Annotated in this window: 67 protein-coding genes, 2 pseudogenes and 1 other annotated feature (1 of these 70 only partly in view); of the genes and pseudogenes, 16 read left to right on the top strand and 53 right to left on the bottom strand. The window is 35.4% G+C overall.

Features of this window, described 5'->3' with window-relative positions:
• From BM211_RS11095 to BM211_RS11060, 8 genes are all read right to left on the bottom strand, one after another.
• On the bottom strand, positions 1-382 hold the 5' portion of the coding sequence (locus tag BM211_RS11095) for a GNAT family N-acetyltransferase (RefSeq protein WP_090997174.1). The gene continues 26 nt to the left of window position 1, outside the view; 382 of the gene's 408 nt are visible here — the first part of the coding sequence; the start codon lies at positions 380-382; its stop codon lies beyond the left edge, outside the window.
• 162 nt (positions 383-544) lie between these two features.
• A complete protein-coding gene (locus BM211_RS11090; protein ID WP_090997171.1) occupies positions 545-1,060 on the bottom strand; it encodes a DinB family protein in 516 nt (171 codons plus the stop codon).
• A gap of 231 nt (positions 1,061-1,291) precedes the next feature.
• Entirely contained in the window at positions 1,292-1,861 is a 570-nt protein-coding gene (locus BM211_RS11085) for a histidine phosphatase family protein (RefSeq protein WP_090997166.1), read from the bottom strand.
• 84 nt (positions 1,862-1,945) lie between these two features.
• Positions 1,946-2,662, bottom strand: a complete 717-nt coding sequence (locus BM211_RS11080) for a class I SAM-dependent methyltransferase (RefSeq protein WP_090997163.1) — start codon at positions 2,660-2,662, stop codon at positions 1,946-1,948.
• A 133-nt stretch (positions 2,663-2,795) separates the two neighbouring features.
• On the bottom strand, positions 2,796-3,152 hold the full coding sequence (locus BM211_RS11075) for a hypothetical protein (protein WP_090997159.1): 357 nt from the start codon (positions 3,150-3,152) through the stop codon (positions 2,796-2,798).
• Between the two features lie 120 nt (positions 3,153-3,272).
• Positions 3,273-4,595, bottom strand: a complete 1,323-nt coding sequence (locus BM211_RS11070; RefSeq protein ID WP_035436505.1) for a hemolysin family protein — start codon at positions 4,593-4,595, stop codon at positions 3,273-3,275.
• A gap of 124 nt (positions 4,596-4,719) precedes the next feature.
• Positions 4,720-5,127 carry a MerR family transcriptional regulator gene (locus BM211_RS11065; RefSeq protein ID WP_090997156.1) on the bottom strand — a complete coding sequence of 136 codons (408 nt, stop codon included), beginning with the start codon at positions 5,125-5,127 and terminating at the stop codon, positions 4,720-4,722.
• 444 nt (positions 5,128-5,571) lie between these two features.
• Entirely contained in the window at positions 5,572-6,123 is a 552-nt protein-coding gene (locus BM211_RS11060) for a cysteine hydrolase family protein (RefSeq protein WP_090997153.1), read from the bottom strand.
• 106 nt (positions 6,124-6,229) lie between these two features.
• Between BM211_RS11060 and BM211_RS11055 the strand changes: the two genes are divergently transcribed.
• On the top strand, positions 6,230-6,676 hold the full coding sequence (locus tag BM211_RS11055; RefSeq protein WP_231559741.1) for an Lrp/AsnC family transcriptional regulator: 447 nt from the start codon (positions 6,230-6,232) through the stop codon (positions 6,674-6,676).
• 135 nt (positions 6,677-6,811) lie between these two features.
• Complete coding sequence (locus tag BM211_RS11050; RefSeq protein ID WP_090997150.1) at positions 6,812-7,744, top strand: DMT family transporter; 933 nt, start codon at positions 6,812-6,814, stop codon at positions 7,742-7,744.
• Positions 7,745-7,801: 57 nt separating this feature from the next.
• Here the strand turns inward: BM211_RS11050 and BM211_RS11045 are convergent, their stop codons facing one another.
• The gene (locus BM211_RS11045; protein WP_090997144.1) at positions 7,802-8,260 is read right to left on the bottom strand and encodes an Lrp/AsnC family transcriptional regulator; all 459 of its coding nucleotides are present in this window, start codon (positions 8,258-8,260) and stop codon (positions 7,802-7,804) included.
• A 138-nt stretch (positions 8,261-8,398) separates the two neighbouring features.
• On the opposite strand from BM211_RS11045, the gene BM211_RS11040 reads away from it, so the two are divergent.
• Positions 8,399-8,572 (top strand): DUF1272 domain-containing protein, encoded by a 174-nt coding sequence (locus tag BM211_RS11040; RefSeq protein WP_035436521.1) that lies wholly within the window; start codon positions 8,399-8,401, stop codon positions 8,570-8,572.
• Between the two features lie 59 nt (positions 8,573-8,631).
• Here BM211_RS11040 and BM211_RS11035 read toward each other — a convergent pair whose 3' ends face one another.
• From BM211_RS11035 to BM211_RS11025, 3 genes are read right to left on the bottom strand one after another with little or no spacing between them, the layout of a single operon-like run.
• On the bottom strand, positions 8,632-9,201 hold the full coding sequence (locus BM211_RS11035; RefSeq protein WP_090997139.1) for an SGNH/GDSL hydrolase family protein: 570 nt from the start codon (positions 9,199-9,201) through the stop codon (positions 8,632-8,634).
• A 46-nt stretch (positions 9,202-9,247) separates the two neighbouring features.
• Entirely contained in the window at positions 9,248-10,072 is an 825-nt protein-coding gene (locus BM211_RS11030; RefSeq protein ID WP_090997136.1) for an MBL fold metallo-hydrolase, read from the bottom strand.
• A 20-nt stretch (positions 10,073-10,092) separates the two neighbouring features.
• Complete coding sequence (locus BM211_RS11025) at positions 10,093-10,545, bottom strand: DinB family protein (protein ID WP_090997134.1); 453 nt, start codon at positions 10,543-10,545, stop codon at positions 10,093-10,095.
• A 365-nt stretch (positions 10,546-10,910) separates the two neighbouring features.
• Here BM211_RS11025 and brnQ point away from each other — a divergent pair, with 365 nt between their 5' ends.
• A complete protein-coding gene (gene brnQ, locus BM211_RS11020; protein WP_090997131.1) occupies positions 10,911-12,278 on the top strand; it encodes a branched-chain amino acid transport system II carrier protein in 1,368 nt (455 codons plus the stop codon).
• Between the two features lie 28 nt (positions 12,279-12,306).
• Here brnQ and BM211_RS11015 read toward each other — a convergent pair whose 3' ends face one another.
• The 3 genes from BM211_RS11015 to BM211_RS11005 are packed head-to-tail and all read right to left on the bottom strand — an operon-like array spanning position 12,307 to position 15,089.
• Positions 12,307-13,008, bottom strand: a complete 702-nt coding sequence (locus BM211_RS11015; RefSeq protein ID WP_090997128.1) for a hypothetical protein — start codon at positions 13,006-13,008, stop codon at positions 12,307-12,309.
• A gap of 54 nt (positions 13,009-13,062) precedes the next feature.
• On the bottom strand, positions 13,063-14,163 hold the full coding sequence (locus tag BM211_RS11010) for a DUF58 domain-containing protein (protein ID WP_035436533.1): 1,101 nt from the start codon (positions 14,161-14,163) through the stop codon (positions 13,063-13,065).
• The gene (locus tag BM211_RS11005) at positions 14,160-15,089 is read right to left on the bottom strand and encodes an AAA family ATPase (protein ID WP_090997126.1); all 930 of its coding nucleotides are present in this window, start codon (positions 15,087-15,089) and stop codon (positions 14,160-14,162) included. The genes BM211_RS11010 and BM211_RS11005 overlap by 4 nt, the downstream gene beginning before the upstream one ends.
• A 260-nt stretch (positions 15,090-15,349) precedes the next feature.
• Positions 15,350-15,581 (top strand) — a binding site (T-box leader).
• Positions 15,582-15,899: 318 nt separating this feature from the next.
• On the opposite strand from BM211_RS11005, the gene thrS reads away from it, so the two are divergent.
• Entirely contained in the window at positions 15,900-17,822 is a 1,923-nt protein-coding gene (gene thrS, locus BM211_RS11000) for a threonine--tRNA ligase (RefSeq protein ID WP_090997123.1), read from the top strand.
• Positions 17,823-18,046: 224 nt separating this feature from the next.
• On the opposite strand, the gene BM211_RS10995 is transcribed toward thrS, so the two are convergent.
• The 5 genes from BM211_RS10995 to BM211_RS10975 form a co-directional block, all read right to left on the bottom strand.
• Positions 18,047-18,556: a GNAT family N-acetyltransferase gene (locus tag BM211_RS10995; protein ID WP_090997121.1), complete on the bottom strand. Its 510-nt coding sequence runs from the start codon at positions 18,554-18,556 to the stop codon at positions 18,047-18,049.
• Between the two features lie 257 nt (positions 18,557-18,813).
• Complete coding sequence (locus BM211_RS10990) at positions 18,814-19,338, bottom strand: P-loop nucleotide/nucleoside kinase family protein (RefSeq protein WP_090997119.1); 525 nt, start codon at positions 19,336-19,338, stop codon at positions 18,814-18,816.
• Positions 19,339-19,414: 76 nt separating this feature from the next.
• Positions 19,415-19,870 carry a tRNA (N6-threonylcarbamoyladenosine(37)-N6)-methyltransferase TrmO gene (tsaA, locus tag BM211_RS10985; RefSeq protein WP_090997117.1) on the bottom strand — a complete coding sequence of 152 codons (456 nt, stop codon included), beginning with the start codon at positions 19,868-19,870 and terminating at the stop codon, positions 19,415-19,417.
• Between the two features lie 60 nt (positions 19,871-19,930).
• On the bottom strand, positions 19,931-20,809 hold the full coding sequence (locus BM211_RS10980; protein WP_090997114.1) for a methyltransferase domain-containing protein: 879 nt from the start codon (positions 20,807-20,809) through the stop codon (positions 19,931-19,933).
• A 255-nt stretch (positions 20,810-21,064) separates the two neighbouring features.
• Positions 21,065-21,811 (bottom strand): WecB/TagA/CpsF family glycosyltransferase, encoded by a 747-nt coding sequence (locus BM211_RS10975; protein ID WP_090997319.1) that lies wholly within the window; start codon positions 21,809-21,811, stop codon positions 21,065-21,067.
• 133 nt (positions 21,812-21,944) lie between these two features.
• Here BM211_RS10975 and BM211_RS10970 point away from each other — a divergent pair, with 133 nt between their 5' ends.
• Together BM211_RS10970 and BM211_RS10965 are read left to right on the top strand one after the other, a co-directional pair.
• Positions 21,945-22,151 (top strand): alpha/beta fold hydrolase, encoded by a 207-nt coding sequence (locus BM211_RS10970; RefSeq protein WP_090997111.1) that lies wholly within the window; start codon positions 21,945-21,947, stop codon positions 22,149-22,151.
• Between the two features lie 125 nt (positions 22,152-22,276).
• Entirely contained in the window at positions 22,277-22,633 is a 357-nt protein-coding gene (locus BM211_RS10965) for an alpha/beta fold hydrolase (protein ID WP_090997108.1), read from the top strand.
• A gap of 98 nt (positions 22,634-22,731) precedes the next feature.
• Here BM211_RS10965 and BM211_RS10960 read toward each other — a convergent pair whose 3' ends face one another.
• The gene (locus BM211_RS10960; protein WP_090997105.1) at positions 22,732-23,442 is read right to left on the bottom strand and encodes an HAD family hydrolase; all 711 of its coding nucleotides are present in this window, start codon (positions 23,440-23,442) and stop codon (positions 22,732-22,734) included.
• A 501-nt stretch (positions 23,443-23,943) separates the two neighbouring features.
• Complete coding sequence (locus BM211_RS10955) at positions 23,944-24,825, bottom strand: DUF3994 domain-containing protein (RefSeq protein WP_090997102.1); 882 nt, start codon at positions 24,823-24,825, stop codon at positions 23,944-23,946.
• A 335-nt stretch (positions 24,826-25,160) separates the two neighbouring features.
• Here BM211_RS10955 and BM211_RS27500 point away from each other — a divergent pair, with 335 nt between their 5' ends.
• Positions 25,161-25,301: an IS3 family transposase gene (locus BM211_RS27500; RefSeq protein WP_177206921.1), complete on the top strand. Its 141-nt coding sequence runs from the start codon at positions 25,161-25,163 to the stop codon at positions 25,299-25,301.
• 51 nt (positions 25,302-25,352) lie between these two features.
• Here BM211_RS27500 and hypE read toward each other — a convergent pair whose 3' ends face one another.
• From hypE to tatA, 13 genes are all read right to left on the bottom strand, one after another.
• Complete coding sequence (gene hypE, locus BM211_RS10945) at positions 25,353-26,354, bottom strand: hydrogenase expression/formation protein HypE (protein WP_090997097.1); 1,002 nt, start codon at positions 26,352-26,354, stop codon at positions 25,353-25,355.
• On the bottom strand, positions 26,354-27,466 hold the full coding sequence (gene hypD, locus BM211_RS10940) for a hydrogenase formation protein HypD (RefSeq protein ID WP_090997095.1): 1,113 nt from the start codon (positions 27,464-27,466) through the stop codon (positions 26,354-26,356). Before hypD ends, hypE begins: the two co-directional genes overlap by 1 nt.
• The gene (locus BM211_RS10935; RefSeq protein WP_035436559.1) at positions 27,438-27,674 is read right to left on the bottom strand and encodes a HypC/HybG/HupF family hydrogenase formation chaperone; all 237 of its coding nucleotides are present in this window, start codon (positions 27,672-27,674) and stop codon (positions 27,438-27,440) included. Before BM211_RS10935 ends, hypD begins: the two co-directional genes overlap by 29 nt.
• Complete coding sequence (gene hypF / locus BM211_RS10930) at positions 27,665-29,944, bottom strand: carbamoyltransferase HypF (protein ID WP_090997092.1); 2,280 nt, start codon at positions 29,942-29,944, stop codon at positions 27,665-27,667. Before hypF ends, BM211_RS10935 begins: the two co-directional genes overlap by 10 nt.
• Complete coding sequence (gene hypB, locus BM211_RS10925; protein WP_090997089.1) at positions 29,932-30,588, bottom strand: hydrogenase nickel incorporation protein HypB; 657 nt, start codon at positions 30,586-30,588, stop codon at positions 29,932-29,934. Before hypB ends, hypF begins: the two co-directional genes overlap by 13 nt.
• Positions 30,588-30,944 (bottom strand): hydrogenase maturation nickel metallochaperone HypA/HybF, encoded by a 357-nt coding sequence (locus BM211_RS10920; protein ID WP_090997086.1) that lies wholly within the window; start codon positions 30,942-30,944, stop codon positions 30,588-30,590. The genes hypB and BM211_RS10920 overlap by 1 nt, the downstream gene beginning before the upstream one ends.
• A gap of 5 nt (positions 30,945-30,949) precedes the next feature.
• On the bottom strand, positions 30,950-31,378 hold the full coding sequence (locus BM211_RS10915) for a Rieske (2Fe-2S) protein (RefSeq protein ID WP_090997083.1): 429 nt from the start codon (positions 31,376-31,378) through the stop codon (positions 30,950-30,952).
• Positions 31,375-31,860, bottom strand: a complete 486-nt coding sequence (locus BM211_RS10910; protein ID WP_081904958.1) for a HyaD/HybD family hydrogenase maturation endopeptidase — start codon at positions 31,858-31,860, stop codon at positions 31,375-31,377. Before BM211_RS10910 ends, BM211_RS10915 begins: the two co-directional genes overlap by 4 nt.
• The gene (cybH, locus tag BM211_RS10905; RefSeq protein ID WP_090997080.1) at positions 31,847-32,641 is read right to left on the bottom strand and encodes a Ni/Fe-hydrogenase, b-type cytochrome subunit; all 795 of its coding nucleotides are present in this window, start codon (positions 32,639-32,641) and stop codon (positions 31,847-31,849) included. The genes BM211_RS10910 and cybH overlap by 14 nt, the downstream gene beginning before the upstream one ends.
• 13 nt (positions 32,642-32,654) lie before the next feature.
• Positions 32,655-34,379 (bottom strand): nickel-dependent hydrogenase large subunit, encoded by a 1,725-nt coding sequence (locus BM211_RS10900; protein WP_090997077.1) that lies wholly within the window; start codon positions 34,377-34,379, stop codon positions 32,655-32,657.
• Positions 34,376-35,449, bottom strand: a complete 1,074-nt coding sequence (locus BM211_RS10895; RefSeq protein ID WP_035436575.1) for a hydrogenase small subunit — start codon at positions 35,447-35,449, stop codon at positions 34,376-34,378. The genes BM211_RS10900 and BM211_RS10895 overlap by 4 nt, the downstream gene beginning before the upstream one ends.
• A 135-nt stretch (positions 35,450-35,584) precedes the next feature.
• Positions 35,585-36,349: a twin-arginine translocase subunit TatC gene (gene tatC / locus BM211_RS10890; RefSeq protein ID WP_090997074.1), complete on the bottom strand. Its 765-nt coding sequence runs from the start codon at positions 36,347-36,349 to the stop codon at positions 35,585-35,587.
• Positions 36,350-36,456: 107 nt separating this feature from the next.
• The gene (gene tatA, locus BM211_RS10885) at positions 36,457-36,663 is read right to left on the bottom strand and encodes a twin-arginine translocase TatA/TatE family subunit (RefSeq protein ID WP_035436588.1); all 207 of its coding nucleotides are present in this window, start codon (positions 36,661-36,663) and stop codon (positions 36,457-36,459) included.
• 391 nt (positions 36,664-37,054) lie between these two features.
• Here tatA and BM211_RS10880 point away from each other — a divergent pair, with 391 nt between their 5' ends.
• Complete coding sequence (locus BM211_RS10880) at positions 37,055-37,771, top strand: HoxN/HupN/NixA family nickel/cobalt transporter (protein ID WP_090997071.1); 717 nt, start codon at positions 37,055-37,057, stop codon at positions 37,769-37,771.
• A 7-nt stretch (positions 37,772-37,778) separates the two neighbouring features.
• Here the strand turns inward: BM211_RS10880 and BM211_RS10875 are convergent, their stop codons facing one another.
• The 3 genes from BM211_RS10875 to BM211_RS10865 form a co-directional block, all read right to left on the bottom strand.
• A complete protein-coding gene (locus BM211_RS10875; RefSeq protein WP_090997068.1) occupies positions 37,779-38,072 on the bottom strand; it encodes a hypothetical protein in 294 nt (97 codons plus the stop codon).
• Positions 38,073-38,100: 28 nt separating this feature from the next.
• Positions 38,101-38,667 (bottom strand): hypothetical protein, encoded by a 567-nt coding sequence (locus BM211_RS10870; RefSeq protein ID WP_090997065.1) that lies wholly within the window; start codon positions 38,665-38,667, stop codon positions 38,101-38,103.
• Positions 38,668-38,750: 83 nt separating this feature from the next.
• Positions 38,751-39,608, bottom strand: a complete 858-nt coding sequence (locus BM211_RS10865; protein WP_090997062.1) for a PhzF family phenazine biosynthesis protein — start codon at positions 39,606-39,608, stop codon at positions 38,751-38,753.
• A 140-nt stretch (positions 39,609-39,748) separates the two neighbouring features.
• Here BM211_RS10865 and BM211_RS10860 point away from each other — a divergent pair, with 140 nt between their 5' ends.
• Positions 39,749-40,468 (top strand): alpha/beta fold hydrolase, encoded by a 720-nt coding sequence (locus BM211_RS10860; RefSeq protein WP_090997058.1) that lies wholly within the window; start codon positions 39,749-39,751, stop codon positions 40,466-40,468.
• Positions 40,469-40,513: 45 nt separating this feature from the next.
• Here BM211_RS10860 and BM211_RS10855 read toward each other — a convergent pair whose 3' ends face one another.
• Genes BM211_RS10855 through BM211_RS10840 form a run of 4 tightly spaced genes read right to left on the bottom strand, consistent with a single transcriptional unit; the run spans position 40,514 to position 44,666 of the window.
• The gene (locus tag BM211_RS10855; protein WP_090997056.1) at positions 40,514-41,011 is read right to left on the bottom strand and encodes an NUDIX hydrolase; all 498 of its coding nucleotides are present in this window, start codon (positions 41,009-41,011) and stop codon (positions 40,514-40,516) included.
• Positions 41,012-41,029: 18 nt separating this feature from the next.
• Complete coding sequence (locus tag BM211_RS10850) at positions 41,030-41,776, bottom strand: Nif3-like dinuclear metal center hexameric protein (RefSeq protein ID WP_090997053.1); 747 nt, start codon at positions 41,774-41,776, stop codon at positions 41,030-41,032.
• Between the two features lie 37 nt (positions 41,777-41,813).
• Positions 41,814-42,452, bottom strand: a complete 639-nt coding sequence (locus BM211_RS10845; protein ID WP_090997050.1) for an ABC transporter ATP-binding protein — start codon at positions 42,450-42,452, stop codon at positions 41,814-41,816.
• Between the two features lie 9 nt (positions 42,453-42,461).
• Positions 42,462-44,666 (bottom strand): bacteriocin-associated integral membrane family protein, encoded by a 2,205-nt coding sequence (locus tag BM211_RS10840; RefSeq protein WP_090997048.1) that lies wholly within the window; start codon positions 44,664-44,666, stop codon positions 42,462-42,464.
• A 394-nt stretch (positions 44,667-45,060) separates the two neighbouring features.
• On the opposite strand from BM211_RS10840, the gene BM211_RS10835 reads away from it, so the two are divergent.
• The 3 genes from BM211_RS10835 to BM211_RS27080 all read left to right on the top strand — a co-directional run bounded on the left by BM211_RS10835 (position 45,061) and on the right by BM211_RS27080 (position 47,665).
• Entirely contained in the window at positions 45,061-46,104 is a 1,044-nt protein-coding gene (locus BM211_RS10835; protein WP_090997045.1) for an ArsR/SmtB family transcription factor, read from the top strand.
• A gap of 4 nt (positions 46,105-46,108) precedes the next feature.
• Positions 46,109-47,341 carry an MFS transporter gene (locus tag BM211_RS10830; protein WP_090997042.1) on the top strand — a complete coding sequence of 411 codons (1,233 nt, stop codon included), beginning with the start codon at positions 46,109-46,111 and terminating at the stop codon, positions 47,339-47,341.
• Positions 47,342-47,533: 192 nt separating this feature from the next.
• Complete coding sequence (locus tag BM211_RS27080; RefSeq protein WP_256217072.1) at positions 47,534-47,665, top strand: hypothetical protein; 132 nt, start codon at positions 47,534-47,536, stop codon at positions 47,663-47,665.
• Here the strand turns inward: BM211_RS27080 and BM211_RS10820 are convergent.
• The 4 genes and pseudogenes from BM211_RS10820 to BM211_RS10805 form a co-directional block, all read right to left on the bottom strand.
• Positions 47,664-47,882 (bottom strand): annotated as a pseudogene (locus tag BM211_RS10820) (asparagine synthetase B); the annotation flags it as partial. The gene BM211_RS27080 and the pseudogene BM211_RS10820 sit on opposite strands and share 2 nt — an antisense overlap.
• 301 nt (positions 47,883-48,183) lie before the next feature.
• Positions 48,184-48,600: a S24/S26 family peptidase gene (locus tag BM211_RS10815; protein WP_141771625.1), complete on the bottom strand. Its 417-nt coding sequence runs from the start codon at positions 48,598-48,600 to the stop codon at positions 48,184-48,186.
• Between the two features lie 25 nt (positions 48,601-48,625).
• Entirely contained in the window at positions 48,626-48,898 is a 273-nt protein-coding gene (locus BM211_RS10810; RefSeq protein WP_035436627.1) for a PqqD family protein, read from the bottom strand.
• Entirely contained in the window at positions 48,895-49,689 is a 795-nt protein-coding gene (locus BM211_RS10805; RefSeq protein WP_090997039.1) for a hypothetical protein, read from the bottom strand. Before BM211_RS10805 ends, BM211_RS10810 begins: the two co-directional genes overlap by 4 nt.
• Positions 49,690-50,177: 488 nt before the next feature.
• Between BM211_RS10805 and BM211_RS10800 the strand changes: the two genes are divergently transcribed.
• The 3 genes from BM211_RS10800 to BM211_RS10790 all read left to right on the top strand — a co-directional run bounded on the left by BM211_RS10800 (position 50,178) and on the right by BM211_RS10790 (position 53,502).
• Positions 50,178-50,396, top strand: a complete 219-nt coding sequence (locus tag BM211_RS10800; protein WP_090997035.1) for a hypothetical protein — start codon at positions 50,178-50,180, stop codon at positions 50,394-50,396.
• Positions 50,397-50,528: 132 nt separating this feature from the next.
• On the top strand, positions 50,529-52,355 hold the full coding sequence (locus tag BM211_RS10795) for an ABC transporter ATP-binding protein (RefSeq protein ID WP_090997032.1): 1,827 nt from the start codon (positions 50,529-50,531) through the stop codon (positions 52,353-52,355).
• A gap of 37 nt (positions 52,356-52,392) precedes the next feature.
• Positions 52,393-53,502, top strand: a complete 1,110-nt coding sequence (locus BM211_RS10790) for a nucleotidyltransferase domain-containing protein (protein WP_090997029.1) — start codon at positions 52,393-52,395, stop codon at positions 53,500-53,502.
• A gap of 74 nt (positions 53,503-53,576) precedes the next feature.
• On the opposite strand, the gene BM211_RS10785 is transcribed toward BM211_RS10790, so the two are convergent.
• From BM211_RS10785 to BM211_RS10760, 7 genes and pseudogenes are all read right to left on the bottom strand, one after another.
• Entirely contained in the window at positions 53,577-54,071 is a 495-nt protein-coding gene (locus BM211_RS10785; protein ID WP_256217077.1) for an MFS transporter, read from the bottom strand.
• 207 nt (positions 54,072-54,278) lie between these two features.
• Positions 54,279-54,839, bottom strand: a complete 561-nt coding sequence (locus BM211_RS10780; RefSeq protein WP_017151882.1) for a class I SAM-dependent methyltransferase — start codon at positions 54,837-54,839, stop codon at positions 54,279-54,281.
• Between the two features lie 141 nt (positions 54,840-54,980).
• Complete coding sequence (locus BM211_RS27075; protein ID WP_371261871.1) at positions 54,981-55,208, bottom strand: hypothetical protein; 228 nt, start codon at positions 55,206-55,208, stop codon at positions 54,981-54,983.
• A 60-nt stretch (positions 55,209-55,268) separates the two neighbouring features.
• Positions 55,269-55,565: pseudogene (locus tag BM211_RS27070) on the bottom strand (GNAT family N-acetyltransferase); the annotation flags it as partial.
• A 163-nt stretch (positions 55,566-55,728) separates the two neighbouring features.
• Complete coding sequence (locus tag BM211_RS10765; RefSeq protein WP_035436643.1) at positions 55,729-56,952, bottom strand: MFS transporter; 1,224 nt, start codon at positions 56,950-56,952, stop codon at positions 55,729-55,731.
• A complete protein-coding gene (locus BM211_RS26730; RefSeq protein WP_256217071.1) occupies positions 56,949-57,101 on the bottom strand; it encodes a hypothetical protein in 153 nt (50 codons plus the stop codon). Before BM211_RS26730 ends, BM211_RS10765 begins: the two co-directional genes overlap by 4 nt.
• A gap of 136 nt (positions 57,102-57,237) precedes the next feature.
• The coding region (locus tag BM211_RS10760) for a zinc ribbon domain-containing protein (RefSeq protein ID WP_218160797.1) at positions 57,238-57,420 on the bottom strand (183 nt) is incomplete at its 5' end.

The following is a 57,420-nucleotide window of genomic DNA, read 5'->3' as shown; positions in this document are numbered from 1 at the left end:
CAATGGTAAATTTCTTAAATCCAAAAGTTTCATAATATGTTTCCAAACTTTCTACGCACATAAGTTGAGGCATTACTCGATTTTTCTCACAATGTTGAATAATTCGATTCACCATTTCTTTTCCGATTCCCTCAGACTGATAGCTTGGCAGCACACATACTCCACAAACAATTCCAGTAATTACACCATCCGAAATAACACGTCCCATACCTACTAATTGTTGCTTATCAAAAGCATATATTGCATACCAACTTTGATTACACATTTGTTCCAGTTCATGAACTGTTAATTTATGTGAATTCCACCCTAAAGATTCATATAGGGTTAGTAATTGCTCAAAGTTATCAGGGGACTCAATCGTATAATGGATAGATTTCCCCATATAATTACCTCCTGACTTTTGTATATTACAGTTTAACATCAACACATAAATTTATATTTTCACGTAGCTTCTTCTTTCATTAACTTGCCCCGTTACTTGAAGAAGCAACTGCACTATCATTGTTCCAGTAACGCGCCCAATTGTGAAATTGGCAAAGGCAGTCTAATTATCGAATAGCCCTCTTCCTCTTAGATTTGCGGAAATAGGCTCCCTCCCTATTTCACGTGCCCATATAGATAACTGGCCGATATGGTGGATTTCGTGGGCAATGACATGACGTATGATCTCTCCGTGTGTACATTCAATGACTCGATGCCTGATTGGTGCGTCTCTAGAGCTAATCGGGTCTTCATTGAAATCAGTTTCTGAAAGTTTCCGAGAATCCATTTCATTTGTCCAAGACGTCACAAATGGCTTCACTTTCTTACGGTATTGGGCTGAAAGATTTTTCACTTTTTGTAAGTTGGCATAATCTTCAAATAATGGTTCCTCAGGTACTCGTTCACCTCGCAAACCTAAGATCCACATATATTCCACATCTACAATATGAAATAGGGTATATAGGATACTACCAAACCCACCGACCCGTTTCTTTAATAGTTCTTCATCCGGTATGTCTTCGCACAATGTAAACCAATCATCACGAACTTGCCAGTTATATTGAAACAGTTTCAACATCAAAGCAACCTCCATCTTTTAGATTAACATTTAATATTCACCAAAAGACTTCAAAATCCCTATTTAAATAATAACTCTAAAAAACTTGTTAAAACCCTCTACAAACTGGCCCTTTAATTGAACATTCCAGCACAAAAATGATCAAACTATATTCCAAACAAACAACATGAATTTTACAAATGAAAAGGCAAAGCTACTCAGCTTTGCCTTCTTAAAAATTAGTCAAAATCATTATGTCCATAATCTTTCTATATCAATTAATTCCTCACCACTAAACTTCATTCTGTATACATCCGGTTTTGATGTTTCCATTAAAAATTCATATCCATATCGACTATCAAAATGTTCCATCATTAAAGTCATAACAAGTCCATGAGTACCCATTACAATTTTATGCCCTCTAAAATCCTTTAATATTTGCTTCAACACTGCCACAGCACGGCTCTGACAATCTGTTTTTGATTCCCCGCCTTGTAATGCAAAATCCGGACTCGAAAACATTCTCTTTACAAGCGGATATAATTCCTTATCTGATATTTTCGTATCCCCACTTGTAAACATACATTCTTTAAGGTTTTCGTCTACTAATATTTCCTTCTCGTAAAAATGAGCTAACTCCTCTATCGTCAACATAGCTCGGCTATATGGGCTTGAAATGAACGTGTCTACTCCTTCATCTTTCAATAATTCAGTTACTCTAATTGCATCAATTTTTCCCTTCTCAGTCAATCCGCGTGTTCGTTCGTCTCCTTCTGTTTTTGGCGATTCGCCATGTCTAACCATATAAATGTATGTATACATAATTTCCTCCTGAAATTATTGTAATTTTTTATTTATCAACACTACTAAAATGTAACATCTTACACGACAATTTCTATTGCATTCTTAGAGTCTCTTTTTCTTTGCCTTTATAATTAAAAAACTTGGTTGTTTTAATAACTTTTCATAAGATGATGGGTAATTTTGTCTTAATTCTTCTGTTGGGATCGGTTCAATTATTTTTTCAATTTCAAAATGATGAAGTGTATCATTTATAATGTCTTGCAGTGGTCGGCGATAAAAATACATATCAATATACTTACCGCTTTTCTTCCATTTATCATGAAGAAATTCACAGTTAAAGTATTCCTTATTCTCCGATAACTGAATATCCATCGCTGGATGATGAACGGAAAACAAAAGTGTTCCATTTTGTTTTAATACCCTCTCAAATTCAGCAAATGTACGGTTCCAATCTGCAATATAGTGAAGAGCTAACGAACTGACAATGCAATCAAATGTACTATCCGCAAAAGGTAACGTATTTTCAAAATCTAGTTGATAAACCTCTGCTTTCTCCCCTATTCTTCTTTTGGTAGCCGCAACCATCTCGCTACTAACATCAATCGCGATTACATTTGCTTCCCTAGTTAGAAACTGTTCTGTATACCATCCTGCTGCACACCCTGCATCGAGTATATTCATCCCTGTCATACTGCTAGGCAACTGACTCATCATAGCCGGACGTTCATAATCTATATTATACGGACTCTCATAATCAACACAATGTTCATAATGACTAGCTAATATATCGTATGCATCAATAATTTGCTGTTTATTCATACTCTATCTTCCTTTCTTAATTGAAGACGTAACTTTCATTCTAACAAATTTTATACACTTAAAGACATTAACCAAAAACACTCTACTCTTTAAAAAGAGCCACTAAAAAATCCTCAAATATGCAAAAGAAAAGCTATTCTTTCATAGTTATTTCCATTCTCTTCCGTTTAAAAAGGCGAAAAAGTAACCAAATCAGCAACAAGGTCCAAACTAGAATATATATATGCCCACCAAGTGTATAAAACGTCCAGCTTTCTCCTTGAGAGACAGACAACTTAATATGATCCCACTCATTTCCCTCTCTTGCAATACAGTTCAAGGCTGAGAACACTGGAACAAACAAAATACAGCAAATATTAATGATACTGCCTATCATACTGATGCGTTGTTTCTTTTTCTGGGAGAGGTAAAGACAAGAAAGGCTGAATGCGATTAATAAACCACCATAGTAGATTGCCCAAAACCAACTAGGTAAGGAAGAAAATATCATAGGACTCCACCTCTCGTTTGAAAAGACGTAATTTTCATTTTATCACAATTCCAAATAATTGAAAATATTCAAACATAACATAGGTCATTATTTTCACATGAATATAAGAAGAAGCAGCAACTATACAGTTGCTGCTTCTTCCTGTTGTACATCCATTTTACGAATTTCGATACGCTTAATTTGATGTGCATCTTTTTCTAAAACTTTAAATTCATATCCTTCTGCTTCAACCGATTGTCCTTCTTGAATTTCGTGATTTTGTGTCATCACCCAACCGCCAATTGTATCAACTTCTACTTCATCAATGTGTAATCCAAATAAATCTTGAATTTCACTAATCAATACTTTACCATCGACAATTTTATGATGCTCATCAACATGATGAATTGGAGGATGCTCATCTTCATCATATTCATCACGAATTTCACCAACAATTTCTTCTAATATATCTTCAAGCGTCACAATTCCCGCTGTCCCGCCATATTCATCATATAACACAGCCATTGGAATTCGCTTCTTTTGCATTTGCAGAAGTAAATCATGGATTGGAATTGTCTCCATTACTTCAATAATAGGACGCATAAATGTTTTGATAGATTGTAGGTCTTCTTTATCGTTTTTCATATAACGAATAAAGAAATCTTTTACGTTTACCATCCCGATAATATCGTCTTTATCTTCTCCAAAGATTGGGTAACGTGTGTACTTTTCACTTCGGATTACTTTCATATGATCTTCTACTGAATCTTCAAGATAGAAACCAACGATTTCTGTCCGTGGCACCATAATCTCTTTTGCAATACGATTATCGAACTCAAAAATATTGTTTACATATTTATACTCCGCCTGATTAATTTCCCCATTTTCATAGCTCTCTGAAAGAATTAAACGTAATTCCTCTTCCGAGTGCGCTACTTCATGCTCAGATGCTGGTTTTAATCCGAATAACCCCGTTACAAGACGCGCCGATTTATTTAACATCCAAATAAACGGGAACATGATTTTGTAAAACATGATAAGCGGTGCTGCAAACAACATTGTAATTTTTTCTGCCTTTTGAATTGCTACTGTTTTCGGTGCTAGCTCACCAACAACTACATGTAAAAAGGTAACCGTTGCAAATGCAAGAATATACGATACTGAATTGGCAACTGTATCTGGAAAATGTAGATCTTGAAATAACGGCTGTAATATACGATGAACCGTAGGCTCTCCAAGCGATCCGAGCGCAAGAGCTGTAATAGTTATCCCTAATTGACACGCCGATAAATATTCATCTAAATTCGCTGTTACCTTTTTGGCTGCTAATGCGCCTCGTCTTCCCTCTGCGACAAGTTGATCAATACGACTTGAACGCACCTTAACCATAGCAAACTCTGCTGCCACGAAAAATCCAGTAAATGCGATTAAAATCGCAATCATAACTAAATTAAATATTTCCAAAGAATCCCCCTTAGTTTGAAAACTAAGGTGTCCACCTCCTGTATAAATAATTACTTTCTTTTACTCTTTAAATTTAGAAAATAAAGCGCTATACAGAAATTAAAAGGGTGGATAGCTCTATCTACTATAATAGTAAGATAAGAGATTGGATTAAAGCTGTCGTTTGAGTTGATAAATGTTTCGTTAGTTTTTCGCGCTGTGAATCTGTTAACCCATCTAATAACGGTTTTAATTCTACTAATTCCGTCTCCAAACGGTGGATACGCTCTGTTACATCATGTACTTGTTCCGAAACGTTTTCATTAACACCGAGCAGCTTTGTTTTCTCCTCGATCCTATCCTTAATTTCAGAAAGCGGTATATGCATTTCTTTACATCTCTCAATAAAACGTAATGTTTCAATTGCTGTTTCGTCGTAGTAGCGATAATTGGATTGAGATCGCTCCGCTTTCAAAATACCTAGATTCGTATAATAATCAATCGTTCGTTTCGAAACATGAGCCATGTGAGCCAACTGTCCGATTCGGTACACCTTCCCAACGACCTTCCCTCCCCAGTATGTGTTACAAATATCATACAATACATAAACTGTACAGTCAAACGTTATGGTTAAGAATAACATTTTATAAATATATTAAGATCTTTTTCCGGTCAAAAAGAAGAAGCTATAAAGTGAAACTTTAATCAGTGGGGGTTTTTTCATCCCCCACTGATTATTAGTTGAACCAATCGGGCTTTTACGGGCAGTTTATCTCCCACCTAACTTCTTAAGAAAAGCAGAAGCGGCTCGCTCAGAATCGCAGGACGCCCACGCCCCTGACAAAGAGGCGCTTTTTGCCTCGTCCGAGGGGGCGAAACGACCTGCGATTCTAGCCGCTGGAGCTGGACAATGCTTTCGCTGAATTTTGAGGTGGGAGTATTACTGCCCGTTAATGCGGGATAAATCTACTTGTCGTAGAATAGCTTCAATTTCTTACTACATTTTACTTGATAAAAATTCTGTTGTTTTTATTACATTTGCAAACATTTTTTCTAAAGCACCCATGAATGCCGTATGAACACGTTTAGCCTGAATCGTTTCATCGTTAAATACAAGGTCTTTTGTCGTACAGGCATCTTCAATTACTGTACATCCAAACTCCAAATCACTAGCAGCTCTAACTGTTGTATCGATACACATGTGCGTCATCATTCCGCATATCACCAAATGTTCAATCCCTTCTTGTTTAAGTAACTCGAATAAATTAGTTTCTCGAAAACTATTCGGATAATTTTTTTGTACAACAAATTCATTTTTAAGAGGCGCTATATGAGGATGAATTTTTACCCCTTCTGTATTCGGAATAAAAAAAGTAGCCCCTTCTTTTACTGATATATGTTGCACGTGAAATATAGGTAAATTCATTCCCCTAAAAAAACCTATCACTTTTTTTGCGTTTTCTACCGCTTTTAACGGTTCATGTAATTCACACCCGCCTCCTGGAAAATAATCATTTTGTATATCAATTAATACAAGTCCTGTTTTCATTTTCGGCCTCCAATATTTTGAAAATTAAGTTATAATCTTATTATAGAGCTTTATCGAGTTAGCCATAACATTCTCATGAAAGACTTTGACGTCATATGATTTCACCATGAAAGGGTTTGGAACCATGATTGATTCAACAGATTTGCAAATTCTTGATTTACTAAAGAACAACTCTCGAATGCAGTGGAAAGATATTGGAAAAAACGTTCATATGACAGGCCAATCCGTTGGAAACCGTATTCGAAAAATGGAAGATGGAGGAGTAATAAAAGCGTATACCATTTTAGTAGATCATTTGAAATTAGGCATGCAGTATACTGCTTTCATCACGGTTTTTATGAAGACAAATGAACATACTACATTCACGTCATTTATTACAAAAGAAGATTCCATCGTTGAAGCTCATAAAATTAGCGGTGAAGGATGTTATTTCCTCAAAGTACAAATAGACTCCCAAGAAAATTTACATAATTTATTAAATGAAATTTTAAGATTTGGCAACTATCGCTTAAATTTATCCATTCATCAAATAAAAGAAACTTATTCAAGATAGAAAGGAGAATTGTGATGTATTACAACAACTTATTCGAAAATGATCAACCAGTAATCCGTCTCTAAGACGGGCATACTATTGCTTCGTCTTAAGGATATTTTTCTCTAATCCTAAACTAGACGGAGGTCTTATGATATGAAACATTCATTACTCGGGACATTATGTTTATCGCTTGCTGCAAGCATTTGGGGAGGCATGTACGTTGTTAGTAAATACGTACTCGAATATGTTCCCCCGCTTACGCTTGTTTGGTTACGCTTTGTTATCGCTTTTGCGATTTTATTTATCATTTTACAAATCACGCAGCGAAAACAGCAAACAAAGATATCAATCAAGAGAAAGGATTGGTTATTATTTGCTTGGATCGGTTTTATCGGTTATTTTGTTTCCATTGCCTTTCAATTCATTGGAACAAAATTGTCCGATGCTCATACAGGTTCTTTAGTAACATCAGCAACACCAGCCTTTATGATCATTTTTGCAAGAATAATAATTAAAGAACGTATTACCATACGTAAATTTATTTCCGTACTCCTAGCAACGTTAGGTGTTTCTATTGTTATCGGATGGGATATCAAAATTGGAACGTATTTCACTGGAACAATCATTTTAGTCGGGGCCGCTATTACGTGGGCATTATTATCGATATACGTCAAAATCGCCTCGCAGCGTTTTTCGTCCTTAATCATTACTACGTACGCCATATTTTTTGCGATTTTGTTTATTACGCCTTGTATGATATGGGAATTACAAACATATCGCTTACAGAGCCTTAATACATTGTTGATCTTAGGAATTATCTACCTTGGTATCATCTCAACTGCTGGTGCTTTTTTTCTTTGGAACAAAGGTTTGGAATTAATGGATGCAGGAATTGGCTCACTCTTTTTCTTTTTCCAACCTCTTGTTGGATCATTTCTTGGATGGTTACTACTGGATGAAGAGCTAAAAACCACATTTTTTATCGGAGCTATACTCATTGTAGTGAGTGTTCTTATCGTTGCAATTGATAAAAGAAAGACATCTTCACATAATAAACATACAATTTTATATATCAATGATAGATAAAGAAAACAAGGGTGGTGTAAATGCCATCCTTGTTTTCTTTATAGATTATTTTATTCGTTACATTTCATCTGGACTATAATAATCTAACACATTATTACCTATCCCTACTTCTGAAAAAATAACATGTGTAACTGTTTCAGCAAATTTTGAAACATCATCAATAAACGCTTCTACTTCTTGAAAGCTTCGGACAGAAATTTTCACTATATAACTAGCAGGCCCTGCTACGCGATAACAAAAAACAGCTCGCGGATAAGCTTTCATGTATGCTCTAAACCTTTCACACTGTCCATTTTTTGTTTTCACTTCTAATACAGCATGAATATGAAAACCTAACTTATCATAATTAATTTTTGTTGTATAACCTTCAATAATCCCCTCATCCTCTAACTTCCGTACTCTTTCAGCTACGGAAGGCGCAGACAAATTAACTTTTTTAGATAATTCACGAATGGAAAGACGAGAATTTTGATTTAAACATTGTAAAATTTGTGCGTCAATTACATCTATTTTCATTTGTAATGTCCCTCTCATAAATTTGTTTTAACCACAAAGAAAAATCATAGAATGCATTATGAACAGAAAGGAAAATAGCTCCATCCTATATTATCATATACTTATAAAACTTATTACTCTATGTAAGGAGGCAACCCCATGGCACTAGAAATGAAAGCGAATTGTCAAACTTGTAATACTGCCCTTCAAGAAGATTCAGAAGCATACATATGTGTATATGAATGTACCTTTTGCTCACATTGTACAGAAAGCACAAACCACGTCTGTCCAAATTGTGGTGGTGAATTAGTTCGAAGACCGAAAAAGAAATAACAGTTTATGCAACAAAAGCGCAAAATCTTATAGATTTTGCGCTCTTTACTGTTATTTTTTCACCACTTAATTTCTTTTATCTTTTCAATGATTACTTCGGCTAAAAATTCATATCCATGTACTCCAAAGTGTAGTCCATCTTGCTTTTCATTCTCTAAAAGAAGCTTATAATTCGGTAGTTCAATGATAGATGTATATAAATCAAGAAAATTGCTACCAGTTCGAGCAGCTACATCTGATACAACTTCTGCATATTGCTTTAAAACAGCATTTGTTCTTGCATTTTGCCTTTCCTCATCAATTGGAGCTGGGCTAATTAGTAATACTTTGTGTGGTGAAATTCGTTCTACAATTTCTAATATATTTTCTCTATATTCTTGTAATGGTATTTGTTTATGAAATGCAGCATCATTCGCACCAAAAAATACAATTACAAAACTAGGCTGATGAGATAATACATCTTCTTCAAGCCTTTTGAGTGCATCATTCGTATTATTACCTGAAATACCCGCATTCAAAATTTCCCATTCAGGAAAAGCGTTTCGCAATCTAGGTGTTAACCGCAATGCCTTATTTTCAAACATTTCTCTTGCTGTTATACTATCCCCAAAACAAATTAACCTTTTCACTTTCTGCACCTACCGTTTCTATTTATAACCTATCTTTGTAATGATATTATTTATCAAGTAACTTTCCTTCAAGTGCCTCTATATACCTCTTCGCTGATTTTTGAACAGCTTCATTTGCTTTTTCCTTCACAATTCCATGAAATGCATTATACAATCGGTTAAAATTCAGCTCTTTTACGTTCTCAGCCATTTCTTTCACTTTCCATGCTGGTAATGGAATGAGATTCGGATAACTGTACATAAAGCTTACCCATCTTGCATCAGCAACAACTTGAATAATATCTCCGGTTAATAGAACTCCTCTTCCTTCATCCCCAGTTTTCCAATGTAAAACAGAACCACCGCTAAAATGCCCACCTAAACGGTATAATGTTACGCTCTCGGAAATTTCCAGAGATTCTCCAGACCAATATACAATTCGTTCACTTGGACGTATTACCCACTCTTTATCATCTTCATGAATGTAAATAGGAACATCAAATCGTTCCGCCCATTCTACTTGTGTAGAATAATAATGCGGATGTGATAAAGCAATCGCATGAATTCCACCTAACTCATTTATTTTAGCTACTGTCTCTCCATCAATGTAGCTAATACAATCCCATAACACGTTAGACTTATCTGTTTGAACTAAATACGCATTTTGGCCGATTGCAAACTTCGGTTTTGTTGTGATGCTATATAAATTTTCTTCTTCTTTTACAATCTCATTCTTATATGTTTTGCTTTCCTGTAAATTCTCTAACGTTGTCCATGTTTGTCCCATCGGATTTACATATTGACGTTCTTCATTACAAATTACACAGTTTACAGGTGGTTCATTATAAAATGGGTATTGCACACCGCACGTGATACAAACATAATGCTTCATCTTTATATCTCTCCTTCAAATTAACTAGAAATATCATAATCAATATGTAGTCCAGTTAAGTACACACTTAATATCCCTTGATGCGTACATTCAAAGTGAACTAACCAATTGAAACATTTTTCGATATCAGGATCATTCATTTCTTTCCAAACCACAGTTCTTTCCCACTCGATTTGTCCCGAGGTAAATAATTTGTAACCATTCCCTAATTCACTATAATACGCTTTCAACTTATCGAGATTTACGGACATTTCTGAATCCATTCGTTTTTCCCGCCATGATGGTCCTTTTTTATTCATCATCGCACGCAAATAAATTTCACGTGCATCTGCAATATGGCGAAGCTCTTCACCTAATGTTTTCATAGATTCATATGGACGAAAAGAAAGATCTTCTGAACTTAAGTGCTTCAATAAACCATTAGTAAGACTAGAATAATAATCCCAATATTCAACAATTGATGTTTGAGCCATATCTACCCTCCCGCAAACATTTGTTCTTCTTACAGAATATCACAAAATTAACTATTAAATCAAATTATTTTTTCGATAATTACAAAATGATAGAATATTCAATTTGTTTTTCTGTTTGTTATACAAAAATAATGACTATCATAAAATACTCTGTAATATACCACGGAAAGAAAGCGCTTAAAATACGTAATTAATTGAATTTTATATACAATAAAATTGATAGAAAAAATAAATTTACGAAAAATTCATTTTTGTCTTGCATAATAATTTATTTTTGTTATTATCGTAGTAATTCGACAAAAAATGACTTTGTATTGTAATTACTGTACAAAAAATTCAAAATATTTAAATTTGGAGGTTTTTTCGTGTCAAAAAATGTACAAACTTCACATATCTTTGTGATTGGGCTTATGCTCTTTGCCCTTTTCTTTGGAGCAGGTAATTTAATTTTCCCTGCTATGTTAGGACAAACAGCAGGAAGTAACGTATGGGTTGCTACCGCTGGATTTTTAATTACAGGAGTTGGTGTACCACTACTTGGTGTATTAGCATTTGGTGTTTCTGGTAGTGATGACTTACAAGCAATGGCAAGTCGTGTACATCCATGGTTTGCGAGTGTATACGCATTTATTCTTTATTTAGCAATTGGTCCTCTTTTTGCTTTACCTCGAGCAGGAAGCGTATCATTTGAAATAGGTGTAAAACCATTTGTAGGAGAAAATAGTAGTCATTTACCTTTGATTATTTTCACTATTGTGTTTTTCGGCATTACGTGTTTACTCTCTTTAAATCCAACAAAGATTGTTGATGTTGTCGGAAAATTTTTAACACCGATTAAATTATCATTTATCGGCATTTTAGTTGTTACGGCTGTTGTAAAACCAATTGGTGACATTCAAGCGCCAACACAAGAATTTGTTACTAATTCTTTCTTCAAAGGCTTTCAGCAAGGCTATTTAACAATGGATACTCTCGCAGCTTTCGTATTTGGTATTATCATTATTAATGCAATCAAAGCGCAAGGTGTAAGTGACCAAAAAGTAGTTATCAATGTTTGTATAAAAGCAGCACTAATTGCCGCTGTCGTATTAATTGCTGTTTACACTTCACTTGCATTTATGGGCGCTTCTAGTGTTTCTAAATTAGGGCACTTAGAAAATGGCGGAGAAGTTTTATCAAAAGTAGCAAATTACTACTTCGGTTCTTTAGGAAATTTATTATTAGGAATGATGATCACTGTAGCTTGTTTAACGACAAGTGTCGGGCTTACTACAGCATGTTCATCCTATTTCCATAAAGTATTTCCACAAATATCATATAAAACATTCGCTGTTATTTTAGCTATATTCAGTGCAGTTATTGCAAACCTTGGCTTAACAGAGCTGATTACCATATCTGTACCTGTATTAACAGCGATATATCCGTTAGCGATTGTATTAATTTTCTTAACGTTTTTACACCGCGTGTTTAAAGGAAGATCAGTAGTATATCAAGTAAGCTTACTGTTTACTTTTATCGTAAGTCTCTTTGATGGACTAAATGCTGCAAATCTAAAAGTTGAAGCAATCAATTCTTTATTCTCACGCATTTTACCTTTATATGATGCTGGACTCGGATGGATTATGCCAGCACTTATCGGAGCGGTATTAGGCTATGGAATTAGTTTATTACGAGTAAAGAATACTTCTAGTGTAGATACATCTCATGATCTTGCACGAAAAAAAACATCCTAAACTTTTCAGTTTAGGATGTTTTTCATTTTCAATTTTCTTCTGTCCACTTTTTCACTTTCTCTACATTTTCATTAGAAGCATCAAAATGTCCGTAACGTACATCTTCGTAGATCGAAACAATATCTTTACTTTTCCTTATACGAAATAGCCATTGTTGAATGGTTTCAAAAGGACGACGTTGTTCATATTTTGGTAATGTTCTCTCCCACTGTGCAACAGCAGCCCTAATTTTATTTATCGGTAAAGGAGAAAAAACTTGCTGAATAGTAGCTTCCTCCCCTTTTAGCTCACTGCCCATTTTAATAATTTCTTCTTCACTTTTCCCTCTCTTTCTCTTCAAACGATATAATACAATTACAACTAGTACGATTGTGATAACTGAAATCACAAGGATCATTTGCTGTTTAGGAAAGGGTTTACTATCAACAGGAGGCGCTGTGATTCTTCTTTTTACTTCGCTTTCCACTTGTTCCATTGGCTCCCCTTCACCTTTTTTAACATTCGATTTTGTTTGTGTCCGTTTTTCCTTCTCCCAAGGAGGTACTTCTTCTTTGTTCTTAGATATTTTAGGGGGCTCCCACCCATCCGTATTAGGTAGTCGCTCTTGTTTCAACAATTCTTTTAATATTGTTTGCGTATAAAGCGCACCGCTTGATATACACATAGCAAGTACTAAACAAATACTAACTAAAAGCATCTGAAATACAAAACGCTTTCGCTTATATACCATACTTGTATGCCCCTCAGATCAATACAGTAAAAACTATCGATTATCCCCTCTACTTTATCTCACCACTTGCAACCATCCTCCATGTTTTTCAGGTGGATTCCCAATTATAATTGGAATAGCTCCAGCTTCTTGCTGGCGGAAACCTGTTTGATAGAAATAAGACGAGGATAACGGAACATCTCGATCTGTTAAGGACGACAATAATTGTAATGTTTTGTGTAATTGTTTTCGGTATTTACCAGATGTTATATGGACTATTCCATTTTCACACATGCTATTTACCCATAGTTCAAATGAACAATCTTGCGCTATTAGTTGCCGGCAAACGCCCGCTGTTACTTCAATTAAATACTCTATATCTGGGCGCAGTGTATATCCCGTTGAACCTAATACATTTAAATAGACCGCATATCGATCACCTTGCGTATATTCATACTTTTTTGCACTTAATACACCTGTTTTTGCAGTTGCTCCCCAATGGATTGCTCGAAATGATTCCTGTTCATATGCCTTTACGCCAATGATTTTCGTTTCATCATAAAGAGGTGATACAGCGGCCGTTCGAAATCCGTGCTTCCAGCTGTTTGTTTCTGGAATATTTACTTTGGCAATGCGAGGATAAATACGAAAACACGGCATTTGTTGTTTTCGAATCGGGATGTGAATTGTAATGAGATGAAATGGATCAGACAAAATGATTTCAGCTTCTTGCCAGCTTTGCAGTCCTCTTTGCTGCGCAGATACATGTAAATCGATCTCTACCGTTTCCTGCTTTTTCAGTTGCAATGGAATACGATACGAGTGAACTGATTGCTCTAATTCTCCTTCTGGCCATTGCCATTTCATATGTTCATCTGAGCGAAACCGAAAAGCAACTTCAAAAATTGGCAGTTTCGTTGGATTTACAATATGTACACGACAATGCCCAGTCTCATCGATAAATAGACGTTCGTGTTGCTGTGTTATTTCACAATATATTTGCGTAGTTTTTCGAATATACCAATGAGCAAAACTAACCATCAGCAAATAGAAAAAAGCAATTACAAATAGAAAGAAATTTTGTACAAATAGCCACATGAGTATTGTAATAAAAGCGACACTCCATGCAACATACGCTTCCACAAGCGGACGTTTAATTATTAATTTCTCTTTCATACATTCTCCACTGGAACAGCTACTTGCTCCAAAATTTCTTTCATTACATGTGCTTTCGTTGTTTTCATATCCCCTTCAATACTAAGAGTTAACCGGTGCGCACATACTGGCTCTGCTAGCGTATAAAGATCATCCGGTGTACAAAATTCTCTTCCCTTTAATAGCGCCCGGGCCTGTGCTGCTTTCATGAAAGCTAATGAACCACGCGGACTTACCCCAATTTCAACGAGTTCATGCTGTCGTGTCTTTTCTACAATATCCAATAAGTAATCTTCCACTTCTTCGTGAATTTCAACTTGCTTTGCTTGTTCTTGCAAAGATAAAATATCTCCAAGAGACACGACACTTTGCAGACTGCGCATCGGGTCTTGCTGGCGAAAACGGCGTAACATCTCCTTTTCGTGCACTCGATTTGGATACCCTTGCCTGATTGTTAATAAAAAGCGATCTAACTGCGCATCTGGAAGCGGAAATGTGCCGGCAGACTCTAATGGATTTTGCGTAGCAAGTACAATAAATGGCTGCGGCAACACATGCGTTTCTCCCGCAATCGTAACCGTACGCTCCTCCATTACTTCTAATAAAGCGGACTGTGTACGTGGAACAGCACGATTAATTTCATCGACAAGCACGATATTCGCAAAAATCGGTCCCATCCTTGTTTTAAAATCAGATTCTTTCATATCGAAATACTCTAAACCTACAACATCTCCTGGCAATGTATCTGATGTAAACTGTACACGTTGAAATTTCCCATCTATACTTTTAGCTAAACTTTTCGCTAATGATGTCTTCCCCGTTCCCGGAACGTCTTCTAATAAAACATGTCCGTTTGCAACTAATGCAATCATCGCTAAATCGATAACCTCTTCTTTCCCTACAATCACTTGTGAGACATTTTCTCGAATTCTCTCTAAAATCGACATACTCTTCCCCCTCTGTTTATTATTTTCTGTGTTTTCTGACATTTATTAGTAGTATATCAGAATTTATATATTTACTGTTTGGTTTTTGAAACTTTTTGTAAAATAAGTTTTCTTTTTACATATACTACTTGTAAAAAAGATTCACGCTGCAAACCCTAATCAAAAACGAAATCCCTAAAAAAATTCGCAATTTATTCCAAAAAAAGATTTGCAAAAATAATTTATATACTGTATATTATGAATCAACATACTAATGCTATAAAAAAGCAACGAAAAGGACACGAGATATTCTTTACGGTTTTACAGAGAAGGAAGAATTGCTGAGATCTTCCTAAACGCAGGAGAATATACTTACCACCTTGGAGCTGTATTGGGGAATTATAGTATCCAATACCGTAGACGCTACGTTACAGTGAACGGAGCCATCGACGCTTGTTAAAGTACGATGGGAATCTGGGTGGAACCACGGGTTTTAACGCGCTCGTCCCTGTTTTAGGGATGAGTGCGTTTTTTATTTTTCTCAATTCCATATAACAATTAGCTATGAAAAGGACATGAGGTATTCTTACGGTTTTACAGAGAAGGAAGAATTGCTGAGATCTTCCTAACGCAGAAGAATATACTTACCACCTTGGAGCTGTATTGGGGAAACAGAGTATCCAATACCGTAGACGCTACGTTACAGCGAACGGAGCCATCGTCACTTTTTTAACTGCGATGGGAATCTGGGTGGAACCACGGGTTTTAACGCACTCGTCCCTGTTTTAGGGATGAGTGCGTTTTTTTATATTATGAAATGGAGTGATAGTAATGAGTAACAAAATGATTCAAATTCGTTTTCCAGATGGTCGTGAACAGGAGTATATAAAAGGAACTACATTAGAGGTAATTGCCGAATCGATTAGTCCTGGGTTAAAAAAGAAAGCTATTGCTGGAAAAGTGAATCAGCAATTATTTGATTTACGTAGAGGCATACAAGAAGATGCAGAAATTGAAATTTTAACTGTAGAATCAAAAGAAGGCTTAGATGTAATGCGTCATTCAGCAGCACACATATTAGCGCAAGCAGTTAAAAGAATACACGGTCACATTAATTTAGGTGTTGGTCCTGTTATTGAAAATGGATTTTATTATGATATGGATCTTCCGAATAGTATTGCAGTTGAAGAATTAGTTCAAATTGAACAAGAAATGCAAAACATTATTGATGAAAATTTGGAAATTCAACGAATCGAAGTTAACCGCGATGAAGCAAAGCAAATATTTGAAGAGCTCGGCGATCATCTAAAACTAGAGCTATTAGAAGATATCCCTGCTGATCAAAACATAACTCTTTACAAACAAGGTGAATTTTTAGACTTATGCCGCGGACCACATTTACCGTCTACTGGCTTTATGAAAGCTTTTAAATTAACAAATGTTTCAGGAGCATATTGGCGCGGTGACAGTAATAACCTAGTTCTTCAAAGAATATATGGGGTTGCCTTCCCTTCTAAAAAGGAACTAGATGAGTATGTTATCTTTTTAGAAGAAGCCGCAAAGCGCAATCATCGTAAATTAGGCAATGAATTAGAATTATTTATGTTCTCTGAAGAAGCACCAGGAATGCCATTTTATTTACCAAAGGGACAAATTATCCGAAATGAAATGGAAGCTTTTCTAAGGGGGATTCAACAAAAGCGTAATTATCAAGAAGTACGCACTCCTTTAATCATGAATCAAAAACTATGGGAAAACTCCGGTCATTGGGATCATTATAAAGAAAATATGTATTTCACAGAAGTTGATCATGGGAAATTTGCATTAAAGCCAATGAACTGCCCTGGCCACATGCTGATGTTTAGAAATAAGCTGCACTCTTATCGTGATTTACCGGTTCGAATTGCTGAATTTGGGCAAGTTCATCGCCATGAATTTAGCGGTGCTCTAAACGGACTTCTTAGAGTTCGTACATTCTGTCAAGATGATGCTCATATTTTTGTAACACCTGAACAAATTGAAAATGAAATAAAAGAAGTAATTGATTTAATCGATTATGTATATCGTATATTCGGTTTTGAATATGAAGTTGAGCTCTCTACAAGGCCGGAAAATTCAATGGGAGACGACGAGTTATGGAACAAGGCGGAAGGCGCGCTGCAAAATGTACTAGAAGAACTAAATTTCCGCTATAAAATCAATGAAGGTGACGGAGCATTTTACGGCCCGAAAATCGACTTCCATATTAAAGACGCCTTAAATAGAAGTCATCAATGTGCAACTGTACAGCTCGATTTCCAAATGCCCGAGAAATTCAACTTAAGTTACATTAATGAAAAAAATGAAAAACAACGTCCTGTTGTTATTCACCGTGCTGTATTTGGTTCAATCGATCGATTCTTCGGTATCTTAATCGAACATTTTGCCGGGGCCTTCCCAACATGGTTAGCTCCCGTACAAGCAAAAATTATACCTGTATCTGTTGAAGTACATGAGCAATATGCAAGAGAAATAGAAGAAAAGTTAAAAAATGCTGGTGTACGCATAGACCTCGATCTTCGCAATGAGAAACTTGGTTATAAAATGCGAGAAGCACAAGTTCAAAAAATCCCATATGTCCTTGTCGTTGGTGATCAAGAAGCTGAGCGAAACGAAGTAAACATTCGAAAATACGGAGAACAACAATCTATAGCTGTACAATTTAACGAATTCTTCGCTAACATTCAGCAGGAAATTCAAAATAGAAGTTTATAACAGAAAAGAAAACGTAAGAAAGCCACAAAACTGTAGGTTTAGAATAAAGGTTGATTAAAAATCACTCTAAACTATTAATTTCACTGCATATAAAAAGCTATCGTTTTGAATGAAGATTGATCAAAACGATAGCTTACTTTTATTTTTAAGAGCTGTTTTTTATAAAAAATTGTAATCATTTTAATGCTCCATATTCCACTAAAGCACCTATTAGTTCAAGAAGACTAATTGATATTTTTATAGTAAAAGATCGTAGCAGCTAATTCACCGTTCTCAGATTTCGCATAATTAGGAATCTGCCCAGCTCGAATATAATCTAATGAAGTATATAGTTTATTGGAAGGGTCTCCTTCTCTTGTATCAAGAACTAATAATGACCTATCCTTCTGCTTTGCTACTTCTTCAGCCCTTTGCATAAGTAAACGACCGATACCATTACGTCGATAATTGGGGTGTGTCATTAACTTTGCGATTTCAGCTCTATGACTTCCATTTTGCTTCGTCGATAAATGTAACTGTACACTTCCAACAATTTGATTGTTTAATTTAGCAACAAATAAAATCACTTCAGGGCTAAGAACGGTTTCCCAGTACTTCTCTGCATCTACTTTTTTCATTGGTGGTAAGAATCCAATCGAAGCCCCATCTTCTACAACCTTTATTAAAAGTTCTGAAAGCTCATTAAGATGTTCTTCAATTAAAAATAATTGTTCAATTTTCACATCAATATTCAAGACAATCACCTCTTTATTAAATTTGTAGCTTAATGAAAATTAGGTGTATCTATATTACCTATCTAATTTCATTAAAATAACCATTCGGATATATGACCACTCTCCATTTAGGCCAGAAACACTTCGTACATCTTTGTTTTAAACCTTGCATGTGGCAGAAGAAGGTTCTGACCGCTTCTATGCATGGCCAGATGCTCTTGCCAGCCTAAAAAGAAAGAGGGTTTTTATGTCGATTTTTTATTTGTATGTATATATTTTTAACTATTAATATATGTAATCACTTCATTTAAATAAGAATCTAAAGATTGTCCAGAATCAACAACCAAATAATGATAATCAGATGGTTTTTTACTATTTTCAACCCAGTTCTTAAATAACGTTTCAGATCCTACCTGCTGAATTTGAGTAATCATCCGCTCACGATTTTTTAATCGATAATTAATTTCCCGCATATCATTCAAATAACATTCAACATATTTGTATTTTGCATGATGTTTCTTAGACAAAGCTGTCCCCTTCTCCACCATTTCTACATACAAACAAGGACTATCAAGTATCACATCATGCCCTTGCGACAGGTGAAAATCTATTAACGCCCACTCAATATCATACGAAATTTTACCAGCAACGCTTGGATCGATATCATCTACTCCAAAAGATTCTAATAGTGCCGTTTTCACAATATCATGGTCTATGATAATTGCACCTGTTATTTTTGCTATTTCCCTAGACAAAGTAGACTTACCCGAACCTGGAAAACCTGACATTTGAAGAAAAAACATACGAATACACCTTCTTTATACTTTATTTTTCAACTCTACTTATTAGCGCAAACTACTTTCATGATAATCAAGTAAATCAGAAATAATCTTTCATTAATTCCTTCATCCATATTGGCGAAAAAGTATCTTCTCTTGAGTCAAACTCTGATACATATGGCTTAATGTCTAGAACTGGCGTCTTATTATTAGCATCTAATCCTTTTACAATCATTACATTATCGTCAATTGATACGATCTCAACGGTAGAAATCCCGATAGGATTCGGGCGATACTTTGTTCTTTGTGCAAAACAGCCCTTTTCATCTAAAGCTTCTATTCCTCTTGGTTTTCTAATCCAAGACTGCGTTTTTTCCTTAAATTGATCCATATAAAAAATAACGATCGCATGTGAATAATCTTCTAATCCAACTAGTCCATCTTTATATTCTGGATGAATTATGATTGTTGAAACAACTTCTCCCCACCGTTCATATACCTTTTCATCAATAATTGATGCTACTTCACCAATAGAAGTCATATTTATTGAACTCAAATTAGGTTCCTTCTTTCTTTACATGGTGTACACTTATCAGCAGTAAATAAACTATCTACCTCATGTTTTTACAACCCCAAAAGTAATTTTCATACTTGGAGCATAATTTAAAGACGAATTAATGTTAAATACCTTAGAAAACCGTAATTCCGCTTTATATTGTTCATTTGCCTCATTAAATGTGGCCCCTCGATTTATTAAACGTTCAATAAATTCGTCTTTTTCAGCCGGAGCTATACCTAGTCCTTCTTCTTTGAGAGAATCATATAATCTCTGTTTATCTGGTTGGCTTGCGTTAGAGTCTAGAAAATTAACTTTATCGCTAACTCGGCAATCAATATTTTCCACACCTAATTCACTTAAGTATGTTGGTAATTTAATCCCGATGTTCCCATCTTTTCCATTGCGTTTTGTATCTTCTTCAAACAGTTTCTGAAGAAAGCCAAGCTGCATAATTTCTGATTGATCGTATTCACTAAGATTATATGAAGACATATTAGAAATCCAATGTGGTTCAAAACATATAATATTCCCTTCATTAACAACTGAATGTATCATTTTCTGCAACATTTTTATTGGATCAGTCATATGCAGTAGAAAAGCATGGCAAACTGCTATATCATATTTACTTTCTAATTCAATTTCAGTAACATCAGCCACTATGAATTCAGCTTCGTAAGGAAGAGTTTCAAACAATTTTTTTGCATCATTAATCAATTTCTGGCCTTTATCAATACCCGTATATCTTGAGCATTTTGGTAACAGAGGTAATAACTTAAGCCCTAGATATCCATACCCACAACCAAAGTCAATGATATGTACAGGCTTAGAAATTTTCCAAACTGAATTCACCAAAAACCCTAAATAGTCATCATTATAATATAAATCTCTTGTATTTTTTAAATAATCCAATTTTTCATCCCAATAATAATCTTCCAATTCAACACCTTCCTTTCCCCACATTTAGTTAGTATTTTCAGTTTGTATAAAATTCGTCAACAAAAGTGAAATTATATATCTTTATCTTCTTTTTCTAATATACGTTTCATATCGTTTCTAAAAATTTCAGCTCATTTTTTGTCTTAATGAGTTCATATAGTATAAAAAATAACGCTAATAACGTTAAGATATCCGTCATAATAGTCACATCCCTTTCAAATTGTGGTTGTAAATTTGAGATCAAATGTCTTTAATTCATTGTTTTCTAACTCGATCCGCCATAACTGACAACAAAAATTTCGGGAGTACAAGCTGCCGTTTGATTCTCTTCGGCTGTGTTACCAATCTATATAACCATTCTGTTCCCGTATCTCTCATAATCTTTGGTGCTCTTTTGACATTTCCTGATATAATGTCAATCATCCCGCCAATACCAATGGACAATGGTACATTTAGTTCTTGAAGATTATCATAGATAAACATCTCTTGCTTAGGAGAACCTAGACCTACTAGCAGCAAATGTGGTTGAAACTGTTTCATATGATTTTTAACTTCTCCGATTTGTTCCTTACCTATAAAACCGTGTTGTCCTTGAAAAATAGCATGTGGATAGTTTATTTTTAAATTTTCAATTGCTTTTTCATTATTTTCTGGAGCAGCCCCAAATAGAAACACGCGATACCTGTTTTGATTACAAAATTCTATTAAGTCATAAGTTAAATCAGCACCTGTAACCCGCTCTTTCAAATGGCCATTTAAAATTTTGGAACCGAGTATAACACCGATTCCATCAGCTGTAATTAAATCCGCTGATAACAAAATATTTTTGAAGTGTACAGATTCGGCTGATATCTCTTTCGCAGACATCACAATTTCAGGATTGGCAGTCACAATAAATCTTGGTTTCTCGTTCTTTTTTGATAACCAATCTTTTAACATAGTTGCTACTTGTTTGTACTCCAAACTACAAAATGGTATTCCTTTTATGTATTGTTTTTTCATTTCCAAATATAATTCCCCTTCATATGTTTCTATCATTATGTAAATAAACTATATAATTTCTTACAAACACCCTTCGACAAAAAATCAGAAAATAAACTATAATATATATATTCTATACAATAGAGGTGGTTATATGCAATTACACTTTGAAGGATATGGAAACGGGGAGCCTGTTCTTTTTTTGCATCTAGGCTTAGAAACAGGACAGACAAGCTTTCAAAATCAAATTGATTATTTTAGTAAGCGTTTTCGTATTATTGTTCCCGATCTAAGAGGACACAGTCATTCATACGCTGAAGATTTCACTAATTATTTTCAACAAGCGCGCTTGATATATTAGAATTAACTGAGCAGCTCCATTTAGAAACATACCATATTGTTGGTACCTCTTTAGGTACTCTTATTGCCGTTCATATATTACAACTTAACCAATAAAACATTTCTTCCTGTACTCTTGCTGGTATTATGTTAGAAAAACCAGCGGAATGGGAGACATTAAACAAAGAGAACGTACAACGGTCACAATCATTAATAAAGGAACCCGATACGATACATTATTTTAATAAACTTCATATGAAAAATGATTGGAAAACACTCATTGAAATTAGTTTTCATAGTAACTGGTATCCCTTTGAGCAAATTCAACAATTAGAAGAGATAGAAATACCTATTCTATTAATCGCCGGAGCAAACGCTGAATTTGATACAAAAAATTTATTTTCACATTTCAACAATTCTCCTTTTATTGAAAAAGCCATCGTTCCTAAAGCTGGCCATTTAGTTCATCACGATGCTCCTAATCGCTTTAATAAAATCGTTTAAGATTTTATACACAGGAGTGTTCATGTAAAATAGAAAAAGCATGGCAAAAACACCATGCTTTTTCTATTTTTTGTCTATTTTCCTTTTACATGAGTAATTTAGTTATTTCCTAGCAATATATCCCTTATTTCCGTCACATCTGATACGATTGCAATCGGAATATGTGCAGTAGTTTTTGAAAGGTTCTTTGCATTAACCCAAATGGCGTCCATCCCAGCTTCTATTGGTCCAACTACGTCATGAGTCCAAGAATCACCAATAAAAAGAGTTTCTCCTGGCTTTTTACCAAATCGTTCTAATGCCATTAAATAGATTTCTGAATCTGGCTTTCTATAACCTAATTGTTCCGCATGAAATATTGTGTCGTTGCTGAATACTTCCGACAGTCCCATTTGGAAAATTTTTAATCGCGGATCATATAATCCATTGCTGACTATTCCAAGGTTATAATGTGTTTTTAACTCATTTAATAAACTTGTAATTGAATTATTTATACCAATGCAAGACATACTAGTTTTAAGAAACAATGCATCAATCTCATCAATAACTTCTACATCAGGTAACACATAAAAATGAGCAAAAGCATGCTTCCACCTAGCTCTCCTAAATTCAACTGGGGTTAGTTCTCGATTTTTAAAACGCTCCAATAAAGACTTAGGGATCTGCAACTTTTTCTCAAGGAATACAGATACGTCAAGGTTTTTTGTTATAGGATGCATTTCAAGAGTTTTAATTAGTCCGACGTTAAACCAAGTGGAATCAAGAAGTGTATCGTCCAAATCGAATAAGAGTAAACTATACTTATTCAGTTTTATCCCCTCCTTTATATCATGTCATTTCCTTCGGTTATAATACTCCAATTCAAGAAAGATCGTAACTACTCAGTCACTCTGTATAAAAAAGAAAAAAAGCGTTTTTTCATATGGTCTGGGAGGGACTGGCCATGTATAGGAGTGGTCAAGGCCTGTTTCTGCCACGTGCAACGTTTTAAAACAAAGAAAGACAGCAATTTATATCTTCATGTCAACAATTTTTATACCGAAAAATTGAAAATGAAATGTATGGCGGAGTAGTTACGAAAAATTTTTTTATATTTTCCTTCTATTATACTAGACATTCTAACCTCAAAAGCTTGAATTACCCGCCACTTAACACTAAGAGCGGTAAGTGGTGGATAGTTCAACTTATTTTCTTCTCTATTGTATCTTCAATTTTAGTAGCGTTATTTATATTTACCCCTTTACTGTTTGTACTTTATATAAAACAGGTTGCTTTTGACAGCAACCTGTCTCCTACCCCTTGTTGACTTTTTACTTCTTCTTTTCTACTTCTACTCTTGTACCTTTGTCGTCTTGTAAATTCATTTTACCATCTAGGAAGTGCATAACTGTATACACAACGGAATCGTTTACCTCACTCTTGTCTAACTTTTCCCCGTCTTTTACGTACTCCGTAAATGTCATATTAAGTTTCTTTGTGGCTACATCGCAAGACCATGTACCATTTAAGTGGTTTTGTTCGTATGAGGTATGGTTTGTATCGTCGTAGACTGTATATGTACCGTCTTCCTTAAATTCCATCGTCTTACTGAAACCATTCGTTGTGTTTTTACCCCACACACCCACCAGTTCCTTGGAGTCTTGTAGAAATACAGTTTCTAGTTTCTTTGGTTGCGTTTCTGCGTATGCTTTCTTAATCGGTTCAAACCCTTTTTTTAGGTAGTCATTCCCTTTTGACATTGTTTCTTTCATTTTCTGCCTTGACTCTTTTGTAACAGAATTCGTCTTTGCAAGTTTTGTGTTTGTTTCAATTGCTTCTTTATAACAATCTACTGCTTTTAGGACTGTCTTATGTGCTTCTTCAAACTCTTTCGGTGGTTCAACTGTATAGAAGGCATCAAGTGACTTTAGTACATCCTTCACTGTTTCTTCAAGTTCCTTGTTTACCTTATGCACATCATTGTTTCTATCTTGTGACTTGACAGCTAACTCCGTCATTTCAGAAATCCGATACTCAAAGGTATAGTCTAAATCCATCATACGTTTTGGGTACTCTTCTTTTGATACTTTTATTTTTACTATTTCTTCTTTACTTTCTACTTTTGTGTCTGCTTTTTTCTCTACTTTGTCTGCTCCGCAACCCCCTAGTAACATCATTGGAATTGCTAAACTTACTAATGTCTTTGCTTTCATTTCTCATATACCCCTTTTTGTTTCTTAATTTGTTTTTTGTACGTTTCTCCCATGTCTTTCAACTTTTGATGTACGTCTCTTATTAGTTTAGAACCCTTAGACATATCTCGTACACCTTCATTATATAGGTTACGATCTTTTTTTCTAATCCGTCGTTTTTATTCTATCGAAAACCATTTATGAAATTGACTCAGATAAAAAATGTTTAGATAATAAAATAGGCTGTGGAGAAATCTTTCTCCACAGCCTATAAAAAACAAACCAATATTAAATTTTTTATTGTAAAGTAGAGTCTGTACGTTCATCTTTTTTAAATGTGAAAATTTCTTTTCCTGTTGTATCTACACCAGTGTAAATCAGAAAGTGAGTTAAGACAAGCCGTCGAAGATTATATTTACTATTATAATTATCAACGATTTCAATCTAAACTCAATCAGCGTGCGCCGATTGAGTTTAGACACGCACTAGCTGCATAGCTTTTTTATATTGTCTACTTGACAGGGATAAAACCAAAAGGAGGTTTTTATTTAGCAAATACGCGGGAACATAGTGCCCGATAATCGATTCAGCATTCGTTTAGAACCAATGGGAGTTTCCAAAAGTAACTGTCCTTTTCCTTTGCTTGTAATGCTGCCAATGATGGTAGCATCTTTTCCTTCGGGGCGGGATTTTAATATATCGATTACTTTTTCTTTCTGGCTGTCTGCAACGATAAAAATAGCTTTCCCTTCATTTGCAAGATAAAGAGGATCGAAGCCTAGAATGTCACAGGCACCATGTACCTCTTGTTTAATCGGCAGCGAGCGTTCATTAATTGTCATCGTAATTTGAAAATCTTCGGCAATTTCTACAAGTGTTGTAGCAAGACCACCTCTCGTTGGATCCCGCATAATGCGAACAGTCCCGCATTGCTGAAGTACACTGTCAATCATGCCGTTTATTGAAGCACAATCGCTTAAGGTAGGAGCTGTTATTCCTAAATCTCCTCTTGCTGTTAGAACTGCAATGCCGTGATCGCCAATCGTTCCTGAGATGATAATAGCATCGCCTTCTTCAAAAGCAAGGCTGCAGCCTTTATTGTGTTCATACACGCCAATCCCAGTGGTGTTAATATACACACCGTCGGCACTTCCCTTTTCAACTACCTTTGTGTCACCAGCAACAATCGTAACACCCGTTTTTTTCGCTTCATTCGCCATATCGATTACGATTTTCTTTAAATCAGCAATTGGAAAACCTTCTTCAATAACAAAGCCGCACGTTAGATAAAGCGGCCTTGCACCACTCACAGCTAAATCATTGATCGTACCAGCAACGGCTAATTTCCCGATCGAACCGCCTGGAAAGAAAATTGGCTTAATGACGAAGGAATCGGTTGTGACAGCAACGTTTCCGGTTGGAATATACAAGGATGCCGCATCAAACAATGCTGCATCTTTCTTACCAAATGCAGCTACAAATACATCACGAATGAGACGATGCGTTAATTCTCCTCCATCTCCGTGCGCCAAGTTGATGAACGTTTCCATTACAAACTCTCCCTCATATATTGATAATAGGCCGCGCAGCTACCCTCTGCCGATACCATGCATGGACCAATTGGATTTAACGGCTGACATGCTTTTCCAAACAATTGGCATTCACTCGGTGAAATCAAACCTCTTATGACTTCCCCGCAACGGCATTTTGTTTTCCGAGGTTCTCCTACTTCCACCTTAAACCGCTTTTTTGCATTATACAAATCATATTCTTTCTTTAAATCTAATCCGCTATTTGAAATAACACCGATACCACGCCAAGCTTCATCACAAGTCGTTAAATATGTTTCCATCCATTGCTTAGCAACTTCATTTCCGCTTTCGCTTACAACCGATGAATAATTATTTTCAATAGCAGTCTTTTCTTGTAATGCTAAATCAATAAGTTTATAAATGGTAGACAGCAAGTCAGCTGTTTCAAATCCTGTGATACTACCTGACATATGATACTCTTCAACTAAATAGTTATAGGATGATTCCCCTAACACAATAGACACATGTCCTGGAAGGATAAAACCATCGAGCTTTACATCCCCTGCTTCTAGTAAATAGCGAAGGACGGGTTCCACCAATTTCGTTGTCATCCAAATAGAAAAATTCGTAATCTCTCTCTTCTTTGCTTCTCCAACCATTAGTGTAAGAATCGGAATGGTTGTTTCAAACCCAACACCTAAAAAGATGACTTCTTTATCCGGATTTTCTTCAGCGATTGTAACCGTATCGATCGGAGAATAGACAACCCGAATATCACTGCCAGCAATTTTTTTATCTAGCAGCGTTTTGTTCGACCCAGGTACGCGCATCATATCACCAAACGTGCAAATAATACGGTTATCTTCATCGCTAAGCGCAATCATTGCATCAATAGACTTTTGATCCGTTACGCAGACCGGACATCCTGGACCAGATATTAAATTTACATCAGCCTTTAGGCATTGCTTTACTCCCGTTTTAGCAAGTGCCATCGTATGAGAACCGCATACTTCCATGAAAGCCGGCTTCCGTCCAAACTTCTTTTGAAATTCCTTCGCTTTTTCAAGAACTGCTTCCACAAGCGGCATACATATGCCTGGATCATTCGACTGTTTCAGAATTTCGAGCATCGACCAACTTCCTCCATTCCAACACGCTATCTTTTGCATATTGTTCATCGACAATACTCATCGCTTGACCTGCATGAACAATAACAAATTCCCCTTCTTCTACTTCTGGGACGAAAATAATACCAACGGTCGTTTGTGATCCCATCACATCAACTACCGCCGTATATTCCATTTTTTTCACAACCTTCGCCGGTACTCCTACACACATGACTGAGCCCTCCTTTTCGCCGCTGCAACGGCCAGTTGACCATATGATAAAGCGCCATCATTGCACGGCACTTGTTCTGGTACATATACGGTAAACTTTCGTTTCACTAATTCTTCTCGTAATCGTTTACGCAAATAACGATTGTGTAAGCTACCACCGCCGAGTACGACGACTTTGCTTCGCTCAGGTTGTGTACTAGCTATCCTTTCTATTGCGGTAAGAATAGATTGGACAACCGTTTCATGAAAGCGACCGCTAATATTTGCTGCCTCTTCACCTGCTAAAACGTCACGCACAATTTCTTTAATCATTGCTTTCATTTGAATTGTAACAAGCTCATCTTCTATGTATTCATACGAATATGGCTCGTACACGCATGTTTCATCTACTAATTCCGAGAGCAATATTGCCGCCTCTCCGTCATAGCGCGCAATTTTTGTAATCCCGCATAGCGCGCTAACTGCATCAAACAAGCGACCGCATGTACCAGCTTGAATAATATTTATATGGTTTTCTATCATTTTCTTTAAAATATGAATTTCTTTCTCTTTATCTGGAAATAGAAGAATTGCTAAACCTTCTCCTTCTTCCCCAAGCAAGAATAGCAGCATAGCGACCGCATTTCGCCATGGTTCACGAATACACACTTCCCCGCCAGGAAGAGGTGTATATTGCAGATGAGCAAGTCTTTTTGCACTACTAGCATCTCCATAAAAAATTTCAAATCCCCAAATGTTTCCGTCAAGTCCGTATCCGGTTCCATCAAGGATAACTCCATAAGCTTTTCCTGTAAGATGGTGTTCCACCATACATGCGGCCATATGGGCATGATGATGCTGCACTTCTAGCACTGTATGAAATCCTTCAATAAACTGTCTCGTTACATAGTCTGGATGCGCATCGATAACTGCGATATCCTGCTTTGTATCCATCCATTTCATTAAATGGTTATACTCCTGCCAGTAATGACGCATTGTTTCCACATTTTCCAAATCACCAATGTGCGGTCCGAGAAAAATTTGCTCATTTCTTCCAATTGTAAAAGTTGTTTTCTGTTGTCCGCCAAAGGCAACCATTCCAGATACATCATGACTTGCCGCAAAAGGGTCAGGAACATAGCCCCTAGCTCTTCGAAAAAAATCTAAGCGACCGTTATTTACTTGCACTACTGAATCATCAACAGGGTGAAGGATGTCTCGATCATGAACAAGAAAGTAATCAGCGATTCCGTCTAAGTAAGTCAGCGCTTCATTATCTTTATAGAGAATCGGCATCCCGGAAGGATTGGCACTCGTCATGACAAAGCAACCATTCTCATTATACTTAAAGAGTAGATGATGAAGCGGTGTATAGGGAAGCATGACGCCAATTGTCGTCATGTTTGGCGCTACATTCCCTGCAAGTTTACCTTCTTTTTTCTTTACAATTACAATCGGTGCTTCTGGACTTTTCAACAAATTTCTTTCTGCCTCATTCACATAAGCAAAAGTATCAATTGCAAGAACAGAGGCAGCCATAACTGCAAGTGGCCGTGCCGGACGTTCTTTTCGTTTTCGCAAAAGTGCCACAGCCTGTTCATTTGTTGCATCGCAGCAAAGATGATAGCCGCCGAGCCCCTTTATCGCCAGTATATGTCCCTCTTGTATCAACCGCACGGCTTGTTGAATCGGTTGCTTCGTTTCAAGTTTATGTCCATGCTGATCCAAAAGTGTAACTTTCGGACCACATGCAGGACAAGCGATAGGTTGAGCATGATGGCGCCGGTTCGTTGGATCTTCATATTCTCTTTGGCAATCTGTGCACATCGCAAAGTTCTTCATCGCCGTGTACGGCCGGTCATAGGGCAGCTCTTCAATAATGGTATATCGTGGTCCACACTGCGTACAATTGATAAACGGATATTCATAACGGAAATTGTCCTTATCATTCATCTCTTGTAAACAATCATCACATACTGCAGAATCAATTGGAATGACAAGAGATGAAGTTCCCTGACGCTCGCTATCAATAATGATAAACTCGGCTCTATCGGTTGGTTCTATATTTACTACAGTTATGTTATGAATACGCGAAAGACGGGGTGCTTTGCTTTGCAGCTCTAACAAAAACTGCTGCACATCCGCCTCCGCTCCTTGTGCCGTAATTCTTACGCCGTCCATATTGTTTTGTACCGTTCCCGCTAGATGATATTGGTGGGCAAGCTGGTATACAAATGGACGAAATCCAACCCCTTGTACCCTCCCGCGGATACTAACTTTTACTGCGTACATTTTTTATACGCCTCTTGAATCCATTCATACCATTCTTCCAGTCCGATTTCTGATCTTGCTGAAAGAGGAATAAGGGTTGAATTTGGGTTAATCTCCATTAAATCCTTCTTCGCTTCCTCCACATTAAAATCAAGATAAGGAAGTAAATCAATTTTGTTAAGAAGCACTAGCTCCGTTCGTATAAACATTTGCGGATATTTCGGAATCTTATCATTTCCTTCAGGAACGCTCAGAACCGCAACTTTATGGTTCTGTCCTAAATCATATCCAGATGGACAGACAAGGTTGCCTACATTCTCAATAAATAATACATCAATCTCATCTAAATCCAGTTCGCCAAGGCTTGCTGCAACCATTCGTGCATCCAAATGACAGCCGCCATAAGTGTTAATTTGGACAGCCTTTGCTCCCATTGCGCGGATACGATTAGCATCTCGCTCCGTTGCTAAGTCTCCTTCAATAACAGCAATACGATAAGATCCGGATAACGCCTTTACCGTTTCCTCTAACACCGTCGTTTTACCAGCTCCAGGAGAACTCATTAAATTAATCACAAGTGTATTTGTTTTTTCAAAAAGGTCGCGGTTAAATTCAGCCGCTTTATTATTGTTCGTTAATACATCCGTTCGTAACGTTATATTCATCAATCATCGTTCCCCTCGTATGATAAGATTTGAAATGTTTCCCCTGCTAATATCTTGCCAGATGGAATGTTACAGTTCGGGCACAATGCGATTTTCTGAGTAGGATGATACGTTAACCCGCATATAACACATTCTGCCTTTGCTTCCTCTGTATGAATAATTAATTGCGCTGCGCCGCTAAAGAGATGCAGATTTTGATCACGAAAAATTTCGAAGGCCATCTGCAATGCAGTTGGCATCGCATTGCTAATTTCTCCTACAATTAATTCAATTTTCTTTATTTGTACAACATTTCTTTTTGCGGCATCCTCTTGAACAAGCTGCAAAATATCTCCCATCAATGACATTTCATGCATCACGATCACCTTCTACTGTTGTCTGTAAAACCAACAACATACATTTGGTCCTTCCTTTTTATCTGTAACCTTTGGACAGATAATTCTCCGCCCAGCGTGTTAAAATCGTAGTCCTTGTCACAAATCGTACATGTCGCCCGATGATCATACATACGAACTTGAATGAGATTGGAACAAATCGGACAAATACCGCTAATCGCATGAAGCTTTTCTTCATGCGAGAAAACGATAATCGATTTGCCAAAAGCAAAGCGAACTTCCGGCCCGACAACCATTTCATCAACTTTTATCACAGGTATCCATGTAATTCCAAGTGCTCGATCTGCCGCTTCTTCCATTTTTTCTAAATCATCCTTTAAAAAGGGCTCATACACATATTTCATGGTTTGAAATATGCTTCCTGTCACCTCTTTTAAGAAATCGAGACGATTCATGATCTATGTCTCCAACGATTTACTTGATTCATAACCGCTTCCGCTAGGTCCCCTAGTTTTGCCTGGTTTGTTTCCGTTAGTTCTACACCAAGCTCTAATGAACTAGGCTGCATTCCAAACATAATAATCTTTTTCGGATAGCGCTCTCTGAATTTCGCTGCAAATAACACTTCCTGGAAGCCCATTTGATGAACGGACATCTTTATACCAAAATAAGCAGGAATTTCATCCCCTTCTAATGAAAGAATAGTTCCGCCTTCTACACCTGCATTAATCGCATCAATAATAATAAGATTTTCCGCTTCCTCAACCGGACCTAGAAGCTTCATTCCATCCGTTAATCCCTCTATAATCTCAATTTGTTTATCATCCTTATACGCTTCTTCAAGCAGCGGTAATAAATGAATACCAACACCCTCGTCTGTGAAGAGGGTGTTACCAATTCCAAGTATCGTGATTTTCGCATTCTTATTTTGATTCATCATTCTTATCACCAACTAATTTTTTTGGTTCAGTCTTGTAGCCTGTAAATATCGACGAAATGGTGCCATTCCGTTCCATATAGTCATCACGAACTGCCATATAGACATGAATTACTGTAAATAACATAAATGCCCATGCCACTAAGTGGTGCCAGGAACGAATCGTATAGCTATCTCCGCCAAACAGAATCGGAACCCAAACAAATAGCTTAGCCCAAAACGATTCTGGCTGCGGCTCAAAATACATATAATAGCCTGTTAGCATCATTACCCAAGAGCCAAGACCGATAAAAATCCAATAACTAAGCTGTGCCAACGGATTGTGGCCAATGTAATGCGGCTTTTTATTTTTTAAGAATAAGTAAAATTTAATTGTTTCTAATACTTCTTTCCAAAACACCAAGCGAAATGGGTTCGATGTGGCAAATTTATTTCCTATAAACGCCCAGAACAATCGATAAAGAAGATTGATTGTGAAAAGAAATGCTGCAAAAAAGTGTATATATCTCGCCCATCCCATGAGATAGGAGTAATATGCTTCCTCTTGTACACTTGAACTAACAAATGGTTTTCCAATATAAATTCCTGTTATCATAAGCAAAATAATTGCCACTACGTTAATCCAATGAAACACTCGAACCGGTAATTGCCATACATAAACTTTGACGACATCTTTTGTTTTCTTATATTGAATTGGACGTTCTGGATGAAGCGTCACCTCGCTGTTTTTTTCTGGAACAATCGTATTGGTGTTATGTGTTGTTGGTATGAGGTCTGACATAATGTGTCTCCTCCTAACCTAATCGAATTTCAGTTGTTTTATTAGACTCTAAATCTGTTAAATGCACTGCACAAGCAAGACAAGGATCAAAGGAATGAATAATCCTTAAAATTTCTAATGGCTGTTCCTTATTCAGCATCGGTGTTCCTTTCAATGCCGCTTCATAAGCTCCGAGATTATTGTTATGATCACGAGGCGATGCATTCCAAGTAGATGGAACAACAGCTTGATAATTTTTCGTTTTTCCATTTTCAATATCAATCCAGTGCCCTAGTGCTCCGCGCGGCGCCTCAACCCAGCCAACTCCTTTTGTTTTCTTCGGCCAAGTACTTGGCTCCCATTTTGTACGGTCAAATGTGACTTGGTTTCCATTCTTCACATTATGAAGTAATTCATCCATATCATGTCGAATCCAATTCGATAGAAGAATCGTTTCGAGCGCGCGTGCCACTGTACGACCAAGTGCTGATTTCATTGCAGTAATTGGAAGACCTAGCTTTTTCAGCGTATCGTCCATCAAGCTTATAATCTCTTTATCTCCTGCTGCATAACCAACCATCATCCGAGCAAGCGGACCTGTTTCCATCGGCTGATTCTTCCAGCGCGGTGTTTTCAGCCAACTATATTGCTTATTCGTATCCAGATTCTTATACGGTGCTTTCGGTCCTGTATAATGAAGAGACGTTTCTCCTTCAAACGGATGCTTTCCAATCCCACCGCCTTCCTTGCCATCATATGTATACCAAGAATGATCAATAAACTCTTTCACCTGTTCAGGATCTTTGAGATCTATATCATGTACTTCATTCATGTTTCCATTTAAAATAATTCCTCTTGGGAATCGATATGATTTCGTATCATATATGCTGCGCGTAGAGAAATCACCATAGCATAAATAGTTATCTAACCCGCCGCCATATGTCCAATCTTTATAGTAAGAACCGATAGCAATTACGTCAGGCACATATACTTGACTTATGAATTCACGAGCTTGGTCAATGATTTGAGATACATGCATTAATCGCTCTGCATGAATACCATTGTCACTATTAATATCAAGTGGAGTTGCCATACCGCCTACTACATAGTGAGGATGCGGATTTTTGCCTCCAAAAATAGTTTGTACTTTTACAACTTCTTTTTGCCAGTCCAATGCTTCTAGATAGTGAGCAACTGCTAATAAGTTCACTTCTGGCGGAAGTTTATATGCATTATGTCCCCAATATCCATTCGCAAATATGCCAAGCTGTCCGCTATCTACAAGTTTCTTTACTTTGTTTTGCACATCTGCAAAATAGCCGGGGGAAGATTTTGGCCAACTTGAAATCGATTGTGCAATTCGTGATGTTTCAGAAGGATTTGCATGTAACGCACTTACTACATCGACCCAGTCTAACGCATGCAAATGATAGAAGTGAACGACATGGTCATGAAAGAAGATTACCATATTCATAATGTCCCGTATCAAATGAGCATTTCTCGGAATTTTAATTTCTAATGCATCCTCAACAGCCCGAAGTGACGCAAGAGCATGAGTCGATGTACAAACACCGCAAATACGTTGAATGTACGCCCATACGTCACGAGGATCACGGTCTCGAACGATTAACTCCAGTCCTCGAACCGCTGTCCCTGAACTAAATGCATCCTTAATCATTCCCCTATCATCGATATCTACCTCAACGCGAAGATGACCTTCAATTCTCGTAACTGGATCTACTACTATACGCTCGCTCATTCGTCTTCCCCTCGTTTATCATCGATTTTTTTCTTAATTACAGTTCCTGCTGCATGAACAGCAATACCTGCTGTCGTAACACCAACGGCCGCTAATCCAATCGTATCCGGATTAATCGTTGTTTGTGAGCCAGGAATTTTCGCTCTTCTTGTGTAGAAAGGACCATTATCCCAGAATCCCTTTTCCGAACAGCCAATACACGGATTTCCCGATTGAATCGGATAGCTAACCCCGCCATTCCAGCGCATTTCAGCACAGGAATTATAAGTTGTTGGCCCTTTGCAACCAACCTTATATAAGCAATACCCTTGCTTTGCTCCTTCATCATCGAAGGACTCTACAAACAAGCCTGCATCAAAATAGGCACGGCGATTACATTTATCATGGATACGATGGCGATAAAATGCCTTTGGACGTCCGAGATGATCTAATTCCGGCAATTTTCCGAATGTTATAATGTGAGCTATCACACCAGTCATTACTTCTGCAATCGGCGGGCAACCAGGAACGAGAATAGTAGGTGTGCTCGTTTGAAAGCTCGTAATTGGTTTTGCACCAGTTGGATTCGGATAAGCAGCAGGAATGCCACCCCATGCAGAGCAAGATCCATAGGCAATGACTGCTTGTGCGTTCGTAGCCATTTCAATAAAAGTATCTTTCCCTGATTTTCCCCCTATGTTTAAAAAGCCCTCTTGGGGAATGCTTCCTTCAACAGCAAGAACATACTTTCCTTTATATTTTTTCAGCACCTGTTCCATCGCTGCTTCAATTTGAAATCCAGATGCTGCCGAAAGAACTTCTGTGTATTCGAGTGAAATCATATCAAATAAAACGCTTTCAACCTTAGGTTGAGAAGAACGGATAAACGACTCTGAACAGCCTGTACAATCTTGGAATTGCAGCCATACTACAGGAACTCTTGTACTCGTCTCCATCGCCTTTACAACTTTATCAGTTTTTGAGAAATCGAGACCAATCGCCGCAGCCAGTGCGGTGCACATTTTTAAAAAATCTCTTCGGGTAACCCCATTATTCATCGCAGTTTCATAGATTGTTTTCTGCTTTTCCATTTACTAACCCCCTCCATTTTCCACGGAACAAGTAGATAATACTTTGAAATTCAAGATAAATGTAATATATGAACTACATTTTCATCCTGATATGGAAGAGTTGTTTACCAAAAACTCTTTCATCACTTTTCATAACTATTTGATAGCGTCCCCTTGCTCATAAACAGTCCATTCTTTCTCTTCTTCCTGTCTGCGTTTCAATTGCTTTCGAAAAACAAACTTAGAAAGAGAAATACTGATTTCATACAACACGAATAACGGGATTGTTACGATAAAATCTGACACGAAATCTGGCGGCGTAATGAAAACAGCAATTACAGCCAGAACAAAATAGGCATACTTCCGAATGGTTGATAATACATAAGGGTTTAAAATACCGAGCGAAGTTAAAAACATAACTACGACTGGAAGCTCGAATAAAACCCCAAACGGCAACGTCACATTCATCAGAAATTGAAAATATTTCTCCGCTGTAAATTGAGCCACAAACATATCCTGACCCAGATGAAGCAAAAACGAAAGAATCATAGGAAATATAACAAAATAACCAAACCCAAGTCCGATGATAAATAAGAAAAAGAGTGCTGGTACATACGTAAGCGTAGCCTTTCTCTCCTTCAGCCGCAGCGCAGGACGTACAAACAACCATATCTGCATTGCAATGACAGGGATTGTTCCTGCAATTGCAACCACCGTCGCAAGCATAAAATACACCCATAATATATCACTTGGTCCGAGTACCGATAGTTTCATATCTATCCCCTTTGCAAACCATTTATAAATATCAGTGGCAAACATAAACCCAACAATAAAAAAAACGACAAATGCAACAGCTGATATAATAATCCGTTTGCGCAATTCCTCTAAATGGTCCACAATCTGCAATTCTTTATCTATCATCCTCTTCCCCTACCCATTCACAATGGTTACAGCTACCGCTTCACAAAAACGAAAACGCTTTCACAAAAAGTAAAACCGCAGACATTCCAAATTCTTTCTACTACACCTTACTTTGTTTCAACTTTTTGCTCTTCCTTCTTCTCGATCTTTACTTCACTTACTACATCATCCCTGAATTCGGCTGTAGATTTCTTAAATTCTTTCAACGTTTGACCAAGCGCACGACCAATTTCAGGGAGCTTCTTAGGGCCAAATAAAATAAGTGCAAGAATTAAAATTAAAATTAAACCAGGAACACCCATATTAGAAAACATGCATATTCATCCTTTCACTTCTGATGTTTATTTCCAAATTAATTATAGTATTATTTTGGTAAATAACATCCTAAATAGTGGAAAGTTCACAAGAAGTTCGAATATGAACGAAATGTGTCTGTTTTGTCGTTCGTGTAAAAAGGTGCTCTCACCTTCCTAAAAAGAAAGAGGGTTTTATATTGATTTTTCAATTTATATTTATATAATTTAAGAAGAATTTTTGAATTTATTCACTTTTATAATAGTAATCTATTTCCATCTGTTATAATTTACCTTTGAAATGACATTCCTGCATTGTATTTGGTTGAATGTTGCTTCCTATTTACTAACATTTATAACGTGCTTTGAAACTTTTAATCCCACAATTAATATTATTAAAGGAGGTATATGAATGGAGATGAGTTTTCTATCCATTTTGGCTTTAGGATTTGTACTTGGAATCAAGCATGCAATTGAGCCGGATCATGTAATCGCTGTTTCTACTATTGCTAGTCAAAGCAAAAAATTATTTCGCTCCACTTTAGCGGGAGTATTCTGGGGAATAGGTCATACTGCTACATTATTTATCGTTGGAATTATTCTTATTTTTATGAAAGGTGAAATACCAGAAAAGTGGGCTATGTCATTAGAATTTTTAGTAGGTATAATGCTCGTTTATCTTGGTGTGACCACCGTCTTCTCTTTAAAAAATCTTCATGTTCATCAGCACGAACATGACGGAGAAGAACATAAGCATATCCACTCTCATATACATAGCGGTAAACATGAGCATAAGCACCAACATAAAAATGTTTCATATTTAAAATCCATGTTCATCGGCTTAGTGCACGGACTCGCTGGAAGCGGAGCAATGGTTATATTAACTATGAGTACGGTAAAGAGTGTTTGGGAAGCCGCTATTTATATTCTTATATTTGGTGTGGGAACGGTTATCGGGATGCTTTTCTTTACAACAATTATTGGTATTCCATTTGTTTTTAGTTCTCAAAAAATAAGCCTGAATAAAACACTCACCCAAATAACTGGGAGCATTAGCATATTATTTGGAGTATATTACATGTACAACCTTGGGGTAACAGAAGGGTTGTTTAAACTTTGGATCCAATAGCAATTCTTTAAAAATATAAAAAGAGATGGGTTTCCCATCTCTTTTTATACTTTTCATTCGTTAGCTGTTTCATTGCCTGTTTTATTGTGAGGAACATTGATATAAAAGCGACGATATCACAAAATAACATACCAAAACACCAATTATTTTGTGTAATTGCTATACTTGCTCCTGATATAGCGAAGAGAAATCCAAAATAAAACCAGTCTATATCATTTCTTTTTCGAATCGCTATCACAGCACTTATGATAGTTATTATGTATGTTCCATATTTTAAAACCTCTATCCATACATTCATCATTCATTTACACCCTTTTTAATAGTGAAAGTTAAAAATTAAAATTCTGAATAAGGAATTGAAGTTCTTGTTTTAAATCACTCTTTTCACAATCCTTACCCTGTCCCTTATCTTTCTCTTTAGTCTGTAAGGAGATTTTGTCTGCCTCCATTAAGAAATATTTCAATTGCAAGTAACTGCTTAATGGAAATTCGTGTTCGGCCCATAAATTTTGATAACCCACAATTCCATATCTAAGTAATATTTGATCCGCTTCTTTTATAATCATTTTAACAAAGTCAAGAAAATTACAAGTGGTGTCTACAATGGTTACGCCTTCCTTCCCCTTAATATAGTCTAGTGTGTTATTATATTCTGTTATAGTTAAGAATAGTTTCTTGTTGTCTTGAAGCTCGAGTCTCCAACCTAATCCATGGGGCTCTTCCTCCCATAAAAAAGTTACAACACGTTCTTCACCATTTGACAAGTCAGTTAAACCACCCAACAAATTTCCAAATGCATCAGTTATATAACTGGGGCTAAATGAAATTTTTTGGGAATTTAGTTCAATAAATCCGTTTGCCCAACCGGTACCAATTAACTCATATTTAAATTGCATATATACCTCCGACATTATTAATCTTAAAATATGGCTCTCGTTCTTCACATAAGTATGATTATTAATCATTAATATTTCTTAATTTATATAAATATATATTCCTCTTGAAAATTAGAAGCAAAGCCTCCTACTTGAACATCTGTAATATTACCAAGGTTAGTAGATACATTTACAGCAATTTCTGAAGGTTTATCCATTACATAGCCTTGTTCAAAGGTGAAGGTATTATATTTTTTATTATGTTTTATTAAATAACATGCTAGTGCTGCATTTGATGTACCTGTAGCACTTTCTTCTGGGATATCAAACAAAGGTGCAAAGTTTCTACAATGGGCTGTGGAATTATGCAGTGTTTCTAATGTAAATACATGATAACCCGTCACATTATATGTTTTACTTATTTCAGCAATCCTTTTCAGATTAGGGGTAATCTTTAACAGGACTGACAGCCTTTTTACCGGTATAATGATGTCACGTAAACCTGTGGAAACAATTTGAATAGGCATATCAGGTATTAGGTTTTCTTTATCTAAATTTAAAGATTTTATAATTTCTTCACAGGGAAGTGTTTGAAGAAATTCCGGAAGATTTTGCTGTAAAGAGATCATTTTATTGCTATTCATCTGTACACTTAGTGTCCCTGCTTTCGTTTTTATGGTGTATATCTTTGAGTTTACTCCTCTAATCTGGGCTAATAAGGAGAAAGTAGCAATTGTGGCATGTCCGCATATAGCAACTTCTTCATTTGGTGTAAAATATTTAATTTCATAGTCTGCGTCTACAGAAGGAAGTACAAAGACAGTTTCGGAAAAATTTAATTTATTTGCAATAGCTTGCATAGCTTTTGTTATTAAACCTTTTGTGTCTAAAACAACCCCAGCTGGATTCCCACCTTTTCCGCCTTTAGTAAAGGCATTTAACATATATGTTTGAATCTGCAATCCGTTATCTCCTTTTCTACTAGATTAGGCTAATCTCCCTATGGTTAGAAGTCTTATGGCTTCATTTTTAAGATTTTGTCCCGGTTAAAATTCAGAAAATAAATTATAATATATATATTCTATACAACAGAGGTGGTTATATGCAATTGTACTTTGAAAAATACGGAAACGGAGACCCTATCATTTTTTTGCATCCAGGTCTAGAAACTGGACAGACAAGCTTTCAAAATCAAATTGAATATTTCAGTAGACATTTTCGGGTTATTGTTCCTGATTTACGAGGTCAAGGGAATTCATATACTGAAGACTTTACTGATTATTTAAATGTCGCTGCACTAGATGTACTAGAATTAGCTGAACATCTCCACTTACCAACATTCAATATTGTCGGTGTCTCCTCAGGTGCTCTAATTGCTGTTCAAATGTTACAACTTAACCAACAAAACATTTCTTCCTGTACTCTTGCAGGTATTATGTTAGAAAAACCAGCAGAATGGGAGAAATTAAACGAAGAGAACGCACAACGGTTACAATCATTAATAAAGGAACCAGATACGATACATTATTTTAATGAACTTCATATAAAAAATGATTGGAGAACACTCCTTGAAATTTCTTTTCATAGTGACTGGTATCCTTTTGAGCAAATTCAACAATTAAAAAAGATAGAAATACCCACTCTATTAATCGCAGGAGCAAACGCTGAGTTTGATACAAAAAATTTATTTTCACATTTTAACAATTCTCCTTTTATTGAAAAAGCTGTCGTTCCTAAAGCTGGCCATCACGTTCACCAGGATGCTCCTAATCTCTTTAATATTATCGTCGAAGATTTTATACATAGGAGTGTTCACAAATAATAGAAAAAGCATGGTTATAAATACCATGCTTTTTCTATTATTTATCTATTTCCCATTTAAATTAAGAGCACAATGGAATATTTCTTCATATAACGCATTCCATTTCGAATAATAATGGTTCACTTTGCTTGGCTCTATAAATATTCTATTCATTGATTCATATTTCCCTGCAAAATCATGTACTGTTGTAATATCCATACAATAGAATGGTTGATAGCCAATCTTAGGATATGGACTTTTCTCATTCCAAGACATATTCTCACTATGATCTACAATAATATAACCTAGGAAAGTACATATACCTTCCACATATCCTTCTTCCATAACCTCACGTTGAAAACAAGATTCTGGTGTTTCATCAAGTTCGATATGCCCACCCGGGAAGTCCCAACCTCGTTCATTTAAATTGACCAACAAAACTTCATTATTATAAAAACAAAATCCGTGAACGCTTGTAATGAGTTCACGGGGCGGAAGTTCGTTCACTTCCTTCCATGTTAACTTTACCGTTTCTAGGCCATAATTCGCATAAATCGTTGTCATGAATTTATCACCCTTTATCTATTCCATGTGCTCCTCATACAATCGAACAACCTCAAGCGAGTTATCACACTCCTGCAATCTTTTCACTAAACTTTCCACCCCAAATATTTCGGTAAATGTATGACTACCTACGATAAGATTAATCTTCTTAAACTGTGCATATTGAACTGTATATAACGTCTTCTCTCCCGTAATGTATGTATCACAGCCACTATCTAGCGCCGCTTGAATATGATCAGTTGAATGGCCTGCGCCTGTTATAATCCCAACTCGTTTTACATCTTTATCATTATTTTTCCATGCCTTCACTTTTTCACCGAGTTTACTCTCTACTCTTTCTACAAGCTTTGAAAATGGCAATGGATTTTTATATTCACCAACGCCCGGTAATTCTTCTTCATCATAAGAAGAATACGTTATCATTTCATCAATTTCGATTGTATGGAATAACGAAGTACACGTTCCGAATTCAACAAAGTCTAACGGTAAATGTACCCAAAAGTGATTGATGTTATATTCTTTCAGTTTAGTTTGACAAGCTTCTTCCATTCCGTATAAAAACTCCCATGCATCATGATGCGTAATCATCATATCTACATTTTCTTTCTTTGCTTCTTCAATCGTTTCAAGTGTTAAATTAGTAGCATAACCTATCTTATGAAAATGCTCATTGCTTGCGTTTGTTATCCCAAACTGATCGTCGTATTTACATAAATGTTCTCCGAATAGTTCTTCAATGTGTTGCTTAAATTGTTGTATATGCATATTTTCCTCTCCCCTTAATAATCTCATTTCCGCAAAATTATAATTCTATGACTCTATCGCATACTTGTGCTACATATGGATCATGCGTGACAATAACAATTGTTTTCCCCTCTTTGTTTAGATTTTTTAAAATTTGTATAATTTCATTTCTATTGTTATCATCTAAAGAGCCTGTTGGTTCATCGGCCAATATTAACTCGCAAGGTTTTAGAAGTATCCTTGCTATCGCGACCCTTTGTTGTTCCCCTCCTGAAAGCTCGTGTATTTTTTGTTGTAGTGATACATTCAGTCCAACTTTTTCTAAGGCGGCTGTTTTCAGTTCTTTCTTTTCCTTCTTTGTTTTTTTCGCATAAATCAAGGGAATTTCTAAATTTTTATTTACAGTATCATTGTCGATAAGTGCGTAATTTTGAAAGAGATATGACATTCTTGTTCTCAAAAGTTTATTCGCTTTGCTAGAACCCATACTTGGACTTTCTTCACCAAATAATTTAACGACTCCACTATCAGAATATTCGATCATCCCCATAATATTAAGAATCGTCGTTTTACCAGATCCGCTCTTTCCAGTAATCGCAATCATTTCCCCTTCACAAATTTTCAAATTAAACTTATCTAATATCGCACGATCTCCATAACTTTTACTAACATCTATCAGTTCACACATATATTGCATTCGTTTCTATTACCCTCCCTTTATCACCGTTTTTTTATTTCTTCGTTCCATAGTGATTAATGCGATAATTGAGGCAGTAAATTCAATTAAAACAAGCATTTCCACTACCATCAGTAATTTCATATCAAACTCTTTTTTTACGATGAAGCAAATTGATAGTTGTACAATCCAGGTTAATACAAATAACAATATGTACCATCTATACGTTCTAAAAAAACCTATACCAAATAAGCGATATACCACTATTTTCTGTTGATTTTTATTGAAATATATAATCGTATTTTGTGTGACCAAAAATAATATGCCAACAATTAGTCCACTAGTAACCGTCAATAGTATTTTCATTGTTTTTTGCAGATCGTATATATCTTTTAAAATATCTTGGTCAACTGTTACAAGATATTTTAAATTATCATCTAGCCCTAACCTTTTAAGCTCTGGTGCCAATGTCTTATATGTTAATCCTGCATCTCTGTCAATTAACTTAATCTTTAAAGGATCTTTCGCCCCTCCGCCTAATATAAGCTCTCTTTCTCCAACAAAACTATTCTTCTCTGTCATTACCTCAATAATTTCATCTCTAATTTTGTTATTGTCAGATTTATATACATCTGGATTGAAACTAAAGATTTCCTGATTATTTTTTATCCAAATCATTTCTATTTTTCGATTGCGTAAATGATTTGGGACCTCTCTATGCATTCTTTTTTCTTCATATTCTATTGCTGGTTTTATTCGCTCTTCAAAAAAGCGAAGAACTTCTTTTTCCCTGTTTCGGTATTTTTCAGGTACTAATAAAATCCAGTTTTCTGCATCTTCAGAAACTTGCACTTGCTTATCATTCATGTCATATAGGGGAAATTCACGAAGATAATTAGTATTCACTGTAACTGACCGTATTCCTTTATAATCTTTATTTCTGGTCAATTCTATTTCTTCATAATCCTTGGAATCAATTAATACCGCTCCCATTTTATTTAAAATAGGATACAGATCACCATTTATACTTGACTCCATTTTATGCATCCCTTGTTGATCTTCATCATTCCCTACAGAAAGCGGATAAAAGACACCATAATCTTTGTTTTTCTCCCAGTTTTTTAAATTCTTTTCTTTTTCTTTCACCGTAATATACTGTTCTAAAATAGGTGCTCCTAATAAAATAAATATGATAGAGCAAGTTACTTTCAACAGCGTATTTAATACAAATATACCTTTTGTATCTTTTCTATTTTTAATAATTTGATTGACTTTAATTTTGGAAATATAAAAATATGAAACGAGAGATAATGTTGTAATGATGAGATACGTTTTACATTGATCGAACACAATGGTGTATATAAACCCTGAGGTTACATTTTTTACGAAAGCAGCTGCAAGTATGGAAATACATAACGATAAAACAAACATACTAGCAATGGTTCTACCTATAACGATAAACCATAAACGTACATTCGATATGCCGTGCATTTTTATAATACCAATTCTTTTTGATTCATTAAAAACATAATAAATCAGAAAAAGTAAAAGAACGATAAACACGATATATTGAATATAGGATAAATAGCTCATGGGTGAACCGATAGCATCTTCGTTATTACTAAGATTACGTTTAAAATCATCAGCAATAATATACTGTTTCGGCTTAAAATGCTGATTTAGCTTTTTGGAAAAAAGCTTCAAAAAGGCATTGTATGATTCATCATCTACTACTTCTACGAAATATCTCCCTGCCATTGGAAATTGTTCATAAGACGCTTGAAGTGGTCTCATTGTAATCTTATGATTATCCCCAAAATCTTTTATAACCCCTTTTTGGCTTGTATCCTTCGTATGTACTGTCGATAAAAAAGCATTACTTTCGAACGTGTCTTTTGGCGTTAACACATTCCCTCCACTTAACTGAAACTGCTTGAAATATGCCGTTTCAGTTGTTAGTAACACATACTTCAAAATTTCTGCTTGTTCATCTTTATGATACGTAACATTTGTACGAAAAATATTTGTATGTGACTCCTTTGCGGCATCAAGCAATATGGGATAAATTTCACTAGGGTTTGCAAAATCTAACACATCTGGGATAACGAACTCTTTACCTATCTTCTGTTCTACCTTTTCCATTTTTTCAAATTCTTTATGATCAGTTTGTTGAAATGCAATAAACCCTGACAATATAGAAGCTACAATAAGAAAAAACACAACTACTTTTTTCATAATATCCCCCTCTGTCATATTTTAGTATATTTTCAGAAAAATAGAAACGTTAGGGCGGATATTGTCTAAATGTAAATTGATATTCAACATATAAGTCGTTGTTATGCAGAGTACAACATGATCGCTACTTGCATGCTCTGTTTGTTTTAATCTTGCATGTGATAGGCCCAAATGCTCTCGCTCACCTAAAAAGAAAGAAGATTTTTATATCGGAGTTTTAGTTTTAATTTGTATTTATATAGCTTTATTTTCAACCATTAAATTTCACTTCAAAATGAAGTCTATTAATAGCTAGCAAATAAAAAATGTTTACTAAACTTGCACATAATTATTCGAAAATTATTGAAAATAAAATTCAAAAAATATAGAATAAAATAAAAAAGGAGGATGAGCAATGAAAGTAATGAACTTAAATGCAACAAGAGAAACTTACTCTGTTCAAATTAAACATTCGATTTTATTCGAAATGGGATTAGGGATTGCGGCTTTTACGTATTACGATTTTCATCATACCTTCGAAAAGCCGATCGAGTATTGGAAGGACATCGATAAAAAATTACCTGCGGCCGTTCGCAAAGAGCTACAGTATACACACAAACACAACACATGGTTTGCTTTGCTGCAATTACTTCACTCCCGTATTTTTGATTCTCTTGAAAGTTTCTTTTATTTTCTTGATGAACGAACTGAAGAGGAATTACGCTGGCACTCCCTACCTTATATCGGTTTGCAGCATGAAGATAATCGGCGAAAAGCATCCCAGCAAGACGATGCAGCTATTACTTCCCTTATAAAAGCTTGCCAACATCATAAGTTCTTTCCAGCATACATGAAACATATTTCATCCATAGATACTTCCTTACTAAAACAACATTTAAAAATCATCTCTGAAGGCTGGTATGAAACAGTAATACAACCTAATTACGCTGAGTTTACTAGCATGCTTGAGCGGGATGCCCAGCAAAAACGCGCGCTTCAATCAACGTATCATCCAGAAGAACTTGTTAAATTTATAACCGGTAGTCCATATCAACCTGAGCCTTCTATTCACCAAGTGATACTTATCCCGCAATATGTGTACCGGCCTTGGAATGTAGAAACGACTTTACCGGGGATAAAAGTGTTTTATTATCCGATTTCAGACGAAAATGTAAGTTTAATAGAAGATCCGTATTCCCCGCCTTCTACATTAGTTCATAGTTATAAAGCTCTTGGAGATGAAACGCGATTAAAAATTATCAAGTTGCTAACAGAAAGAGATCGCTCACTTCAAGAGCTAACCGAGCAACTCAAAATCCCTAAATCAACGCTTCATCATCATTTGTCATTACTTCGAGCAGCACGCATCATTAGTGGAAAAGGTTCTCGGTATTATATACAGCTTGATTACTTAACTGCTCTCCAAGAAAAATTACAGCGTTTTCTAGAAAAGAGGTGATGAAATGAACGAGAATCAACATGTATTTAAGAACCGCTCTTTTTTATGTTTATGGCTCGGAGAAACCATTTCTGAATTTGGAGGAGCGATAGGCGCTCTATGTAATTCATTATTATTGTACGAGCTGACCGGATCAAAATCGGCTATGGGAACTCTATGGTTAACGTATTTTATCCCGTCTTTAATTTTCCAACTGTTTATCGGGCCTTTCATTGACCGGATAAGTCGTAAATACATTATGCTGTGGTCTCAAATTTTAAGAGGAATGGTGTTTTTTATACCCGTTCTTCTTATGGTGTCGGGTCACATTGAGATATGGAGTTTGTTCGTTATTCAAATCGTACTCGGCATTTTGCAGCCTCTGTATGTTCCAGCTGCATCGGCTCTGCTTCCTACAATTGTCGAACATAATAAACTAACACAAGCAAATGCTTGGCTTGACGGTACAGTCCGAACAATGAGCTTCTTAGCTCCTACATTGGGAGGACTCATCATTGCTTACATAGGCACTTCATCTACTTACATATTGGTCGGAGTTTTATTTCTTATAAGTGCGAGTAGCCTTGCTTATCTTCATGAGCCTTCCGTTACACATAATAATAAAAAAACTACTTGGTTAAAACAAATCGTTTCAGGGTATCAATATTTTTTCAAACACCGTCCACTTATATGGCTTGGATTCTTTACTTCTTTAGTTCAATTTAGCGTTGGGGTCACAATGGTAATCAATGTACCTTATATAATAGAAGAATTAAACGGAACATCATTTTCGTATGGTATTTTCATGGGGAGTTTTCCTTTCGGATATGTAATTGGTTCTTTCCTAGTCGGTAAATGGAGAAATACATGGCCGCAAAGATATATTATGCTTTCCGGTCTATTTATGGGCGGGGTATCTTTCTTCTTACTTGGTTTCGTAACATCCTTCCCTCTTGCTGTGTTATGCGAAATTCTTGGAGGTATTTGTTTTCCCTTTTTCAATATTCACCAAACGAGTCTTCTTCAAAAAATCGTTCCTTCTCATCTGATGGGACAAATATTTTCTGTGCGGCTCTTCTTGATCCGTGCTACTATGCCTTTAGGTATTTTATTTGCAGGGCAAATTGTAGAAATATCAGGGATCCGTTTTTTGTATATCGCAATTGGTAGCCTTATTATTATTCCTGCTTTATTTGGGATGTTACTTCCCTTCTTTTCCTTTTTAAATGAGGAGAAAGATAGCGTTACAAACACTTAGTTTTCTTTTTATTACAAAAGTTAGTATAGTTTTATTAGGAGATAACTTTAAACACTGGGGGATTCTTGCCCCTGAATAATTTAAGAATGAGTTTGCAAGAACAAGGAGTTCCATTTAAATTATTCATCATGAAAAACAAATACGTACCGCCCAAGAAGGTTCAGTTTATTTCGGAATTGAGATGCAACATTAGTGATCAAGTCAGAAAAAGATTTTTTTGCGGTGATTGTTTCTGTAGGTCGCGGACGTGTTAATTTAGAAGAATTATCGGGAGTTTTAGAATGCAATCACTTAAAAATGGCGACTCCACAAGAAGTTAAGTAGTAATCGCTAATTGTCTTTCGTAATCATAAAAAGGCAATTGTTCACCAATGGACTCTGGTGTAATCCATTGTGCGTGACAACCAAGGAAGACGTTACCTTTGTGCCATGTTTGAACATCATCAGCAGGATATTGTTACAAATCCTTTATTAATCTTGTACCATGCTCGATCGATATAGGCTCATAATTAAAATATACAATCCCTGTTATAGCACTCATTGTTCCCTCCCGTTTTGCAACAAGTAAGCAAAAGCCTATTATATGGTTAAATTCCTGCATTGTGTTTCGTTATCCGCATTCTCTTTAAAGAACGAAAGTTTATTCTTTAGTAAATTACCAATTAAATGTTATAAATTAATATTACTATCCATTTTTTATTATATAGCTATTTTTTGTTCTATAAAAGGAACTCCAACAAAATAAAATTTTCATTTCACCTTTACTATGTCAATATAGGGACAAAGTTTTTAAATATTTTTTCTCAAGTAGTAAGTCTATTATAGTGAACTTACTACTTGCTTCATTTTCGTAATCTTGTCCGCAAATCAAGATATTTTTTACACCCCCTTGGCAAACTAGGGAAGGTTAAAACAATACCTCCCCATAATCGAGCTATGAAATCTTTAGAATTCAATTGAAATTTCTCTTTTTTAATATAAGCTAATTTCCCTATTAATTGAGATTTTTTCACTGGAGAATCAACAGAAAAGTTCGTATCTCCCTTACATACATAGTAAAGCACACCATTTTCAACAAAGTTATCAAAATATCTGTGCCCTATTAACTGTCCTTGATTCGATACAAATAGTACAACTTCACCTTTTCTTACTTCCTCACTCCCTAAAGGGATGAATCTACAAATATCTCCTTCCTGAATCAAAGGATACATACTGACTCCAACAGAAGGAAGATCAACCCATCCTTGTTTTTGAAGCAAATATTTTATCCCTGAAACTGGAAGGCTACGCTCTTCCATTTTTGATTAAACCTATCCCTTTTAATTCTTCTAGAAAAATCAAAACATCTGATCTTGCTGTATTTAAATCAACATCGTAGTTATCTGCAATATTACAAATGATGTCTTCAAGCTCTCTTTGCCCTCTTACTTCCTCTAAAATATAAGCGCCAATAGCGTTTACTTTTGTTACCGTAAAATTTTCTGTATCCATAATAATCCACTCATTATCAATTTCTACAATATTTATGTTTTTTGCACATTCACATTTTAGACTCATGATATCAACTCCCAAAAGCTATCATTTTTTTGAAAATACATATTGTAAACCGGAACTTTTTCTACTAATTGTTTACACATATCCAATAGTTTAGTAGTTTCTAAGGAATCGTGGTGCCAATAAAAAATTTTATCCATTATCCCTAACATAGCATCTGATTTTTTCACTGGTAAAGCCTTCACATCCAACGATTGAATCAAAAAGTAAATTGACGAAAGATGGCAAGATTGGTTGCCATAAGATGTCGTTAGTTCACTTCGAAATGGAGAATCAAACACTTTAATTTCATTCTCATCTATTTTCACAATAGTGGCTTCATCAGATAAAAGTGGTCTAGGGGCTGATAACTTAGCAACTGTCGATTTACCTGCACCCGATTGACCACTAAATAGATAAGCTTCTCCGTGATGATCCACACAAGAAGAATGAATTAGCAGTCCCCAACGATTATGGATGATAAAAGCGCTATATAGATTATGTAAAGCATGTTTTAAAGCTAGCTCATCATAAACCGAAACCGTTGCTTCATTATATGTACTGTTAACATCTATAAGATAATCAGCACGTCGGTATGTAATCTTATCTGAATCGGAACAGATTTCTACATTATAATCTACAAAAGGAACTCCATAATTATCTTTAATATGAATGGATAAATTTAGTGAGTTAATCTTTGCAACATGATTTCTTTCAACAATTTGAAAATGTATTTTTATCCAATTCATTAATTTTTTAGATGTAGAAGAGATTGAAACAGTATGTTCGCCTATTTGAACGAATATATTTTCCATAGCATGAACTCCTATATTTCAGATTGGTTTATACGTGTGACAAAATTCTAGTTCCTTTAATAAAACCTCACGTACAATTCGTTAATATAAACAATTTTCTCTATTATGTTCTATATAAAGAATTTATTTTTATTTTAAACACCGATATTCTGTTTGTAAATATATTTTTATAGGATTCAAAATTCCGTTTTAAGTCTAACACCAAAAATAAATTCTCTATTTTGTAGTAATGAAATACAAGTATAAAGGGAAATTTCCATCAGTAGTCGGTTATTCATCCTGTTGATAGTAAGTATGCCAAATTAGGACATGCAAGTAGCAGCTATCCCCACATATTTTCTTTGATTCCTTACAATCTTAAGGTGAGAGATAACTACTTATTAATTTGAGACAAACTAGGAAAATATTATTTTATGTATCTTTACTTTAAAGTGTCCGTTCTTTATAATGAACGACGAGCACTACACTTTATATTAGGAGGTAAAACGATGAATACAGAGAACCGAAATGAACAAAAAGCCTATACCCGTCCTATGGTATTAAGCAGTCAGCCTATTCGCTTTGAAACTGCCCAAAGTTGGAACAAAGGGCATGGTAACTTGGATCACCCAGGACATGGAAATGGCGGAATACATTATCCAAACCCTCCATACACAGGTCCACATAAAGGGAATGGCGGCGGCCATGGTGGTGGAAAACGCAAGTAAATAATAAGTACATGTCTGCCAGAGTGTTCATTGTTATCTTTACAATTGAATTTCTCTGGCACAATCACTATCAGCTTTCATATATATGCTAGAAAATACATTATTATAAAAAATATAGAATTAGGGGTTCATATGATTGGACGAAAAAATCAGGCAATACTAGATACAATGAAACAGTACTTTACAATGGGAGACATGAAAAAAACCTTTTCCTTATTAAGACCTTATATTATGAAGCATCGCACGGCGTATATGGCTCTCCTTTTCTTACTTTTTATTGATATCTTCCTTACTTTAGCGTTCGCTTGGCTCTTTGGAAACATTTTGGACGCAGCAATAAAAAGCGACTTTCAGCGTATTAAGTGGCTAGTTCCGCTAGCGTGTATCCTAACATTCATAAGTATTACATCAGGGTTTTTTGATACTTACTTCGAATCTGTTGCAACAAACGGTGTGAAAAGAGATTTAAAAAAACAGTTATTTAAACATGTATTACTTCTCCCTTCCAAAGATATTTCTAACCTCCGTTCAGGAGAATTATTATCTCACTTTACCAATGATATTCATAATATTAATGGAGTAATAGGAAGAAGTCTTATTGACCTGATTAGACTTCCCCTTATCTATGTTACTGTTTTCATTTATTTAATTTACCTTAACTGGAAATTATCTTTACTCAGTGTATTAGTCGCACCTATTGCTGCAATATCAGGACTTGTTTTCGGTCTATTACTTCGGCGAAACAGCCGATTGATACATAGTCTATTAGGTAATATAAATAACCTGCTTAACGAAACTTTTCTTGGTTTCTCTGTGATTCGTTCATTTACAATGGAAACATTTCTATATAAAAAATTCACCAAGAAAAATCAACAGCTATATTCTCTAGAATTAGAAAACACAAAACTAGGTGGATGGTTTAATGCAGGTGGCCAAGCTGTTAGCTCCTTCACATTTCTAATTAGTCTCTGTTTAGGGGCATATTTTGTTTCAGATGGGGTCATGTCAGTAGGTTCCTTATTGACCTTCATCAATCTAGTAGATCATTTAGTATATCCGTTAACAGGACTAGCAAGTCAATGGGCAGGGTTTCAAAGATCGATTACAGCTGTAGAAAGACTCCTAAAGATTTTGGAATTACCAACTGAATCTACAACTGTAGCAACCTATTCCCCAGCTAAACCGGTGGTAAAATCAATCAAGTTCCAAAACATCACGTTTAGCTACAATGAAAAACAAAAAGTATTGAATCATTTTAATTTACAAATTCACGCAGGAAAAGTAACTGCAATTGTTGGTTTAAGCGGTGCAGGGAAAACAACTTTATTTAATTTACTGCAAGGTTTTTATAAACCGCAATCTGGCTGCATTTTGATTGATGATATGGCAATTGAAAGCCTCTCCCCTTCTGAACTAAGAAGTTCGATTGCTCATGTTCCTCAGGAAACCTTCCTTTTCGGAGGAACAATAAGGGAAAACCTTCTATTAGCACGCCCAGGTACTTCTATTACTGAGGAGGAAATGATTGATGCTGCAAAGGCTGCTAATATCAATGAGTTTATTCTATCTTTGCCGAATGGATATGACACAGAAATTGGTGAAAGAGGTATAAAACTGTCTGGGGGACAAAAACAGCGAATTGCCATAGCAAGAGCCCTATTAAAAGATGTACCTATTCTCTTGTTAGATGAGGCGACATCAGCACTAGACAGCCAAACTGAACAACAAGTACAAACTGCTTTAGATCGATTAATGATGAATCGAACAACGCTTGTCATCGCACACCGATTATCAACGATTCAAAATGCAGATTGCATTATCGTGATGGATGAGGGAAAAATTGTACAAACAGGATGCCATGAGGAGCTCTTAGAAAAAGACGGATTGTATCGTAACTTATATTACATGCAAGTTTCTCAACAATCAAAAGAAAACAATACGATAACTATAAATGCTTAAATTGATATTGATTTAATGCAGAAAGGTGCTGAAACCCTTGATTGTTCATTTGATACAAACATTATATGATCCACAAATTCCTGTACCAACTGACAACGAATTTTATAAACAAGCGATGGAGGATATTGAATTTTTTGAAATTCACTCCCAAATTTATTATTTATTAAAACAAAAAGGGATGCTTGATCAAACACCCCTTTTTTTTCAAGAACAGTTGACCCAAAAATACAACGAAACATTATACCTAAATTTATTTATTAAAAACCAAACTGAACAAGTTCTAAACAAATTTGAGGAAATTGAAATTGATGTTATCCCACTTAAAGGTGTAGTCTTTGCTGAAAAATATTTTGGTCACATAGGCGCTAGATCTACATCAGATATTGATTTGTTAATCAAAGCACCCGATCTAAACAAAGCGATGGATTGTATAAAATCACTAGGATTTACAGTTGAAGAAGAATATATCCCTTCTCATTTCCATTGTAGCTTTAGTAAGGCATTACCTGGATCTTCAATTCCGCTAACGGTTGAGATTCATTGGGATTTATTAAAAGAAAACACATCTAATCTTCAAATAGAAGAATTTTGGAATCAAGCAACATCTCTAAAACCTTATAATCATATAAAAGAACTATCTGATTATCATACCTTTTACATGATTTGCCTTCATGGTTGGAAGCATAATTTGAATTCTTTAAAGTATTTTATAGATATAATTCAAATGATATACATGTTGCATGACAAACTTGATTATGCTGTTTTATTTAAAGAAGCAGCTTCTCACAAAACTTTAAAAAGACTCATTAGAACTTTAGCGATTGTCTATACTTTGTTTCCACAATTAGAAAATATAAAACAGCTCCCACTCAAAAGAAAAGGAAATCTATGGTGGGAATACAACACAATCAGAGACAGAGAATTTCAATCATTTAAGCAATACATAAATTTTGCTTACTTTAACTTTTTAGATTTTGATACAATTAAACATCTTCTAATAGCAATATACAATTGGATTCTGCCTTCCAAAATAGAACTCTCTTTCGAATTGGGATCAAATAGTACGGAGAGGCACCTTTTCTTTGAATATGTAAGGTTATATAAAAAGAGGGGGAATAACTTTTTACAAAATATACTACACCGTTAGGGATACCGTCTCATGCTCATTAAAGTATATTTCTACAAAAACGTTATTCTTTTTGTAGAAATATACACTTTTATTTAGTGATTAAGATTTGAACTTTCTTTAAAATAATTGGTTTTTGAAGGTATTAAGATTGTTACAAAAAGAATTGCAGCAAATAAAGTACCAACAATAGAAAAGATAAGACAAATTAGCTGTAACGAGAACCACTTTGCCAAAAAACCTAGAAGAAGAGTAAAAGTTATTTGGATTATACCTTCGACCATACTAGCTAGACTGCCGAATCTACCCATGATTTTTACTGGAACATTATTTTGAAAAAAAGTTGTATACCCTGTATTTGCAAATGCCATAAAGAAACCCAAGAAAGCAAATGAGAAAGTTGCAGTGATAAAATTAATTGATGAATAAAAGAAGATATACCCTATAGATGTTAGGAACATTCCACCACCGATATATAACTTTAGGTTAGTTTTTTTAGAACAAACTGCTGCAACAAACGCTCCTACTAATGCACCTATTCCCGTTATACTTACTATTAGTCCATAATCTCTATCAGTTAGTTTTAAAATTTGTTTAATATATGTGACTTCCTGTGTATCTAATGCAAATCCAATTAATACAACAATTTTGCGTTTTCTAAAAATTCAATCTCTTGTTTATGAAAACAAAAAAAGAAAAATAATCATGCCATTGATTAATTAAATGTAGTCTTTTTATTTTCTCCCCTCTTACTCTTAATAGACTACAGAAACTAACGCATGCGTTAGTTCTATAAGTTACCGTTTAATCGCATCAACAATTAGCGATGGAAAACCAAGTTTATCTCCTTGATTTCTAGAATCATACCTTTTTGAACGGAAAATAACACCATCGTTCGCATCCCATTCGTTGTAATAAAATTGCCCATTTTCATCACAATATTCAAGTAAAACTACTTCAAATCCAGCAGTTTCAAACATTTTCGTTAATGTTTTATAATTATGAACTATTTTATGGCTTGCAGCTGGATGGTCTTTAGGCCCTGGTCCGCCTACTTTAACTATATTTTGGTAGGTTTCATCTGGGAAAAATGCATCAGGGACGCCACAACGAATATGACCTGATGGTTTTAAAAATTCATAGCAAATTTTAGCTGCTTTTACACCTTCTTCAAAAGTAAGATGTTCCCATACATGCTCAGCTAAAATAGCCGAAATGGAATTATATTCAAATCTTTCTTCCCATGTAGTTTCAACTAATAAGTTAAGTTCATCTTCTTGAGTTTGAATCCAACCTGGATTATTGTTAAATGCTCCAGCTCCAACTACTACTTTAATTTCGTTTTGTTTTATTACCATCACTTTCACCTCGTAAGAACTTTAATTCATTAGCAACTTTAAATGATGAGTTTGCCATCATTTTAATGACTGAAGAACTGATTAAAAAGTTCAGGTTATTTGAAACTATACAGTCGAAAGGTCCTTGTTTTAGATCTACACTTATGAACAACACCATATCGCTCTATCAAAGGCATCCTCTGGAATATACACTTTATTATCTTTAATTTCATATGGAATGTGATTTGTTTCAAGAATATCTGTATTTACAGAATGTACATTATCGCCCCCCCATTGTACAAATTTACCACTGTAGCCTTTTGGATACAAAAACACTACTAAAAGAACAGAAAAACATAAACCTAAAAATATTATTCGTTTCTTCCCCAAAAATTCCCTCTCCCTATTCATATACCATAACCAATATCTTTCGCCAGGTTCTCTTTCTTCAATAACTTTCTTCCAACCCTTATTTTCATGGAATTTCATTGCTTTTTTATTTTCAGATACGCACTTCAGTCTTAATAGTTTATTCATTTTTTCGATGGAAGCACTAAGCAACTTTCTACCAACACCCTTACCTGAAAAATCAGGGTAAACAAATAAATTATGTATAAAGTTTTCTAGTAAATATAAAGAAGCAAATCCAAGAATATGATTATTTGCTACTAATGCTTTATTTCCAGTTTCTATTGCTTCTTGTACCACTTGTTGTTTAAATTCTATAGAATGTTTTCTTCTTTGCATAATAAATGCCCCCTTATTTGGCTACTTCAAGTATAAAACCACTCTTAGTAGATGTCCAAGTTCATTAGGGGGCTAAAGAGATACAATAGCCCACTGATAAAAGTATGATCTTATTTACTTCGCGGTTTGCAGCAAGAACCCTGTCACTAGGTCCATTCGTTAATTAAACATCAGAATAATTATTTCTATTCTCGATTGTATAGCTTTTAGGGTTAACCTTAAAATCAATTATAATAGAAGAAACTAGGGTAAGAGTACATATACCTAACAAAACCATTAAACTTCTATATCCTATTTGATCTAGTAAAAATCCAATTAACACCAAGCATAGTTGCATAATGGTCCGATCTAACATTGTTTTAAATGAAAAAAATCTTCCATGAATACTTGAAGGAACTTTTTGTTGTGCATATGTGTATAAAAGAGGATTAAACATGCCATATGCCAAACCAAATATACTAAAAGAAAAAATGGTTAGATAAAAGTTTGTCAATGATAATAAAATTTGAGCTATACCCATCAAACAGCAAGCAAATAAAAGGATACGCACTTGTTTTTGATATCGTTTTATTACTTTTTTGATAAATAATCCTGCAATTAATATACTTGCTCCTTCCATAAAATAGAGTATACCCATGATTGAACCCGGTTGTCCCTTTCCAATCTCAATAACAAATAAATTAAAGCCTGAAATAAAGATTAGAGGGATAATGGATAACGTAAGAACTACTTTAATAGAATGATTCTTTATAATAACAGGGAAAATATCCTTAAAATTAGTCTTAAGTTTTTTAGGATTCACTCGTACATCGTTTGGAATAACTAATAAAAAATTGATAAAGTATAAGGTTACATAAGCAATAAGAGCAATAATAAATAATGTATATAGAGGAGCGACTGTTAATAAAAGACCAGCTAATACAGCTCCAAAAATTCTTGATAAAGTAATAATATTTATATTGATAGCATTAACCGTAATTAAGTCATCTTCTTTAACTAAAGTTGGCAATATTGTTTGTATAGTGGGATTAAAAAAAGAAGCCGAGCAGCCAATTCCTATACTATAAATAACCATCCAATAAATTGATCCCGTATATATGGCAACTAACATTGATAAAACAGATGCAATTCTCATCAATCCGACTAATTGTAATACTTTTAATTTAGAAGTAGAATCTATATAACGTCCTGCATAAGGGCCTATTATAACCCCAAGGACACCACCAATAACAAGAAAAAAAGCCTGAAGAACATGAGATTTTATATGTATTTGTAAAAATTGCAAATTACCAATTGTACCGAACCATATCCCTAATTGAAAGACTAGTTGACTTCCTAATACAATACATAAATTTTTATTATGTATGATGCCTTTAAAGGATTTCATCTCAAATCCTCTCCTCTAAATCTAAAATCTCTCCCATGTTTTTTAGCTTCATCACTAATATGTCCTATTCCAGAAAGCCCACAAACAATTTCTTTTTCTTTATCTATACATAACCGTTCTTCTACAGTGAATAACCCCTCCTTATCCACCTTACGGACTGATTGAAGAAGGGGCTTCCTGTTTCATAGACCGTTGCGTAGTGGGGTGTCCCACTACGTCTTACACAGTCTCCACAGGCGTAGATTATACTGTTCGGACATAACCTTGCCCTACAGTTTATAGGTTTTAATTTGTAGCAAGCAATTCTTCTAATCCTTTTTGTAAGATGTTCCGGCTCGCGTTATAGTCTCTATCCAATACCGTTCCACATTTTGTACAAATGTGAGTACGAATAGAGAGAGACTTCTTCACACGATTCCCACAAACAGAACAGTCTTGTGAAGTATACTTTGGTTCTACCTTAATGAG

The organism is Bacillus sp. 491mf, assembly GCF_900112415.1.
Classification (GTDB): Bacteria; Bacillota; Bacilli; order Bacillales; family Bacillaceae_G; genus Bacillus_A.
This window is presented reverse-complemented; position numbering and strand designations above follow the sequence as displayed.

What these genes read in the sequence shown, in the direction of transcription:
- BM211_RS10935 (WP_035436559.1), bottom strand. Translation starts at nt 27,674, where the DNA reads ATGTGTGTAGGAGTACCGGCGAAGGTTGTGAAAAAAATGGAATATACG.
- tatA (WP_035436588.1), bottom strand. Translation starts at nt 36,663, where the DNA reads ATGTTTTCTAATATGGGTGTTCCTGGTTTAATTTTAATTTTAATTCTT.
- tatC (WP_090997074.1), bottom strand. Translation starts at nt 36,349, where the DNA reads ATGATAGATAAAGAATTGCAGATTGTGGACCATTTAGAGGAATTGCGC.
- BM211_RS11085 (WP_090997166.1), bottom strand. Translation starts at nt 1,861, where the DNA reads ATGTATACATACATTTATATGGTTAGACATGGCGAATCGCCAAAAACA.
- BM211_RS10975 (WP_090997319.1), bottom strand. Translation starts at nt 21,811, where the DNA reads ATGAAAAAACAATACATAAAAGGAATACCATTTTGTAGTTTGGAGTAC.
- BM211_RS10910 (WP_081904958.1), bottom strand. Translation starts at nt 31,860, where the DNA reads ATGAATCAAAATAAGAATGCGAAAATCACGATACTTGGAATTGGTAAC.
- BM211_RS10800 (WP_090997035.1), top strand. Translation starts at nt 50,178, where the DNA reads ATGAATACAGAGAACCGAAATGAACAAAAAGCCTATACCCGTCCTATG.
- BM211_RS11060 (WP_090997153.1), bottom strand. Translation starts at nt 6,123, where the DNA reads ATGAAAACAGGACTTGTATTAATTGATATACAAAATGATTATTTTCCA.
- thrS (WP_090997123.1), top strand. Translation starts at nt 15,900, where the DNA reads ATGAGTAACAAAATGATTCAAATTCGTTTTCCAGATGGTCGTGAACAG.
- BM211_RS10780 (WP_017151882.1), bottom strand. Translation starts at nt 54,839, where the DNA reads ATGGTAATAAAACAAAACGAAATTAAAGTAGTAGTTGGAGCTGGAGCA.
- BM211_RS10850 (WP_090997053.1), bottom strand. Translation starts at nt 41,776, where the DNA reads ATGCATATACAACAATTTAAGCAACACATTGAAGAACTATTCGGAGAA.
- BM211_RS10840 (WP_090997048.1), bottom strand. Translation starts at nt 44,666, where the DNA reads ATGAAAAAAGTAGTTGTGTTTTTTCTTATTGTAGCTTCTATATTGTCA.
- BM211_RS10765 (WP_035436643.1), bottom strand. Translation starts at nt 56,952, where the DNA reads ATGAAATCCTTTAAAGGCATCATACATAATAAAAATTTATGTATTGTA.
- BM211_RS11075 (WP_090997159.1), bottom strand. Translation starts at nt 3,152, where the DNA reads ATGATATTTTCTTCCTTACCTAGTTGGTTTTGGGCAATCTACTATGGT.
- BM211_RS10805 (WP_090997039.1), bottom strand. Translation starts at nt 49,689, where the DNA reads ATGGAAAATATATTCGTTCAAATAGGCGAACATACTGTTTCAATCTCT.
- BM211_RS10990 (WP_090997119.1), bottom strand. Translation starts at nt 19,338, where the DNA reads ATGTTTTTTCTTCAAATGTCAGGTTTTCCAGGTTCGGGTAAGTCTACT.
- BM211_RS10830 (WP_090997042.1), top strand. Translation starts at nt 46,109, where the DNA reads ATGAACGAGAATCAACATGTATTTAAGAACCGCTCTTTTTTATGTTTA.
- BM211_RS10870 (WP_090997065.1), bottom strand. Translation starts at nt 38,667, where the DNA reads ATGCAATTTAAATATGAGTTAATTGGTACCGGTTGGGCAAACGGATTT.
- BM211_RS10920 (WP_090997086.1), bottom strand. Translation starts at nt 30,944, where the DNA reads ATGCATGAAATGTCATTGATGGGAGATATTTTGCAGCTTGTTCAAGAG.
- BM211_RS10860 (WP_090997058.1), top strand. Translation starts at nt 39,749, where the DNA reads ATGCAATTGTACTTTGAAAAATACGGAAACGGAGACCCTATCATTTTT.
- BM211_RS11050 (WP_090997150.1), top strand. Translation starts at nt 6,812, where the DNA reads ATGAAACATTCATTACTCGGGACATTATGTTTATCGCTTGCTGCAAGC.
- BM211_RS11045 (WP_090997144.1), bottom strand. Translation starts at nt 8,260, where the DNA reads ATGAAAATAGATGTAATTGACGCACAAATTTTACAATGTTTAAATCAA.
- BM211_RS11025 (WP_090997134.1), bottom strand. Translation starts at nt 10,545, where the DNA reads ATGGCTCAAACATCAATTGTTGAATATTGGGATTATTATTCTAGTCTT.
- BM211_RS10955 (WP_090997102.1), bottom strand. Translation starts at nt 24,825, where the DNA reads ATGAAAGCAAAGACATTAGTAAGTTTAGCAATTCCAATGATGTTACTA.
- BM211_RS11010 (WP_035436533.1), bottom strand. Translation starts at nt 14,163, where the DNA reads ATGAAAGAGAAATTAATAATTAAACGTCCGCTTGTGGAAGCGTATGTT.
- BM211_RS10795 (WP_090997032.1), top strand. Translation starts at nt 50,529, where the DNA reads ATGATTGGACGAAAAAATCAGGCAATACTAGATACAATGAAACAGTAC.
- BM211_RS11090 (WP_090997171.1), bottom strand. Translation starts at nt 1,060, where the DNA reads ATGTTGAAACTGTTTCAATATAACTGGCAAGTTCGTGATGATTGGTTT.
- BM211_RS10855 (WP_090997056.1), bottom strand. Translation starts at nt 41,011, where the DNA reads ATGACAACGATTTATGCGAATTATGGCCTAGAAACGGTAAAGTTAACA.
- hypE (WP_090997097.1), bottom strand. Translation starts at nt 26,354, where the DNA reads ATGGAAACGTTCATCAACTTGGCGCACGGAGATGGAGGAGAATTAACG.
- hypF (WP_090997092.1), bottom strand. Translation starts at nt 29,944, where the DNA reads ATGTACGCAGTAAAAGTTAGTATCCGCGGGAGGGTACAAGGGGTTGGA.
- cybH (WP_090997080.1), bottom strand. Translation starts at nt 32,641, where the DNA reads ATGTCAGACCTCATACCAACAACACATAACACCAATACGATTGTTCCA.
- BM211_RS11030 (WP_090997136.1), bottom strand. Translation starts at nt 10,072, where the DNA reads ATGAAGCATTATGTTTGTATCACGTGCGGTGTGCAATACCCATTTTAT.
- BM211_RS11040 (WP_035436521.1), top strand. Translation starts at nt 8,399, where the DNA reads ATGGCACTAGAAATGAAAGCGAATTGTCAAACTTGTAATACTGCCCTT.
- BM211_RS10900 (WP_090997077.1), bottom strand. Translation starts at nt 34,379, where the DNA reads ATGAGCGAGCGTATAGTAGTAGATCCAGTTACGAGAATTGAAGGTCAT.
- BM211_RS10810 (WP_035436627.1), bottom strand. Translation starts at nt 48,898, where the DNA reads ATGAGTCTAAAATGTGAATGTGCAAAAAACATAAATATTGTAGAAATT.
- BM211_RS10915 (WP_090997083.1), bottom strand. Translation starts at nt 31,378, where the DNA reads ATGAATCGTCTCGATTTCTTAAAAGAGGTGACAGGAAGCATATTTCAA.
- BM211_RS10845 (WP_090997050.1), bottom strand. Translation starts at nt 42,452, where the DNA reads ATGCAATATATGTGTGAACTGATAGATGTTAGTAAAAGTTATGGAGAT.
- hypB (WP_090997089.1), bottom strand. Translation starts at nt 30,588, where the DNA reads ATGAATATAACGTTACGAACGGATGTATTAACGAACAATAATAAAGCG.
- BM211_RS11005 (WP_090997126.1), bottom strand. Translation starts at nt 15,089, where the DNA reads ATGTCGATTTTAGAGAGAATTCGAGAAAATGTCTCACAAGTGATTGTA.
- hypD (WP_090997095.1), bottom strand. Translation starts at nt 27,466, where the DNA reads ATGCTCGAAATTCTGAAACAGTCGAATGATCCAGGCATATGTATGCCG.
- BM211_RS10965 (WP_090997108.1), top strand. Translation starts at nt 22,277, where the DNA reads ATGTTAGAAAAACCAGCGGAATGGGAGACATTAAACAAAGAGAACGTA.
- BM211_RS10895 (WP_035436575.1), bottom strand. Translation starts at nt 35,449, where the DNA reads ATGGAAAAGCAGAAAACAATCTATGAAACTGCGATGAATAATGGGGTT.
- BM211_RS11015 (WP_090997128.1), bottom strand. Translation starts at nt 13,008, where the DNA reads ATGGTATATAAGCGAAAGCGTTTTGTATTTCAGATGCTTTTAGTTAGT.
- BM211_RS10875 (WP_090997068.1), bottom strand. Translation starts at nt 38,072, where the DNA reads ATGATGAATGTATGGATAGAGGTTTTAAAATATGGAACATACATAATA.
- BM211_RS10970 (WP_090997111.1), top strand. Translation starts at nt 21,945, where the DNA reads ATGCAATTACACTTTGAAGGATATGGAAACGGGGAGCCTGTTCTTTTT.
- BM211_RS10880 (WP_090997071.1), top strand. Translation starts at nt 37,055, where the DNA reads ATGGAGATGAGTTTTCTATCCATTTTGGCTTTAGGATTTGTACTTGGA.
- BM211_RS10835 (WP_090997045.1), top strand. Translation starts at nt 45,061, where the DNA reads ATGAAAGTAATGAACTTAAATGCAACAAGAGAAACTTACTCTGTTCAA.
- BM211_RS11055 (WP_231559741.1), top strand. Translation starts at nt 6,230, where the DNA reads ATGAAAGGGTTTGGAACCATGATTGATTCAACAGATTTGCAAATTCTT.
- BM211_RS11080 (WP_090997163.1), bottom strand. Translation starts at nt 2,662, where the DNA reads ATGAATAAACAGCAAATTATTGATGCATACGATATATTAGCTAGTCAT.